Raw genomic sequence first — 56,938 nt, 5'->3', positions numbered from 1 at the left:
GTACTCAGCGGTCGCGCAGGCCCATGAGCTGCCGCTCGTCCTCAAGCCGAACGACGGCGACGGCGGCGTCGATGTCTACCGCGCCGACACGCCGACCGACCTCCGTCGGATCCTCGCCCACATGTTCGACCGCTATCGCGCAATCGCGATAGCGCCGTTCGTGGAAGGTGCCGAGGAATACCGGGTCGTCATGCTGAACGGCACGGCGTTTCCCATCTATCGGAAGCTGCGTTCGCTTGCGGACGATTGCGTCGCCGAATGGCGAAACAATCTACGCCACGGAGCACGACCCGAACTGGTACGGAACTCAGCCCTCAAAAGCCAGCTGACGATTCTGGGCCGCCGCGCCATGGACACGCTCGGGCTGATGTTTGCCAGTGTCGACATCCTGTTGGTCGACGGCGGTTTCCGGATCTTGGAGGTCAACAGCTCGGTCTGTTTCGAGCGGTTCTCCGGATTCGGGCCCGGGAACTATCACATCGCCTACTGCGTATACCGCGAGGCGCTGCGTCAGGAGTTCCACCGCTAGGCCTGTGCGCGGACAGACCTTGCCCGCCGACCCCTCGTCCGCGGTCTGACGGCATCCCTTGTCCCGCCCGTTGACCAGCGTGTTGTCCCGCCCGGTTCGCCCAGGTCAGGGGGCCTTGTCCTCTCGGTTTGTCCGTGACGGCGATCACCTCGGGGCGGGCGGCGGTACGGGCGGTCGGGCGGCTGGCCAGTAGGCGGCGAGCCGACTCGCGAGTTCTGCGGCGACGTCGCCAGCCGCCAGGGCCTCGGCGACCGGGCCGGGCAACGGGCCGTCCAAGGGCGTGGTGTCGTCGGCGCCCGGCGTCGGCCACACGACGCCGCCGTTGAACCACGGCCGGACGAAGCCGGCGACGGCGGCCGGGCTCGGCAGCACGCAGTCGCCTGCGAAGATCTCGGAGGCGTAGTCGTACCGGCCGCGGCCGTCGACGTCGCGCCCGGTCCAGCCTCGGGCGAGGCCGGCGCCGTGGTGGAGGGTGCGGATGCCGTCGTGGCCGGACCAGCGCAGCCACATCGAACCGCGCACCAGCGGCGAGTCCAGGACCGCCCGGCCCAGGTCCCGGTCGGCGGGCGCGGGCCGGCTGCTGCACAGGCCCAGCTCCAGTCACCCGGGCGCGGCGGCGGGGTCCGGGGCGGGGCGGGTGGTGTCGGTCATCGCGGGTGCCTCCGGGAGTCGGGAGCGGGTACGAGCGGCCGTCCCGGCCTCGGTGAGCCGGGACGGCGGGGGTGCGGGGCGGGTCAGCCGGTGACGGTCTCGGCGTGTCGGTGGAGAGCGTCCAGGAGCGCGATCTGCTGCTCGGTCAGCTTCCCTTGGGCGCGGGCCTTGTCCTGCTTTCGCAGCCATGTGCCGGGGCGGAACGTCGGGTCCGCGTCGCCGCCAGTGCGGTTCGCCGGGCCGTCCAGGGTGCCGCCGGCGGCGAGGTAGGCGAGCAGGCGGCGGTAGGAGCGGTTCCAGTCCGGCTCCAGGTGCCACAGCTCGTCCAGCGCGTCGAGCTTGGCCACCTGGTCTGCGGTGAGGTTGTCGGCCTTGCGCTGGCGGCGCATCCACGCGCCCACCGCGTAGTCGTCGAGCTTTGTGGTGGCGGGGATCGCCAGGTGGCCGTGCTGGTGGTGGAAGGCAGCGGCGTAGGCGTAGCCGCGTTCCCAGGCGTTGGCGTTCTTCGACCAGATCATGCCGAGGGCGTCCAGCTCGCTGATGCGGGCGGCGTCGAGGAGGTGCTGGCCGTGGAGGTGGCGCTGGCGGGTGAGCCAGGAGATCAGCTCGGCGTGCTTGGTCTTGTCGGTGGGGTCGAGGTGGCCGTGCTGGAGGTGGAAGACCGCCGCGACGGCGTGCATGCTCTGCCACTCCACGGCGCGCGGGTTGAACGCGCGCAGCTTGACGGTCTGGAGGATCCGGGCGGCGTGCTGCTTCGCGTTGATCCGCAGCCACTCGATCGGCGACTCGGCCGGGGCCGGCTGCTGCTCTCCCTCCCCGGCCTCGGTGGCCTCACCCTCGGAGGCCGCCGTGGTCGCGGTGGTGTGCGCGGTGCCCTGCGAGCGGCTGGCGCGCAGTTCGGTGATCCGGCCGACCACCCGGGCGTCGTGCGCGGCCAGGGCGCGCAGGACTCGCCAGATCGTGCGGAAGGAGCTGGCTTCGATCTCGGCGTCGGCCTCGGCCTTCACGGCCTCGCCGGCGTCGTGGACCTCGGCCGGGTGCGTGGTCGCGGTGTCGTCGCCGACCTCTGGCGTCGGCAGGTAGACCGGGATGATGACCCAGCTGACCTTGCCCTGCCGGTAGGACTGGCGCAGCGCGCGGCCGACGGCCTGGACGATGTCGATGACGCTCGACTTCGGGTCCGCGAAGCAGATGGCGTCCACGGCGGCGACGTCGATGCCCTCCGTCAGGAGCCGACTGTTGCAGAGGATGCCGCACTCCTCGCCGTCCTCGCCGGTGTGGGCCTTGAACTCGGCGAACGCGGCCCGGCGGTCCTTGAGCCGGTCGGTTCCAGCCACCGCCTTCGCCCAGATCCGCTCCGGACGCTCCGCGTCGGGCAGCAGCTCCGAGGCCTCCAGCAGAGTGCTCGCGAACTCCCGCGCCCCAGCCACCCGCGAGTGGAACGTGATGACCCGGCGCAGGCCGAGGTCGGCGACCGCGCGCAGCACCGCGATCTGCAACGCGAGGCGCAGCAGTTCCTCGTTGCTGCGCTGGGAGCGCAGGTCGGCGACGGCGGGGAGGTTGAGCAGCTCGCGCAGGTCCTCGTCCGTCACTACCGGCACGAGTACCCGGTAGTCGGCGAGGTAGCCGTGCTCGATGCCCTGGCCGAGGGTCCAGGTGAACACGGTCTTGCCGTAGATCTCCTCCGAGTCCATGGAGCAGAGGACGGGCAGCTTCTCGGTGCCTTCGGTGTCGGCGAGGTCGGCTAGGCCGTCCTCCGCCCGCCGGTCGTCCGCGATCCTGGGCGTGGCGGTGAAGTACAGCCGGCGCGCGGCGGGGACCTGGGCGTCGTCGTGGACGGCCGCCCACGCCTTCCCCTCGGCACCTGCCGTCCGGTGGGCCTCGTCGATGATCACGAGGTCCCACTGGGCCAGCCCCCAGCCCTGGTGGGCCTGGACGATGCGCTCCAGCGAGGCGTAGGTGGCGTACACGGTGACCGGCTGGTCGTCGGGGGCGCCGTTGACGAGGTCGGTGATCCGGACGGCCTGCGTGGTCACCTGGACGTGGACGCGGCCGCCGGCCTCCGCGCTCTCCAACGCCTCCTCCCGAGAACACGCCGCCACCGCCAGGCCCCGGCGCCCGCCCCGCAGCGACCACGCTTCGGCGGTCTGCTCCAGCAGCTCGATCGTCGGCACCAGCACCAGCACCCGGCCCCGCGCGGCCAGGCGCCGGGCGCAGCCGGCCGCGATGAGGGTCTTGCCGGATCCGGTCGCCGCGACGATCGTGGCGCGGCCGCCGTCCTTCACCTCGCGCACCGCGGCCGCCACCGCGTCCTTCTGGAACCAGTGCAGCGGCAACGGATTCGCTGCGGCGGCGCCGGACGGCTGCGCCGGGACCGGCTGAGCGGCTGCGGCGCGGAACGCGGCCGGCACGTCGGCCTCGGTGGCGGCGGTGGTGGTCTCCACGGCGGTGCTTCTCCTTCGGATGCTGAGACGGCCCGGCGAGGCGCTCGGTGCTGTGGGAGGGTCGGGGCGGGCGGCCTCTCCCCGGGGCCAGGTCATGGATGGGGAGAGGCCGACCGGACTACTGCTGGTCCTCGGGGATCCAGCCGCGGACCTCGAGGTAGGCGATGTCGGCGTCCTCGACCGCGCGTCCGGTCTCCACCAGCCAGGCCCGCATCGCCTCGGTGACGTCGCCGTGATGGTCGGCGACGCGCTGGGACCACTCGGCGGCGTCGAACCCGCCCGTGGAGGCGGAGCCGTAGGTGCGCTCCTCCGTGCCGTCGGAACGCGGGATGAAGCCACGGCGGATGCCGCCGGAGTCCTTCTCCGACCCGGCCGAGTAGACGTACTGGTCGGCCTTCATCCGGACGGTGAAGGCGAGACGGCCGCCAGCCTGGCCGGTCTCGTGCACCACCGGGGCGAGGTGGGAAGCGCCGGACTTGATGGCCTGCTTGCCCGCGCGGCCGGCCATCGACTCACCGGGCTTGCCGACGACGTCCTTGCCCCGCACCCGGGCCTTCTGGCCCGTCTTGGTGGTGCGGCGCTTGGTGTTCGCCTCCGCGATCCCGGACAGCGCCTCGGTGTCGCGCTCGCCGCCGCGCACCGCGCGGACGACCTGGCGCAGCGCGCCGACGAACGCCTTGCCCTTGCCCTTGGTGAAGAACTGGCTGACCAGGCTGGCGTCGCGGCCGAGCATCTTGGCGACCTGGCGCTTGGTGTAGCCCTGGTCGATCAGCTCCTGGGTCAGCCTCGCGGCCTCGTTCGGGTTGTTCGGGTCGGCCGGGCTCACCGGTCACCTCCGGCCGCCTGCTCGGCGGCGAGTTCGGCGCGGCCCAGGCCGCGCAGCTTGAGGTACTGCTCCTGGCTGACCGGGTGCTCCACCGGGCCGGTCAGGTGGCCCTTGAGGAGGTAGTCACCCGGCTCACCGCGGTAGGGCCAGGGCTGGCGCTCGGTCAGGGCGATGCCGTCCGTGCCGAAGTACACGACCGTGCCCGGCTTCGCGTGAAGCGCCCCGGCGTAGCCGATGACCTCCTTGCCCTGCCGGTACTTCATGTCCAGCAGCGCCGCCCGCGCCCCCGACCACACGTACGCCGCCCACTCCGGGTGGGCGTAGGGGTCGCGGGAGAAGCCGGCCTGCCGCTGCCACGTAACCACCTCGCCGTCCTGGCCCAGGATCTCCACCCCGGCCGGGAGGCTCTCGCCGACCGGGGTGGTGCCGGACACCAGGCGCGGGCGCTGCGCAAAGCCGCCCAGGCCGAACAGCAGCACCGACCGGACCGCGCGGGAGGCGAGGTAGGCCGCCTGTCGCTGCCGCTCGTCGCCGTGCATCTTCGAGAGGTTGGTCAGGTCCGCCCACGCGGCCTTGAGGCGCTTTCCCCACTCATCCAGCGGCTTGCCGTCCTCGAACAGCAGGCCGCCCAGGATCTCGACCTTCCACGGTGCGAGGTGGTTCGACAGCGCCAGGTGGACCTCGGCGCCGCCCGCCCACGTGGTGAACGTGGTGCCGGGCTCGGAGGGGTAGATCCAGGCGCGGTCACCGGTCACGGGGGCCGGGAGCAGGCCGACGTGGTTCCACCCGGCCGGGACGGTCACGCGCACGTTCCAGTGCGAGCAGGACATCAAGGCCTTGACCTGCTCCTGGTCGGTCATCGCGGCGAACGCGGCCGCGGTGATCCGGCGCGGGATGCCGACCGGGGACTTCCACAGGTGCTTCGCGTAGGCGAAGGTGCGGTCGTACTCGACCAGGGCGGGCAGCTGCTCCGGGACGCGCGGGGGCAGGATCAGCTCGGTGCGGCCCTGGCCACCGGTCGCGTGCAGCAGACCCCGCAGCTCCTCCGACAGCACCGGGTAACCGCCGGCCCACTTGCCGGTCGTCGGGACGGTGCGCGACCACAGGTCCCGGCCGGTCTGCGACGGTGAGCCCATCAGGACCGCGTCGTCCCAGTGCCGGCGCAGCGCCTGCCACAGCAGCGTGAACGCCTGGCGGCAGGTCACGACGTCGGCGCCGTCCGGGTCGAACCACTCCCCCATCGAACGGATCTCGGTGCTGCGGCTGTCCGGCGCGGCAACCGGGGCGTAGCGGCCCACCGGCTGGCGCTGGTGCACGAAGTGCCCGGCCAGCTTGTCCCGGCCGGAGCCGACAGCGGTGGTCCACCGCTCGGACGGCGTGTTCAGCCACGCGGCGACCGCGTCCTTGAGCGTGGAGTACCGCTCGGCGCCGTCGTGCCACGGGGCGCCGGCGGTGACGTAGACCCGCTCCGTGCCGGGCGCAGTGGCCAGGACGGCGTCCAGGATCTCCCCCGGGGTGCGGGCGCCGAGGTCCAGGCGCACCACGCGGTCGCGCACCGCCAGGTCACCGCTCGCCGCGTCCAGGAACACCGTGGAGCGGGCCTGCTGCGTGAAGCTGGGGCGCTTGGAGACCAGGCCCGTGGTGACAGCCTCGAACCGCGCACCCGCCGGACCCTCGGGAAGGGTGGGCAGCTCACGCGGACCGGCCTCGACCACCGGACGCGGCGCGGCAGCGACCGGCGCGACCGGATACTGCCCAATGGCGCCGGGGATCGATGTAGTGGTGCGGTCGGAGGCGGCCTGTACGCCGGGTTCTGTCTCCCCGGGGGCCGATGTGGCCGACCCTGTCTGCAGCACGGCGAGCTGCTCGGCGCCGACCTGGTCCTCGACCTCGGTCGGCGCCTCGGTCACCAGGACGGCCGGGGCCAACTGCACGACGGCAGGGGCCGGGCGGGTCAGCGCCGGGGCGACCGCAACGGCAGGCTCGGCCTCCGGCACCTCGGGCGCCGGAGTCGGGGCGGCGGCCTGGTCGTCGGCCTTGGCGGCGCGAACGGCGGCCGGGGTCGGGTCCAGCAACGGGGCGATCCGCACGACGTCACCCACCGACAGACCCGAGGCCTTCGCGATGGCCGGCGCCTGGGCGCCCTCGTACCCCGCCAGGCCGGCAACCCGGCGCGCACGCCGGTCGGTCAGCTTGTCCAGCTCCTTCTGCGCGGCCGCGACCGTCTTCTCGGCGGCCGTGATCTCGATGCGCAGCTCGCGCAGACCGGCGAGCTCGGCGGTGTACGTCTTACGGTCCATCAGCAGGTCACTCCCCCTTCTGTGACTCGGCGGCCTGCTTGAGCTCTTCGGCGACGCGGATCGTGCCCTGGTATCGCTCCAACGCGGTCCCCAGTTCGCCGACCGCGTCGAGTACGGCCTTCTCCTCCTCGGTGCCAGCGACGGAGGGGGCGAGGCCGTCGGCCTGGCGGAGCACCTCCTTCACCGTCTTCAGCAGCGGTTCAGCCTGGTTGGCCGCCATCGCCTGGCCCATGGCGAGCACCGGGATGTAGAGCCTGGCCAGCAGTTGGCTCCGCTCGTCGGTGGTGGTCATCGCCAGTGCGATCACCCGCTTCTCCAGGCTGAAGGCGGCCAGGCGCAGCGGGGTCCGCCCGTCGGCGTTGCGACTGTCCAGCCCGTAGTACGGGGTGATGGTGACTACCGGTCCGTTCGCACGGACCTGCCGGGACAGCACGGCCTGCGACAGGCCGACCTCCGGCGCGATCACCGACCACTTCATGTCTTTGCCCCGGCAGTCCCAGACCGCTTCGCGCAGCGCCCAGCCCGCGTACGGCTGGATCAGCAGCGCGAGGGCCTTCGCCTGCTCCAGCGGGTCCTCCAGTGCTTGGGCGCGCTGCGCCTCCTCGGCGATCCGCCCGAGCAGAAACCGCGTGTGGCTCGGCCCTTCGCTCAGGAGTTCGCTGTCTTCGCCGTCCGCCATCTTCCGCACCTCCCCGTTTAACTTCAAAGTCGGTATTAAAGGTTTTCCCCAGAGTATCACCGTGAGTGCATGGCTCGCCACCGCTTCACCAGGACGGGGACGAGCGCGCCGTGCGCAAGGCGGATCCGGCCTTGTCGGTGCCGTGCGGGACAGTGATCAGTTACCAGCACTGCTACCGGCGGGGGAGGTGAAGAACATGACGAAGAACCAGAAGGCGCTGCTCGCGCTGGGCGCGCTGATCGTCGTCGACCAGCTGCTCGGTGGCGCGATCCGCCGCCAGGCCCGCTCGGCCGGCGTCACCAGCGTGCAGCTCGCGGCACTGACCGCGTGCATCGCGCTGGCGGTGAGCAATGCCTGACCTGGGCCCCTACGCGGCGCCGGCCTCCGGGCAGTGCGCCGGGCACCCGCCGCAGCAGCACCGGGCCACCCGCCGCACCACCGCCTCGCGGGCGCGCCGCATGCGGACGGCACCGACCCCGTTCGCGATACCCGAGACGACGTGGCCGATGTCGCAGACCGCGCGGCAAGGTGGTCGCTCCCTGCAGGTGCTGGCCCCGCTCCGAGTCGACGTCCAGCGGGATTCGGCGTCGGCGTACGTCCTCCCCTGGGCACCCCCGGTGGGTCAGAAACCGATGCCGATCCCGCACGCGGCGGCCACGGCGCTCGGACGGTCCGCGCGGAGTGTGGTGAACAACCGCGCGTCCGCTGCGGCGCCTTCCAGACGACGGTGTTGCGCTGCGGCGAGCAGGTGAGGCCGCAGCCGGGCGGGGACGCGGAAGGCCTCCGTCGTGGCGGAGCGGCCGATGCGTCCCGGGCCGCACGTGACCGACGTCGGCAGGGCCAGTTCGTCGCCGCCGGGGGTGAGGTCCTTCAGTTGCGCGCCGCGCAGACGGTGCGCTGAAGCGCCGGTGATCCAGGCCGCGACAAGTGCCCCGGCCTGGACCGGATGTGCGGCATGGCGGCGGATCCGATCCAACACCACTGCCGGAGGCAGCCCGGCGACGGGTACGTCCCACCCCGGGATCAGGACCCGGCCCTGGGTGCGGGGCAGCGTCTGGCCGCCCAACGTGCGGGCGCCGGGTTCTTTGAAGGCGTCGCGGGCGGCGTCGAGGGTGTCGACGACCCGGTTGTCGAGGCTGCTCAACAGGTTTTCCAGGTCGCGTCCCAAGGCGGGTGCGTGCCGGACCAGGGTCAGGGCGGCACCGGTGGCGGCGTGCAGATCCAGCAGGTAGTGCAGGTTGATGCGCAGGTGAGAACGCAGCACGATCACGTGCTGGACAGCCTCCGCCCACATCCACGCCCGTACCGCGTGCTCCGCCTGCGCCTCCTGGGCCAGTCCCTGCGCCCGCAGGCCGACCACCGAGCGGCCAAGAGCGGTGAGGTGGTCGTGGAGAAGGACCGCGGTGCGGGCCGTGCCCACGGTGGGATGGACGGTGATACGGCCGACCCGGGGCCGATGGGCGGCCAGTGCGGCAGCGGTGAACCGGGCATCGTCGCCACGGTCGAGGACCACCGTCACCGGCGGCAGGGCGCGCCGCTCCGCCTCCGGCAGAACCGTGACAGGGTTCAGCAGCAGGTCGACGGCCAGGAAGCGCGCCGTCATGGCGAGCGGTCCGGCAGGCGACTCGGAGCGGGCACGGGCGTTGTCGTCCACGGCCGTGGGCTCCTCCAGGTCGCCGGCACCGCGCGTGGGAGGAGGGCGGTGGTTCACAGTCGGCTGAACGCCCAACCGAGGACCTCGCGGTCCACCCGCTGCCGGCCGGTGCGCTCCAGACCGAGGCGCACGTGGGCGGTCAGCTGGGCCCAGGCGCGGAAGTTGCCGTGGGTGGCGTGCTGGTCGGCGAAGGCGATGTCGGCCGGGTCGGTGTCGGCCCACACCGGGTGGAACAGCGGGATGACCGAACCGACTTCCTCGGGCGTGAGGCGGGAGAAGTGCTGCCAGATAAAGATGCGCGAGGAGAGCATCGGTTCGCGGCGCAGGACCTGGTGGCAGCCTTCGCCGCCGACGAAGACGATGGCGAGCCGGGTGTAGGGGTCGTCCCAGAGGTAGCGGAAGTACTCGAAGGCCTCGCCGCTGAGCCACTGGGCTTCGTCGACGACGAGGGTGCGGGGTTTGAGGGCGAGGGCTTCGCGCAGCAGGGCGTCGAACTCGCTGGGGCCGCGGGGCGGGGTGCCGGGCAGGTCGAGGGCTGCGAAGAGTTCGTGGCGCACGGCGCGGGGGGTGGGGCGTACGCGAAAGGTGATGCGGCGGATGTCCTCGGTGGGGTCGAGGTCGCGCAGGCAGGTGTTGACGGCGAGGGTCTTGCCGAAGCCGGCGCCGCCGTGGACACACATCATCGCGCGGGCGTTGATCGTGTCGGCGAGGTTGTCGCGGGCAGCGAGCAGGGCGCGGGTGGTGACGACCTGGGCGCCGGGCAGGCTCAGGTACTGGTCGCTCGCCTGGGGTGGCAGGAGTCCGGTCATGGGGTCTGCTTTCCGGTCGGGTCCGTGGCGGGGCGGGTGGTGGTGAGTAGGCCGGGCGGGGTGTTCCAGTGCCCGGGTGGGGCGGTCGGCGGGATCAGGTCGGGCCGGGCGAGGTCGGTCAGGTCGGTGTGAGTGGAGGCGGCCAGTTCGAGACCGGCCTCCGTGGCGGTCAGCCCGCCGATCGCCCGGGGCGCCTCGGGTGCGGTGGCGGCGGCGTGGCGTTCGTTGCGGGCGCGCTGGGCGTGATCCAGGTCCTTGGCGAGCCGTCGTACACGGGCGGCACGGGTGCGGCGCACCGCCGCGATCTGCTCGCGGGTGGCTTCGTCGGCGAGGTGGGCGGTGGCCAGGTGGCGGCCGGTGGCGGGATCGAAGAGTTCGATCTCGTGCCGGTGGTGGGGCATATGGCGCACGCCCACCCGGGTTCCGGCGCGGCCGGTCATCCACGGGGAGACGTAGAAACGGCCCTTGAACTTCACCCCGCGGGTGGTGACCGGGCGGGGCCCGGCCCGATCGTCCTCGAGAGTGAAGGACCACAGATCGGCTGGCGGGATGTCCCGTACCGGCGTGGGGTCCTCCTGCCACGCACCGGCGGGGGTCTTCCCGCGCAGCGGAGCCGGGCGGTGTTCGGTGTTCCACCACGCCACCCAGGTGAGCAGGCCCGCGGTGAACTCCTCGAACGACAGCAGAGCGCTTTGGTCGACCGGCCGGGGCCTGCCTCCCGGGCGGGGCTGGTGGGCGTAGCCGGGCAGCGCGGCCAGGTACATCCGTTCCACCGAGCGGTTCAGCCCCTCCACCGTGCCCTTCAGGTGGGGCGTGTAGGCGGGCAGGGGCTCGACGGTGACGGCCAGCGCGCCGAACGCCGCCGTCACCGTACGGGAGAGGAAATCCTTGCCGCGGTCGATCCGCACCTTCTCCGGCAGGCCACCCACCGGCCCGTAAGGGCCGGTGCGCAGCACCGCCGAACGCAGGGCCACGAGGACCGACTCACGGGAGGGATAGCCCGGTGTGACCGCCACGCCCGCGATCGCGTCCGTCGCGCAGTCGACGAACCAGGTGATCCACGGCCTGCGCTCCTGTCCGTCCACGAGCACGAGAACGGGCGCCTGAACGTGGTCCGTTTCCCACACCTGATTGCGGTGCCCGCGAGGCCGGGTCAGGAACACATCGTGCTTGCGGGCCGCGCGCTCCCCCGCCGTCAGCCCCGCCCGCTCCCCCGCGCTCAGGTCCCGCTGGATCGCCCGGTGCAGGGTCGGCAGCGACGGGGGTGCGGTGGGTGGCTGCTGTCGGGCGGCCCTGGCGGCGAGCTCGCGGTGCACCGCCGCGACATTGCCTTTCCAAAGGGCCAGCAGGTGGCGGACCTCCGGCGTGACGGTGAACCGGGTACTGCTCTGGGCACGGGAGCCGGGTTCACGGGCCGCAGCCGGATCCCGTCCGGCGGCGGCCAGCCACCGCCACACCGTGCGCTCCGTCACCTCCAGGCACTGCGCGACCGTCCGAACCTGCCCCGTCGTCAGGGCGCCCTCCTCCCGCAGCGCCAGCAGGCGGCGCAGTGCCGGACCGCGCAACGCGACCAGGGATGCCTCGGGCAGGACAGCATCGGCCGGCCGGTCAACAGCGACGGTGTCATCGGGGACGGGTACGGGCTCTGGTGGATCGATCACGTTCTCCTGCCTTCCTCGAGTCGTTGGCACCACCGCGCGGTGGCCATCCGGCGTTCCGGTGCCGGGCAGCTGTCGCTGCCGGTTTCATCGCGAGGGCGGGGCCGTCACACCGGTCCGGTGAGGCGGGCGCAGACTCTCTCAAGCAGCGGGCGGTCGACCACCGCGCGGGCCTGGCCGTAGACCTCCGCAGTCAGATGCGAGGTGACCTTCGCCCAGGCGCGGAAGTTGCCGTGCCCGATGTGCTCGTCCACCCACGCCATGTCCACAGATGCCACCTGCCCCCATAGCGGGTGGAACGCCTCCATCACCGGCCCCACCTCCGCCTGGGCCAGACGCGGCACCAGCTCCCAGGTCAGCACCCGTGATGCCAGCGCCGGCACCCTGCGCAGGGCGCGCTCGGCCCCCGCGCCGGCGAAGAGCAGCGCGACGTCCGTGTCCGGGTGGTCCCACAGCTGCCGCAGGAACTCCAGCGCCGGAACAGGCAGACGCTGCGCCTCGTCCAGGACCAGGACCCTGGGCCGGCGCAGCGCGTCCAGGAGCATCAGGTCCGCCGCACCGGTTGCGTGCGGCAGCCGCTTCAACTCCAACGCGTCGGCCAGCACCCGGCGCAGCTCCGGCACCGACGGGTGCACCCCGACATGGACCCTACGGACCCGGACCGGTTCCGGCAGCTGGGACAGGGCGTACTGCAAAGCCACCGTCTTGCCGTGCCCGGCGTCCCCGTACAGGCACGCCACCGCGCCCACCGCCGCAGCGTGCGCGACGCGCTGCACCACCGAAGCGACCGAGGGGGTGACGACGACCTGCGCCCCGGGCACCAGAACCGGGACCTTGGCCAGGCGGGTCTGCTCACGCAAAAACACCTGGCCACCCAGACCCACACCGCTCACCGTACCCAGGCCCAGCTCGCTCAGCGGGTCCGGGCGCAGCGGCTCGGCAAGACCCGGCTCCCGCCCGATGATCAGCACCCGCCCCGCCAGGCGGTCACGGCGCACCACCCGGTGCAACGTACCCAGCGGCGGCACGGCGGTGGCCGAGCCGGCGGCGGCAGCGAGCATGCGGCGCCGCAGTTCCGCGACGTTCCCGCCCGCTTCCGCCAGCAGCGACCATGTCTCGTCCGGCATTGCGTAGCCCTGGCGGGCAAGCTTCCTGTCGACCTCACCGGTCGCTTTCGCGGTCGCCAACCATCGCCACACTGTGCGTACCGACACCCCCACCGTGTCGGCCACCGCCCGCATATGACGTGACGTCAGCTCACCAGCCGCCTGCCGCTCCACCAGACGCCGCACAACCAGCTCACGCGGCAACCCCCTGGCCGCACGCCCACCAACGCCCTGCTCTCCCATACCGGCGATCAAAGCCTGGCACCACCAGCACTGGCATCAAATCTCTCGAACCCCAGACAGCACCACCCACGATGAGATAAGGCCCCACGACAGCGATACAGACCGCTGGCCTCTCGCCCCATGACAGTCAGCCTGTCAGCCAGCCACCCACGCCGAAGCAAGCCCGACCAGCAAAAACCTAGGCCACAGACCTCGAAGCGCTACCGACTATCACCACCACTGACACCAAACCGAGAAATCGCAGCCTGGCGGCCCATCGCCTTCTCGACCTGCGGGAGCTGGCGCAGCTGCGGAAGCCGCAGAGCGGCGTGCAGACGCTCGACCTCGGCGTCGATGCCGCGCTGGCGGCCGGCCCGCTTGAGGACGGCCTTCAGCTGGGTGCGGGTGAGCCGGGCCGCCTGCTCAGGGGTCGGAGCGGCGGCCAGCAGAGTGCGGGCCAGCGGCTCGGCGATACCGCCCTTGAGGGCTTCGATGGCGGCGAGGTAGCCGGGGAAGTACTCCCGCAGGTGGGAGCGGAGCTTGTTGCCGGCCTGATTGCGGTCCCAGACCGCGTCCTGCTGGGCGCGAGCCAGGACCGCGACGGCCTGGACGAGCTCGCTGTCGGCCGGCAGCGACCGGTGGGCGTCGGCGTCGGTGCGCAGGATGTTCGCCAAGACCATCGCGTCGAGGTGGTCGGACTTCTTGCGCGAGACACTGTGCCGCTCGCGGTAGCGGGCGGCGGCCATCGGATTGACGGCGTAGACGGGCCTGCCTGTCGCCCGCAGGCAGGCCACCAGCAGGCCGCGGGAAGTCTCGATCGCCACTGGTATTCGGCCGTCGGGGCCGTCACCGTGCTCGGCCAAGAGGTCGAGCAGCTGCTGCACGCCGGCCGCGTCATCACCGATCCGGGCCCGGCCGAGGAGCTTGCCGTCACCGTCGACCACGGCGACGTCGTGGTGGTCGCTGGCCCAGTCGATCCCGCAGAACACCTTCATGGGCGCCTCTCACGTTCTTCTGTCCGATGTGCATATCCGCTGGTCAAAGCCTGCGCGGAGGCACGCGACTCCCTAATGGAAGGGCTCTGGGCCCGTCATCCGATTGGTCGTTCGTGACCCCAGCTGACCGCAGGGGCCTCGGTCTGTGCAGGAGCTCGAAGGCGTCCCGGCGAAGTGAGAGGTGCACCCTGCGAAGGGCTCGGACCACGAGCATTCGATCACCTGCTCGGTTGCGGTTGTGGAGGCGCCGGACGCCAGGGCCCGCCGATCTCTTGCTGGAGGTCAGGGCCTCAGGTGTCTTGCAGGAGTGGCCCCGACGCCGGGCGCCCCCACAACCGCTCTCTTCGGTGGTGATCGGCCGGCACCCGGAGGCCAGCTCTTGCTGTAGGCGTGCCATGGGCCGCCAGGGCGCGCCTTGTAGCTCTACCGAGTGCCGACTGATCACCACCGAAGAGAGGCCGGTGGCCGCGGTCTACAGTGAGGCCTCGTCGGACCGGGACACGTGTAGCGATCCACCGGCTTCGGTCCCCATTAGGTGTCACCGACTCGGGGGTCGAGATGCAAGAGCTGTCAGGGACTTCACCCCCGGCCCCGGAGAGACGGCACGGGGAGCAGCACCACCAGGCCGGTGGCAGGGGGTGAACGCGGGGCCGGGGCGCAGCACCACACCACACCCAGCCCGATCCGGGCGGGATACCGGCCCGGGACCAGGGCGCAGCACGGCACCACCACCCGGCCCTCCAACAGCCACCTGTTCCGCGGGCGGCCTGCGGCCGCGGTGGGGTGCCGGCCTGGCGGCCGGACCGTGGGTGGCCGGGGGCCGGGGGCCGGGGGCCGGGGCCTGGCGGCCCGGCAGCAGGCGCGGGTGCGGGGCCGGGCCTGCGGCACCGGCCGGGGTGTGGGCGGGTCCGTGGTGGTGGCCTACGGGCCCCCTGGCGGGGGCACAGCAGGTGTGGCCGGGGCCTGGTGGTTGTCGGGGCGCGGCGGGGCGGGCCGGGCGGTGTCGGGCGCGGTGGTTGGCCGGGCCGGGCGGCCTGCGGCCCCCCAGGGGCGACGGCACACCCTGGGGTGCCCTCCCGGGATGTGCCCGGCCGCCGCCTGCTGGAGCTGGTGCTCCGGGGAGCAGCGGCAGGCAGGACGTACTCTCCCCGGGGGCCGGGAGCAGCGTGCCGGGGCGGCCGGCTGGCACCAGGCCCGGAGCAGCAGAGCAGCGCGGCGCAGCGGGGCACGGGTCAAGCGACGGGCGGGGCAGCGACTGATGCGCCCCCTGCAGCGGCCTGCCGGACGACCAGGTCTTCCAGGAACGGGGTGGGCGCGGACCGAGACTGGGCCAAGCCAGCGGCCGAAGCCCAGGCCCGGTCCGGGTCGCCAACGCGGAGAAAACCGCAGGACGGGGAGCAGCGTCAGCGGCTGGACCGGGGCCGGAACCGGCAGCACGGCCCGCCGGCCTCTCTCACCCCGCCCGCCGTTTCCTCCCGACAACAACCCAGACCGCCGACACCCCATCTGGTGCAGGCCCCGCACAAAGCCGGCCCATGAAGCGCCCCGAGGAGGTGCAGCGGCCGGGCCCCGGGGCGACGGGAGTCCTGCGGCGAGAGCGCTTGATGGGGATACACAGCTGCGCGGTTATTCTTTCGAAGGTATTTCATCAAGGGGTTGAGCATCCGCCCATCGCCGGACGAATTCTATCCCGGGATCTGTAAACTGATAACTTTCCAACAATGCCACGTTACCCAAGGCCAATTGCGCGCCTTGGTTTATCTGGACAAGATATCCGTCTTGAATTAGATACATCAGATGGATAAAAGAGCCCGCACCGAGCCTGACGTTAATCTTACGCTCTGGTTCGGGGGCCTCCCTCTGGAGAGTTTCAGCACACAAGGCTATGAGACGCCGCTCAAGATCACCGTATCTACCGTTTATGACGGCAAGGTTAGCCTTATACTGACGCAGAGATTTACGGTCAATCTGATCCGGCCCGCTTCCCTTACGGCGATGACAGGTTGGACAAAGGGCTATCAGATTCTCAAACTGGTGCTCCCTCACAGAAGCCCAATCGTCGATGTGCTCGATATCTACCGGATGCTGGCGACAGGTCGGAATAGCGCAGCGGTGACCTGCTTCAACCAGAACACGACGTTTGAGTTCAGCAGGGATCGCGGGACGTCCATCAGGCATGCGCCGCACCCTACGGCCCCTCGCGGCAGTCCGGCAGCCCCCAGAACCCGGCCCGGCCACAACGAGCGGGCAGGGCCGGGGCCGGGCGGACCGGACGGCGACCACACCGGCACTGCGGCACCGGCCACTGCCGCAGCGGGCTCCGCCGGGGCGCAGCCGGGCAGCGGCGGGGCGCGGCGCGCGGCGCAGCCGGCCCCCACCACCTCCTGGCCCAGCGCGGGCGGCCGCGAAGGGGGTGCCGGCCTGACGGCCGGACCGGGGGCCGACGGGGGCCGGGGCCTGACGGCCGGACCGGGGGTGGCGGGGGCCGGGGCCTGCGGCACCGGGACGGTGGTGGCAGGGCCGTGGCAGGGCCGTGGCAGGACCCGTGGGCGCGGGGCGGCGACGTCCTGGCGGCAGACAGGCAGACGGCGGGCGGGAGCGGGCCCCGGGACGGCGGCCAGGCACAGCTGCCCGACACCGGACACGGCGCAGCAGCGGGCCGGCGGACCGGCCCGGGCGGATGGCCGGCGGCCCGGACGGGGCCGGCGGCCGAGGCCGCCCGACACCGACGGCACGGCGCAGCGGCAACACGGCCGCGAACCGGACACGACCACCACGGCCAGGCGCAGCGGACCGGGGCCGCGGCCGGCGGGCGGGGCCGGCGGCTCCCGGGCGGGGCCGGGCGCGGGGCACCGCGGCCCCCTGTCGCAGGGGACTGTCGCGGCCCGCCCACACACGGGGGAACGGGCCCTGCCCCGCACGTCAGCGGCGCGACAGCACCCCCCAGCGCGACAGGGCACACGACAGTCCACCAACGGGCCCGGCCGCCGGGAGCCAGGCGCAGCAGTCCGGGAACAGCGGGCACCCACCATCGCGGCCACCAAGGCCAGGCGCAGCACACCGGGGCCGGGGCCGGCGGGCGGGCGCGGGGCCGGCTACTCCTGGCGGGCAGCAGCCCGGCCACCACCGCCCCGAGCACCCCGGACCGGCAGCGGCGGGCAGGCGCAGCAGGCGGCGGGCCCGGCAGGACGGCCAGGCACAGCGCACCGGGGCCGGGCCGGGAGCCGGGGCCCGGCAGCGGCGGCCATCCCTGCTCGCGGTACCGGGTGGCGGCTGATCAGCCGAGCGGGAGCAGGCGTTCCAGGTAGTACTCGGACTCGGGGTCGGGCTGGATGAGCAGCGACTGGAGCAGATAGCGCCCGGCGGGGATCGTGACCCGGAGGAGCTCCGGCGGATCGGCGTGGTCGAGCCCGCGGATGTGCTCGCCGTCGTAGCCGGCGTCGGTCAGCACGTATCGGCCGCCGAGCTCGACCGTGACCACGTCCTCCCAGGCGCCGCAGGCCAGCGCCGTATCGACGCCGGAGAGCAGCGAGCGGTCGTCGTCGGCGGACGACCAGCGGGCGAAGACGAGGGCGTACGCGATCCAGGTCACCGGCAGCGGCTCGCCGCCGAGGATCACCACGTCGTGGCCCTCGAAGCGCAGGGCCGTCGCGTACTCGCCGCACGCGTCGTACGCCTCCTCCCCGGTCCACCGGGGCACCAGGTGTTCGGGGAGGAGGGCGTAGCGCGCGAAGTCGGTACGGTCGAGCCAGGTCAGCGCAGCGGTCATCCGGTCATGATGCCAACACAGCCCGCTGCCGGACCGGAGCCGGGAGCCGGGAACGGCGGCCAGGGGGCCGGCGGACGCGGTGACGGTGACAGGAGCCGGGAACGGCGGGCAGCGCCGGGCGGGGCAGCGGCGCGGGGCGGGCAGCGGGGCAGGGCGCAACGCGGGGCGGGGCGGGGCGCAGCCGGGCACCACCACCTCCTGGCCCTCCAGCTCCTCCTGGCCCTCCACGCGCGGGCGGCCTGCGGCCGCGAAGGGGGTGCCGGCCCGGCGGCCGCACCCGGTGGGTGGCCAGGGGCCGGACCGGGGGTGGCCGGGGCGCCGGGGCCTGACGGCCCGGCAAGGAGGCCGGCGGCGGGCCCGGGCGCCTGCGGCACCGGGGGCGGTGGCGGGCGGGCCGGTGGCAGGCGGTGGTGGCCTACGGCCCCCCGGGACCGGTACCACCCGACCGACCGGCAACACCGCCCCCGCCGAACCACCCACCATCCCGGCCACCACGGCCAGGCGCAGCGGACCGGGGACCGGGGGCGGGCGCCGGGCCGGCTGCTCCTGGCGGCGGGCAGCGGACTGACCCGTCTCACCGAAGGTTGACCAGTCTCACCGAAGTTTGACCGCTTGCCGGACGGACGGCCCCGACCGAAGTTCGTCAGGCGTCCCCCGCTGACGATTGGCCTCCGGCCAGGTAGGCAGTTCCGTGCGAGACTTCGCCGGTGCTGCTGACCTGGATCGCCGAACTGGCCGACGAACCCCTGGCCCTCGAGCCCGCCGACCGTCCGGTGGAGTGGGAGACCAACACCTGGTACCTGAACGCCGAGGTGGAGGACCGTCAATCCCTCTCCGTCGCTGAGGTGGCCGCCGCCTTCGAACGGACGGCGGCCGCACTCCGGGCCCGGATCCGCGCCACCGGCTACTCCGGCCCGGCCACCTTCTACGTCTGGCACGACGAGGTGGCAGGCCAACTCCGCTGCTCGACCGGGACGGTGGCCCCGGACGACCTCCCCTTCGGCGGCGCGTACGCAGCCACCACGGATCCCGGTCCGGTCATCGTCCCCTTCCTGGCCGACGACAACCCCGGCGTGATCGCCATCACCGACACGGAGGAGCCGTATGGGCCAGCTGAGCCGATCCCGTTCCCAGTCTGGGTCAGCGCCGTCGGCGCCTGACGTGGCCTCAGATCTGAAACCGGCGGTCAACCTTCGGTGAGACGGGTCACGGACCGCCGCGAGGGCGTGTCCCAGCCCTTTCTCAGACCCGGCCCGAAAACGCTCCCACCTGGGGATACGGCCTGAGACAGTCCTAGCGAAACGGACATACCCGGCGTGCTGAGACACCGGTGGGACAGACCTGGGACAACCCCCACCCACGCCGTCCCAGGCAGGCCAGGCCAGGGCGGCGTGGGGCGGCGACCGCACCGGCGCAGCGGCACCCGGCGCCGCCCCGGCGGGACCTGCGGCAGCACCCCGGCCGGAGTCGAGGAACCGGGCGCGAGGGTGGGGCCGGCCCCACCCGGGCGGGGAGCAGCCGGACGGGGGGCACCGCCGCGCCCCTGTCGCGATGGCTGTCGCAGGCCGCCCACACACGGGGGATCCGGGCCTGGCGCCCACGTCACACACCGCGACAGCACCCCCAACGCGACAACCCCCGCGACAGGGCGTCAACAGCCCCGGCACGGCGTCAACAGCCCCGGCACGGCGGCCGGCGCCGGGTGCGGTCAGGCCGGCGAGAGCCGCACCGTCCCGTCCGGCAGCGGCTCGTAGAGGACGTCCCTGATCGCCCCGTCGACCGCCCGGGTCGAGGTGGTGGGCATGTGCTCGCCGTCGAAGACCAGCTCACCACCCGCAGCGCGGCTCAGAGCCACCAGCAGCTCCTGCGCGTGCCAGTCGGGAGCGATCCGGCGCGGGCCGTACACGTCGTCGCCCCGTACCCGCCAGGCGACCCAGCCCCCTCCCGGCCACGGCCCCGACGACGACCAGGCGCAGCCGGGGCGCGCAGCGCCAACCCGGGAGGCGGGTACGGGGCCCGGGGCCTGCCCGGCGCGGTCGCACCGGGCCGGGCCGGGGGCGCAGCACGGGCGGGCCGGACCGGGGCGCAGCGGCGGTGGCGGTGTCGGTGGGTCCGGAAGGCGGGCCGTCTCGGTGGGGCTGTCGCACCCTTCTCGGAGGAGCGCGACAGGTCCGTCGCTGCTAGCGGAGGCTGTCTTCCGGATCCAGGAACAGGGCGCTGCGGCGGAGGCCGGGAAGGGGCGCGGCCCACTCTTCGCGGGTCGCCTGGGCGAGGGAGGTGTAGCCGCGCTCGCGGATGCGGGCTTCGATCGAGTCGGGAGCCCAGTGGGAGCTCCCGCTGGGGAATGTCCAGCGGTACCGGCTGGTCGTGGTGTCCAGTGCGGTGATGTGCCAGCTTCCGCCGGGTACGGGCCAGGGGCGGGCGATGGCCAGCAGCGGGGCGCCCAGGGTCCGGGCCGATTCCAGTGCGGCTCGGACAGCCTCATCAATGATCAAGGTGTCCTCCTGACTCGGCCAGAACTGGGCGGCCACCTGCCCAACGATCCGGGCGGGCCCGGGGTGCCGTCTCTCTCCCCAGGCGGGCCCGGCCGCCCGCCCCGGGAAACAGCACAACGACCAGGACGACGACCAGGCACAGCCGCACCGGGCCGAAAGCGGCGGCCCGGGCGGGGCAGGGTAGGGCAGGGCAGGGCAGGGCGGACGCCGACTCCACCGGCGCAGCGGCACCCGGCCCCACCCCCGTGGGCTTCGACGGGCCCGCCCCGGCCTGGCCGAGAAACCGGGGCCCGGGGGCCCGGGCCGACCGGGCCGGGCACAGCCGGGGCCGGCGAGCAGGACGTGGCGCGGGGCCCGGCGGCGCGGCGGCGGGCGGGCACCACCACCTCCTGGCCCTCCAGCTCCTCCTGGTCCCCAGCGCGGGCGGCCCACGGCCGCGAAGGGGGTGCCGGCCCGGCGGCCGCACCCGGCGGTGGGTGGCCGGGGCGCCGGGCCCCGGTTTCTCGGCCAGGCCGGGGCGGGCCCGGATGCCTGCGGCTGATGAGAACCCGCGAATTTCCCCGCCCCTGCTCTCGGTTCCCCAGCTTGTTGCCACTTGAAGCAAGTGGGGAAGTTCAGTGGGCGGGGCCGCGGGGGCGCCCGTCCGTTGAGCTTTCGGCTCGGCTCGGCCCGCCCCGTCAAGGGCGCCTTGGGCGTCGCCGGGTCGCTTCGCGCAGCGGCCCGACGACGTTGCTGCCGGTCGTGATCGGCGATGCCGCGATCTAGGCTGAGACCGGTCCGACGTCGACGCCCGAGATCCGGCCGAGTTCGTCGAAGGAGACCACCGCGGTGCCGCCGCCGGGCAGCTGCGCGGTAGTCCGGTCGGCTTCCTCCCGTACCTGGACCCCGTGCAGGGCGAACCAGCCTTCGACCACCCGCCGCGGCGAGCGGGCGAAGAGCTGCGCACCGGTGAGCAGGTGGCGCGGCATGGCGACCGGGTCGAACCCTGCCGGCCGGAGCTGCGGGTCCTGCGGCACGAAGTAGACCCGGCTCCCGGGGCCGGCCTCCTGGCCGAGGTAGCCGGGTGCACCGAGCACCGCCGCGCCGAGGAAGGCCAGCGCCTCCGCGGCATGGCGCGGATCGACGAAGCCGGCCAGGTCCACACTCTCCTGCACCAGCTCGGCGACGCCGTGTCGGCGGCCGAACTCGGCGATCCGCTCACCGGCCGCGACCACCGCGCTGCCGCGCAGCCCAGGGTTGGCCCAGCCCCACAGCCAGGTCTGCTCGTCCGTGTCGTAGCTGCCCAGCAGTCCGACCCGCAGGGTGCGGCCGCCGGACTCGTAGCGGCACTCGTCGAGGTCCGCGGTCCACGGGCCGCCCGGGACGGCCTGGCCGATCAGTTCGAGCTGCTGGGCGCCCCACGCCGCGTGGTACTCGGCGGCGTCCAGGAAGGCGTCGGAGAAAGCAGTGATCATCTGGGCAGCCTAGGGGACGTCGGCCGCAGGCCCGGAGCAGGGCCCTGACCTGAGGTAGTCCCGAGATCAACCCAGGTCAACAGCCACCAGCGACAGGCCCGACCAGGCAGGCCCTGGGAACGGTCTGACTGACGGACAACCCCGGGGATGTGACGTCTCCCCAGGTCAACCGCCCGTAGACGGGGAATCGAGCAGAGCAGTTCTGTCCCACCCCCGAGCACAGGGTGGGGAATATCAACGGTTCTCATCACGCACCCGGACGGTGGTGACAGGGCCGTGGGCGCGGGGCTACATTTCCGCCCCGTGACCGATGCCTCCCGTCGTACCTCCGCAGACGACGACGCGCTTCTGGAGCGCCTGCGTGCTCTCGCGTGGGACGCGGAAAGCGCGGGTGTTACCGGCGGTTGGCTCCCGGGCCAACCGTTTCCTCCGATCACGAGGATCGAGGTCGAGCAGGTGGAGAGGCAGCTCGGGTACGAGCTGCCGCCCCTGCTCCGTCGTATCTACACCGAGATCGGCGACGGGGGGTTCGGCCCGGAAGGCGGCCTCGCCTCATTGACACCACGTCGCATCCCGGAACGGCACCGGCCGGACTGGCCGTGCGCAACCTCCCGGCGCACCCGACATCCGGAGTGGGGGCCGCCGGCGTCATGGCTCTTCCTGACCGGTGGCGGCTGCAGCATGCAGTGGCACGTCTCGTTGATAGCGATCGACAACCCCGTCGTGCTCTGGGACGCCGACGGCTGGGAACCCACCTGGGGCGAGGACCCCCACGACGGCTTGTGCTACGCCGCACCGTCGCTGCGCCAATGGCTGTGGACCTGGGCAGAGGGAGGCGACGTGTGGGACGAAGCACTCAAGATCATTTAAATGCTTCGATCGGATACCCGGGCGGGCCCGGGTGCCGTCTCTCTCCCCAGGCGGGCCCGGCCGCCCGCCCCGGGAAACAGCACAACGACCAGGCGCAGCCGCACCAGGCCGGGCGGGGAGCGGCGGTCGCCCGCACGGCCCCGGAACCGCCCGGGGCCGGCGATCGACGGGCCGCTCCCGGCAGTGGGGAACAGCCCGGCCACCACCACCCCGGTCAGCTCCGGACACGACCGCGAGCCGGGCACAGCCGCCACCCGGGGACGGCAGCCACCCGCACAACCCCCTGAACGCCCGGAACGCGCACCGCTCCCCCGCGGCACATCGGTCAGGAGCCCACGATTTCGCCGATGAGGGCGAGTTTGCGCTCGGGCGAGAGCTGCTCGGCGCGAGCAGCGAACAGGCCGTTCAGGACGGCGGGGACGTCGCAGTCGTCGGGGTCCTGAACAGCTCTGATGACCTGGCAGCGCAGGCCGCCGTCCCGGACGAACACCCACAGCTCCTGACCCTGGCGCGGCTGGCCGCTCTGGTTCGGTGACAGCCGCCCGGCCGGGAGCCAGCCCAGCCCGTCCAAGGTCAGGGTCTCGGCCATCTCCTCCAGGACATATTTGCCGAGCCGCTTGTAGCCGAGCTCCTCGCGCAGCTCGCCAAGGGTGGTCCTGAGCATGCCACCTGCGGCGCGGCACCGATCGACGACCGTGCCGGCACCTGCAGCCCCCGGCCGCCCGGGGCGCGGATCCGTTGAAGCGTTCACGTCCGGACCAACCACGTGGCCGGCAGAAAGGATGTGCCGATTCCCCGGCATGAGCGCGTCCCAATGCCGGGGGCCGGCTGCTCCTGGCAGCAGACAACAGTCCGACCACCGCCACCCCCGACCACGCCGAGCGGGAGACGGCGAGCCGGGCACAGCCGCCACCCGGGCACGGCGACCACCCGCACCGCCCCGAGCACCCCGAACGCCCGGAGCGCGCACCCCTGCCAGGACCGACGGGCGGGCGGCCGACGGGCGGGGCAGCGGGCAGGCGGCGGGCAGCAACCCGGCACCGCCCCGAACACCCGGAACCCGCTGCTCCCCCGCCCGGCTCCCCCGGCGAACCCCCGCACAACATTTCACGACCCACCGAAACAGCCCCCACCCGAGGTAATCCCGGCAAATCAACGAGGAAAACCAGAACGGAAACCGGCGGCATTTACGGCGGCATTCCGACAGGCCGTCAATTCACCGGAACACCCCGCAACGACCCCGGCCCCCGGACCGCCCGCCGAACCCCGACCGGCCGGGGAGGCGGGCGCGGGCACGGCCTACGCGCCAGGGCGCGGGCGGAACGGTACGGCGACGTCGGCCACATGCTCGCCCGGCTCGGCAGTGGCCCAGTTCGGGTAGTACACCTCCCGGTTGGAGGCACCGCGGGCGTGCCCGTGCCCGGCGAGCCACGCGCCGACGGCATCATGGGCGGCGGCCATTGCCGGGTAGCCGTCCTGCCGCTTCGTCAGGGCGGTGTACGCCTCACGGTGTGCGGGCTCGATGCGCGCCCCGATCCGCCCCGTCGGTTCGACCGCGTTCTGTGTCGGTGCGCAGACTTCGACCGGGCCGTCGGAGTCCTCGCTCACCAGGCCGTGGTAGACGGCGAAGAGCGGTCCGGACAGGCACGCACCCGCCTGCCGCAGGTGGGAGAAGAGCAGTTCGGTCGACTCCGCGAGGAAGCCGGGCAGCTCAGCAGCGCTCACGTGGCGCTGGGTGAACAGCACTTTCTGCTCGGGCACGTCGCGCTCGGCGATCTCGTACATGGTCGGGCCCCTTCCGGTCAGGACCTCTCGGACATAGCCCACCGCGTCCCGGCGGGCCTGGTGTGCGGACTCCTGCTCCCGCCAGTACGCGTCGACCAGGCCTGCCGACGTCTCACCGCTCGCGTCGAGCACCATCGCGATCCGCGCCAGCGGCATGCCGGCGGCACGCAGCAGCGCGATGCGGCGGGCCCGCTCGACCTGGATGGGGCCGTAGTGGCGAAACCCCGTCCGGGGGTCGACCCGGGCGGGTGGCAGCAGCCCCCGTTCCCCGTAGAGCCGCAGGGCCTTGGGGCTCAGCCTGGTCCTGGCCGCGAGCTCCCCGACAGTGATCAAGTCCTCTTCCACGCGGCCATCGTGCACCATGCCCCAAGGGAAGACACAAGCCAGGCGGACCAAGAGCAACCAGGGGCCGGCCAGGCTCAGCGGACCAGGGCAGCACCGGTAGCCGCGCACCGGCAGCTCTTTCCCGGCCCGGGACACCCGGCCCCGGGGAGCGGGCAGAACGGCAGCACAACGACCAGGCACAGCAGGCCAGGCGCAGCGCACCGGGGCCGGGGCCGGCGGGCGGAGCGGGGCCGGCTGCTCCTGGCGGCGGCCAGCAGCCCGGCCACCGCCGCCCCCACAGCGCCGAGGACGGCCGCGAGCCGGGCACAGCCGCCGCCCGCACGGCCCCGGAGCGCGCACCGCTCCCCGCCCGGTTCCCCCGGCGAACTCCCGCACGAAATTCACGACCCGCCAAAACGGCCCCGACCCCAGTTAATCCCGGCCGAATCGACGAGGAAAACCAGGACGGAAACCGCGGCGTATCCGGCGGCATTTCCGGCGGCATTTCCGGCGGGCCGCCAATTCGCCGGAACACCCCGCAGCGGCCCCGGCCCCCGGACCGCCCGCCGAACCCCGCCGGGCCCGGGCAGCCGACCACCCACCGTCACCGAAACCAGCCCACCCCGGAGTACCGCCAGACCGCCGGACAAGGCCCGGCCACCCACCCGGATTGGTCTACCGGAGAGCAATCCGGGCACTCGAAACGCCATGAGGTCACACACCAGAACCAGAACCGAGCCAGCGGCCGGGGCCGGCGGCCCGGCGTGGTTCCATCACAACCACCCCGTCACGAAACCCCCAGACAAACCGAGGACGCCCCGGAACGGGCAGGCAGGCAGCGGGAGGGCCGGGCGGGCGAACGGCAAGGGCACGGGGTTCAGCGAGCAGGCGGGGACGTACCGGTGCGGGCGCCCCGACGGGCCTGCCGGGGGCCGGGGTGGGCAACGCGGCGGGCGGGCACGCCGGGACAACAGCGGGCAGCGACACAGCGCCAGCGGGTGCGCAGGCCGGACCGGCAGGCAGGGCGGCGGACCGGGCGGCGGGGCGCGGGCAGGTCGGCGGCCGGGACGGTCACCGGCCGGACCGGAACAACCGACAGCGGGCACGCGACGGGCCCGCGGCGGGCGGCCGGCGGGCAGCGGGCCGGACCGGCAGGCAGGGCGGCGGCGGACCGGGCAACGGGCCGGCCACCCCGGGCGGAGCGGCCGGGGTGGCCTCGACGGCCCCGACCGGGCAACGGGGCGACGGAGCGGCGGGCCGCGGGCGGGCCGGACGGCGGCGCAGCGGCGAACGGGCGGCGGGCCGGAACAGCGGCACAGCAACGGCCCGGCGCCCGGGCACCCGAGCAGGCGCAGGACCCGGCAGGACGACCCGGCAGCCGGGCAACGAGCCACCCCCACGGCACCACGCCGGCCGGGCGGGCAGGACACGAGCCGGACCGGAACAACCGACAGCGCGGGATGGCCGACGGGCCCGCGGCCCGGGAGAGCCAGCGCGGGACGCCGCGGCCGACGGCGGCGACGAACGCGTGGCAGGCGGTGACCAGGTCGAGGAACTCCACCGACCGGTCGATCTGGCGGATCACCGGCGCGAGCGGGTTGGTCTGCTCGAAGTGCTCGCGGGCCTGGCGGCCGCGTTCGACCTGGGCGTGGTTGACCTGGTGCCTGGCCACATCGTCGGCCATTGCCCGGGCCGCGACGTCCGGGCGCCTCAGCAGGCCGGTGGTCACCTCGGCGGCGACGTGGTCGTCGCGGGTGAGCTCCTGGACCACCTTCACCTTGTCGGCCGGGGCGACCCTGGCGACCACCTCGGGCCTGCACAGGAAGGACGGGGCGACGGCGGCGGCGACCTGGTCGTCGCGGGTCAGCTCCTCGACCGCCCGCACCTTGGCCTCCGGCTCGACCTGCGCCATCACCTCCGGTCGCCGGGACGGCGGGTCCACTCGACCTGGACCCCGGGGCCGTACTCCCAGGTGCCCTCCTCCTCGGGAACGTCGCCGCAGGTGGTCGTCGCCGTACAGGACGGTGCCCGGGTCGGCCGCGGTGCCGGTCGTGCAGACCACCGGGTCCGCGACGAACCGGGCGCCGGTCTCGGCCGCGACCCGAAGCTGCGCGGCTTTGGCCTGTGCCTTTCCCGAGTCGTTGGGCTGTCCAAGTGGCGGGCGTCACCGTTCGGAGGCGGCGGACATGCGCCCCGGGGCCGGCCGGGAGGGGATGTGACTGGACGAATCGGAGCCTCTGGAAGGGCAAGACCATGAAGAACTGTCGGGACCTCACTCCCCCAGCAGCGCCCGGGGGGTGGACACGCACCAGCTCCCGCACGGCCGTGTCCACCGCCCTGGCGCTCGCGCTGGCCGGCGTGTCGCTGTGGTGCGCACCCGCCTCCCACGCCGCCAGCGCGGCCGCCCCCGACTACTGCACGATCGACACCTCCACGGGAAAGACCACCATCACCTGCCCCTATGTGAATCCCGGTGACACCGTCCAGGCCGACGACACCGGCGACACCATCACCGTCAACGGCACCAACCACGGCACCGTGCGCGGCGGCGCGGGCAACGACACCATCACCATCACCGGGCAGAACGGCGCCAACGGCACGGCCGGAGGCAACGGATCGAACAGCGGCAGCGGCCAGCCCGGCACCGCGGGCACCGCGGGCGCGGTCGCGAACGCGGGCACCGTCACCGGCGGCACCGGCACAGCCACGATCACCCTGACCGGCGGCAACGGCGGCAACGGCGGCAACGGCGGCGCCGGCGGCAACACCAGCGGCGGCACCCCTGCCGGAAACGGCGGCGACGGCGGCGACGGCGGCAGCGGCGGCACCGCCAACACCGGCCAGGTGAACGGCGCGGCCGCGGGCGGCACCATCACCCTCACCGCGGGCACCGGCGGCAGGGGCGGCAACGGCGGCAGGGGCGGCACCAACAACTGCGGCAACTTCTGTGGCGGACCCAGTGGCACCGGCGGCACCGGCGGCAACGCGGGCACCGGCGGCGACGGGTCCTCCGGTACGGCGGCCACCGTCGCCGTCCAGGCCCCCGCCGCCACCGACATCCGGATCACCGCCGGAAACGGAGGCAACGCAGGCAACGGAGGCATCAGCGGCGGCCGCGGAGGCGACATCGGAGACGTCGGCTCCAGCGGCGACGGCGGCACGGGCAACAACACCGCACTGATCACCGCCCCCGACGCCACGGTCACCACCACCGGCGGCAACGGCGGCAACGGCGGCTCCGGCAGCTTCGGCGTCCTTGGTAGACCATCACGGGGTGGCGCCGGTGGAGTCGGGAACAGCGGTGGCATCACCGCCACCAACGCCAACGCCACCGGCGGCAACGGTGGCAACGGCGGCAACGGCGGTTTCGGCGGCGGTCGTAACCCATCACGGGGTGGCGCCGGTGGAGTCGGGAACAGCGGTGGCATCACCGCCACCAACGCCAACGCCACCGGCGGCAACGGCGGCAACGGCGGTTCCGACAGCGGTCAAAACCCATCACGGGGTGGCGCCGGTGGAGTCGGGAACAGCGGTGGCATCACCGCCACCACGACCGTCACGGCCACCGGCGGCAACGGCGGCAACGGCGGCAGCATCGGCATCAGCGGTGACAACGGCAACGGCGGTGACGGGAACACCGGGCGGATCACCACCGTGGGCACCACCGGAACCCGCACCATGATCACCGGCGGCAACGGCCCCGATTCTCCGTTCAGAAGCCACGGTGGGACCGGGAACGCCGCCACGGGTGTCTTCCAGGGAGGCCCCGGCAACGACACCATCACCGTCAGGGCCGGCACCAGCACCGATCCTGCAAGAGCCGACGCCAACAACGGACGCATCGACGGCGGAGACGGCACCAACACCTGCATCATCGAAGGGCCCAACACCGGAACCATCACCCACTGCACCCTCACCCTCTGAACCCCCACAACCCGCACCCACGTGAGGCCGGGCGGGACGCTGGCACGCGGCCGCCGGGCGCTCTCCGGGCTGTCCGCCGTGCGGGCAGTCGAACGACGAACACGGCCCAGCCAAAGGTCCGGCTGGGCCGCGCGCGGTACGAGGGCAGGCCCGGGGGCTCGGGCGGCCGGTCAGACCCAGCCGCGGCACACGACCGGCCGGGCGGGCACAGTGCCGCGCAACGCGACGGCCCCGGTGCGGGTGCGCTCCAGCCAGCCCATGACCTGGCGCAGCGCGGCGGGGTCGAGCTGTTGGGTGAGGTCGCGGACGGCCTGGTGGTCGTCGTCGGTCAGGTTGTGGGGGCCGGCGCGGTCGAGGGCGGTGTAGAGGGGCTGGGCGGCGTGGCCGGCGAGGCTGCGGTGAGCGGCGTCGGACTTCTGCCGGGCCTGGTGAGCGGCCTCGCAGGCGCACGCCGCGACATCGCGGCGGCGGTGGCGGCCGGCCGCCGCCGCTGCGGGCGGGATCTTGTTCGCCACCGGCCACGCCTGCTGGACCGGTGTGCGAGCTGTCGGAGACAGTCTCGTGTGACCGGCGACCAGGGGGCGTGGTGAGCGGAGGAAACGTGGGGCTGCGGCGTGGTGTGTCGTTCGGCGGGCGGGTTGCGGTGCTCGGCGGTGGTGTGGCCGGGTTGTCAGCGGCACTGGAGCTCGCCGAACGGGGCTACAGCGTCACCGTGTTCGAGTGTCACGAGCTGGGCGGGAAGGCCCGGAGCGTGCCTGTGCCCGGCAGTGGGTTGCCGGGCGAGCACGGGTTCCGGTTCTTTCCCGGGTTCTATCGCAATCTGACGGACACCATGCGCCGCATCCCTTTTGCCGGAAATTCGAACGGCACTTGGGACAACCTGGTGCGGGCCAGTGCGTATCGGGGGGCCCGCGCGAACGGGCAGACTGACATGGTGGTGACGTTCCGGACCGGCTCTCTGCTGCCGCCGGAGAGTCACATGTTCGGGCCGGCGGAGGTGATCGCCCTCATCACCCTCGCCTCCAGCACCCTGGCCCACGTGCCGTTCCGCGAGGCCTTCTACGGCGCGCGCAAGTACTTCACCTACTGGTCCAGTTGTGACGAGCGCCGCCTGGGCCAGTGGGACCTGCTCTCCTGGAACGACTTCCTGCAGGCCGAACGGATGTCCCTTGCGTTCAGAAGTTGGTTCGCCGACGGTATGGTCCGCAACCTGGCCGCCATGAAGTCCAAGGACGCCAGCGCCCACTCCGTCGGCCTGATCCTCGAATCCACGATCTGGAGCTCTCTCGGTCGGGGAAACGAGCCAGGGGGGACCGTGGACCGCGTCCTGAACGGAAGCACCGGCGAGAAGCTCATCGACCCGTGGACCGCCCATCTGAGCGCGTTGGGTGTCGACCTGAGAGTGGGCTGGACCGTCACGGACCTGGCCGTCGAGAACAACGCGGTCACTGCGGTCGTTGTGTCCGACCGGTCCGGCACCTCCCACCGGTTCGACGCGGACCACGTCGTCTCCGCTCTGCCGGTCGAGCGATTCGCCGCTCTCCTGTCCCCGCAGCTGCTTGCCGCCGACCCCGGCCTGGCCGGCTGCGCGCGCCTGCGCACCGAGTGGATGAACGGCCTGATGTTCTACCTCCGGAAAGAGCTGCCCGTCATCCACGGCCATGTCAACTATGTGGACTCCCCGTGGGCGATCACCTCCGTCAGTCAGGCCCAGTTCTGGCAGCGCCCGTTCACCGAATACCACGACGGCACCGTCCGGGACTGCCTGTCGACGATCATCTCCGACTGGTCAGCACCCGGCATGCTCAACCGGAAAACCGCACGAGAATGCACACCCGCAGAGATCGCCCGCGAAGCCTGGCAACAGATCAAGGCCCACCTCAACAGCCATGGCAAGGTGGTACTGACCGACGCCATGCTCCATTCGTGGTTCCTCGACCCGTCCATCACCGCGCCGGGAACCCCCGCCGTGGCCAACACCAGCCCGCTGTTCGTCCAGCACCCGGGCTCCTGGCGCGACCGCCCCGGATCCAGGACCGCCCTGCGCAACCTGTTCCTGGCCGGCGACTGGATCCGCACCGACATCAACGTCAGCACCATGGAGGGCGCCAACGCCGCGGCACGGCAGGCCGTCAACGCCCTCCTGGACGCCGACGGCTCCCCCCTGCCACGCTGCGCCCTCGGGGTCCTCTACCGGCCTGCGGAGTTCGAGCACCTCAAAGAGGCCGATCGCGAACGGTTCGGCCTCGGCCTCCCCAACCTCTACGACCCGGACAAGCTCACGCCGGAAAGCACCGGCCGCAACTCCGGTCCCGTGCTCGGGAGGGGACCTGGCCTCAGCCACGACGCGTGAGTCCGCGGAGGGGCGCCGTCACACAGCACGCTCCAGAAGTGATCCGCGGAGCCGGCCGGCAGGGCTGCGGCAGGCCGGCCTACGCGGTGAGCCTGACCGTCAGATCAGCGGAGCAGGCCGCGAACGTCATGCCCGTCTCACTCGCACCGTCTCCGAAGGCGCGGGTCAGAACCGCAGCGAACGTGGGATTCACCGCGATATCGGTCGCGTCGATTCCCAGAGTCAGACCGAGCAGGGACAGATGCAGTGCGGTCGGATCGACGGCATACTCGAGGATCTCCATGCGCGTACCCACCGGATCGAAGCTGCTTCTCACCTGAAACTCAGGGTTGCCTGCCGGCAGCGCGGTACGGGGTTCTGTCACCTCGACGAAGTCACCGGTTGCTCTGCTCTCCAACCGGAACCCGCCCCGGAAGGTGATCTGGCCACGCCCGAGGACATCCAGACGCCCGCCCGGGTCTGTCAAGGTCGTCCCGGGCTGCTCCCGGTCACCGAGTTGCACGCCGGGTGCCATCGCGCGAAAGCCCACCCCCCGGTCAGCGAGCGCCTTCCACTGCCCAGGACTGACATAACAGGTGACCGTCCCGCCGTCCGGCGCCACATGCACCCCCGCGGCATGGGCGGTCGCGACCCCGCCGACCAGGACGAACGCTCCGACAGAAGCGACGACGCGCTTTCGCATGAAGATCCTCACTCGTTTCAGCAGCCGGCCTTCTCCCCCGCCGGCCCGGGCACCGACCGACTGACCGGGCCGACCCACAGGCACCTCGAGAACGCCCCGCAACCGCGCGGCCCGAGCCCGGCCGCGCAACCACCGGCGAAGCCGATCACGGTCCTCCTGCCACAGCATCCACCTGCTCGACCACGTGTGCGAGCCGGCCGATCCATCGGCGGGCACGGGGCCGTCGAACGCGGGCCGGCGAGTCGCGGCGGGCGCACGGCCGCCCGGAGAACCGGCGGCACCCACGGCCACCCACCGCCGCCCCGCCCACCCACCGGCCGGCCGGACGGCCGCGCACCTCCATCCAGTGGAACTGCCAGCGGCCACGTCACGCGTACCGCCGCGTGAGGGTAGGACTCGACGGGGCTCAAGCACCGCAAACACGGGGCAGACCAGTCGGAGGGCACAAGCATGGGGTCCGTCGTCGACACACGGCAGCCGGTGCGGCGCATCGCCGTGGCACTCACCGCCCTGGCGGTCTGGGCCGGGTGCCCGGGCAGCACGGCGGCCGCACCGGCACAGGCCCGGCAAATCCCGCCGGTGGTGTGGGAGGACTGCCCGCAGGACGCACTCACGGGCCTGCCGAAGGACGTCGACCCGGCCCTGATGCGCTGCGCGACCTACGCCGTCCCGCTGGATCACGCGCATCCCGAAGGCGGCACGGTGCCGCTGGCCCTGATGAAGCGCAGCGCCAAGGACTCGGGTAAGCGGATCGGATCCATCCTGACGAACTTCGGCGGCCCCGGCGCCGCGGGCTGGGGCGCGCCCGTCTTCTCCGAGTACTTCTTCTCGCCCGCGGTCCTGGAACGCTTCGACGTGGTCGCGTTCGACCCGCGCGGGGTCGGCCGCAGCTTGCCGCTGCGCTGCTACACCTCCCAGCAGCAGTTCGACGCGGTCGACGCCAAGCTCATGCGCGACCCGGTCACCGAGCAGCAGCTCACCGACGAGGCCGACGCCCTGCGCGTCCAGGGCGACCTGTGCCGCGACAACGCCGGCCCGCTGCTCGCCCACATGTCCACGGCCGTCGTGGCACGGGACCTGGAACTGCTGAGGCAGGCGGTCGGCGACGACAGGCTGACCTACTTCGGCGTCTCCTACGGGACGTTCCTCGGCGACACCTACGCGAACATGTTCCCGGACAAGGTCCGCGCGATCGTCAACACCGGCAACACCGACCCGGCCCTGCGCTCCTCCGACGGGACCCGCTACGAGCACGACCGCGCGCTCAACTACGAGGACGTGCTCGGCGCGGTGCTCCAGCGCTGCAAGAACGCCGGCGCGCCGGCCTGCCCGTTCGGCAACGGGGACCCCCGGGCCAAGTTCGACGCGATCCGCGAGCACCTGCGCGCCCACGCCGACACCGCCGTCACGACCGCCGACGGCACGAGCGTCACGCTCAACTCCTTCGTCAACGACCTCTACGGCAGCCTCCCCGACTCCACCACCTACGGCGCGCTCGCCAAGCGCTGGCAGGCCCTCCACGACGCCCTGCCCCCGGCAAGCGGCGCAGGATCCGCCCGCCCGCACACCGCCGACACCCCGTTCACCGGGAACAACGCCAACCCGGCAGTCAACTGCAGCGACATGCCCTACCCCCGCGACGTGAACGGCCTCGCGGACCTGGCCGAGAGCTGGGAGAAGGACGCCCCCACCTTCGGCCGCCCGCAGGTCTTCAACGGCCTCAACCAGTGCTCGACCTGGCCCTACACACCAGCCCCGGACGACGACGTCTACCACGGCCCCTGGAACACCTACACCGGCAGCACACCGATTCTCCTGGTGAACGCCCTCCACGACCCCGCCACCCCGTACTCCTACGCCCAGAACGCAGCCCGTGAACTCGGCCCCGCCACACGGCTGCTCACCGTCGACGCCTTCGGACACGGATCCATCTCCCCGGCCGAGAGCCCCTGCGTCACCGGACACATCACCACCTACCTCCTCACCACCGCCGCCCCCGACCCGGACACCACCTGCACCGACGTCACCCAGCCCTTTGACACCCGGACAGACACGAACACCACACAAATCGGATAGGCCGTGGAGCACGAGATGATGCCCTCGCCCTCCGCCCTCGGTCCGACCTCATGAGGAGATCTCCACGCACCTGGCCGACGACTACAGCGGGAAGGTCTCGGCGCACACAGGAAAGCCGCGCCGGAACAGCCGGACGGCGGCCTGCCCAGGCTGGGCTCGCCGGGCGCGAGGGTCTGCTGCCAGAACGGGGTGTCGTCGATGTCGTTGCGGGCCAGCCGGCCCTTCCAGTGCGCGTTGAGCGCCTCGGCGGCTTCCCGCACGGCAGCGCGGTACTGGTGGCTGGTCCAGTGCGCTGCGGCGGCCGTCCAGATGACCGGGTGGAGCTGGGCCGGGGAGAACGCCGGCAGATCCGTCTCGGTGGCGGCCTCGGCCTCGTCGATCATCAGACGCAGGCGGCCGCGCACGGTGGCCGCAGTGTTGCGGACGTCCTGCGGGCTGAACAGAGCCTTGGGAGCGGACATCAGTGCCCAGTTCGCGATGGGGTCGAGCGGCCCGTAGCCGGCGACGGTGATCTGTGCCCCGGTGACGGCGACCGCCCGGGAGGCGGCACCGGCTGCCTCGGCCACGTCGAGTTCCAGGGTGCGCACCCTGGAGGGATCCTGCCCGTCCTTGGTCCGCGCCGTCGGGAACAAGCTGCGGGTGCTACCGATCTCCGACTCCTCCTGGGTCGCGGCCCACTTCTCGAAGGCGATGTCGAACTCGTCCACGGCAGCATGCAGCCGCCTCAGGTAGTCGGCGCCGTATCGGGCCATGTGTCTCCCCTCCTGGTCTTGTCTGGGGTAGCGCGAGCCTACGGGCCGCCCCTGTCAGCCGGCTTCCGCCTTTCCCGGGTGGGGCGGCTGCCGCTCCCGCTCCGGGAGCAGCCCGGCCACCGCCGCCCCCCAGTGCGCCGGACACGGCCGCGCTCCGGGGACGGGCCACCCGCACGGCCCCGGAGCGCCCGGAGCGCACACCGCTCCCCCGCCGGATCTCCCGGCGAACTCCCCCACGAAATCCGCGACCCGCCGAAACAGCCACGAACGGCGGTAATTCCGGCTGAATCGACAAGCAAAGCCAGGACGGAAACCGGTGGCATTTCCGACGGGCCGTCAATTCACCGGAACACACCGAAACGACCCCGCCCCCCGAACAACCCGCCGGACCCGGATCAGCCCCGACCGGCCGGGAGAACCGACCACCCAACGTCACCGAAACCACCTACCCCCAGAACGCCCCCAGACCACCGAACAACACCCGACCACCCACCCGAATTGGTCTACCCGAACGCGACACCGGCCCTCGAAACCCAGTGAGGTCACACACCGGAACCCGAACCGGAACCGAACAGCCCCGCGCCAGCGGCAGGGACGGGCGGGGCAGGGACGGGGCCGCGCCGGGGCCGGCCGGGGGCGGGGCGGGGCGGCCGGGTTCCGTGACAAGCAGCCCGTCACGCAACCCCAAGCCAGCAAGCGGCAGGCGGACAGGACCGCCCGAACCAGAGCGGACGGACAGCCGGACAGACGGACAAGCAGGCAGGCGTGGGGCCGGCCCCACGGGCACCCAGGCCCGGCGGCACCGGCCCGGACGACGGACGGACGGGGGCGGGAACCAGCCTGACGGCCAGCACCACGACCAGGCGCAGCACGCCCCAAGCCCGGCACGGGGCAGACGCCCCCAGGGACGCCGCGCGCTACCTCGTCAGCTCCACGAACAGCGGGCTCGCCACCACGACTCTGGCTGCCTCTCTGTTGTTGAACGGTGAGTCATCGACTCTAACGTTCGCTGTCACGCGCGCATACCCGCTCACCCTGGCGGCGATCTCAACGGGATAGCGCTGGTCCAGGTCCCGCAACGCGTACCACAAGACCTGCGAGAAGCTCTGGCGCGTCAGGCCGGTGAGGAAGTCGACCAAGCCGACAGGGTCGGACATCGCTGCGGTGTGACGGGAGACGACGCTTGGCGTATCCCCCAGGCGAGTACCGACGAGGTGCTCCGGCGATCCGTGCAGCAGCAGCCGAGTGGGCCAGGCTACACCGGCGACGGGCGGCTGAGGATCCCAGAACAGCAGCGCAGGGGGTCCTGCGGGATCCGGGCCGCGGCGCCCCTCGGGGTCATGAAAGATCTGGTAGTTCATGTCGGCGGTGAACCGAACCCACTGCCCCGGACGCAGGCTCTCGTCGGTGAACGACGTCGGCGCCGGAGTGCCCTTCTCGAGATGGCGGACGACTGCGGCCAACCTCGGATGATCACTGCGCGTCGATTCGGAGAGACCGACCTGAAGCCCGCCCAAGCCCATCGGCGCGGTAGCCCCGATCTGATTGACGCGCCGCCTTCGTCCGTCCTTCCCGTCGTCGACGAACTGGCTCAGCTTCCGTTCAGACAGATAAATCAGCTCACGCATGCCCCAACTATGGGCTCCGTCAGCGAGGTTGGGCAACGGGCGACACCGGATCCGTCCCGCGGAAGCGGAACGGGCGCGGGTCTCGCGCCACAGGCCGGCACCGGGCGGAGGACGGCAAGCAGCCGGCACCGGCACCGTCGAGACAACGGCCGCCAGGCGCAGCCCGACCGGAGGGCGGCCGCGATGGGCCGGGTACGGAGGGTGGACCCGGCAGCTCCCGGCAGCGGGCCCGCTGCCGGGTGCGGTCAGGCCGGCGAGAGCCGCACCGTCCCGTCCGGCAGCGGCTCGTAGAGGACGTCCCTGATCGCCCCGTCGACCGCCCGGGTCGAGGTGGTGAGCATGTGCTCGCCGTCGAACACCAGCTCACCACCCGCAGCGCGCACCAGAGCCACCAGCAGCTCCCGCACGTGCCAGTCGGGCGCAATCCGCCGCGGGCCGTACACGTCGTCACCCCGTACCCACCAGGCCACCCCGGACGGCACCCCCGGAACGGCCCCGACGACGACCCCGGAGCACCCGGCGGCCCGAGCCCGCAGCAGCCAGGACCGGCAGCGGCGACCAGGCCCAGCAGGCCGGCGGGCCCGGCGGCGGGCCCGGCGGCCCGGCAGGCCCGGCAGGCCCGGCAGGCCCGGCAGGCCGGCGGCCGGGCGCGGCAGGCCGGCTGCTCCTGGCGGCGGGCAACAGCCCGACGGCCCCGCAGCGGGGTTGGTAGGGGCCCGGGGGCCTGCGGCACCGAGGTGGTGGCGGGCGGCCCGGGGCCGGTGGCGGGGCGCAGGCGCAGGCGGTGGCCTGCGGCCGCGTGGGGTGGCCTCGCGGCCGCACCGCACCCACCGGCGCGCTGCTCGACTCTCGGGCGAGCCACTCGAATTCGGGTGCGCAAAGAGGGGCAGCTCGGCTACAAATGCCCGATGGTGATCTTCCACTGCGCCGGTTGTGGCGAGGTTTTGACGTCTCCGCTGACGCCGCTGCCCGCCGTCCCGGAGCCACAGCCCTACGACCAGCCGAGGCCGGGAGCCCGGGGACCCGCGGCAACGATCCCCCGGGGGCACTACGCAATCGAGACCGAGCCTTGGGGCGCCCCCTACGAGCCGTACCCGGACAACGAGGACGGCCCCTCGCAGCGCCGCGCGGGCGGGAAGTCCGATATGCGGGGCTCGCTGAGGTCCGCCGGTCCCCGGGGCAACATCGTCCTGCACCCCGATGACGCAGTGGACCTGACCATGCTGGTGGACGCGAGCATGGGGTGCTGCGGCGGCCCCTCTGGCGACCAGGGCCTTAACCGCGCGTGCCGGTGTGGGAAGCCGGTCGCGACGCTGGCCGCCGACTGCACCACCGTCTACGAGCTGCACCTCGACGCGGACAGCGTGCACGCGGACAAGGCACCGGCCTACTGGGCGTTTCGTCCCTGACTCTGGGGGTTCAGGTGCCGCGCCAGGTGGGGGTGGTTTCGCCGGTGAGTCGGCGGGTCATGAGGCTGATCATCGCGAGGTGGATCATGGCCTCGGAGCGGGCTGGGAGGGTTTCGTAGTCGCGGGCCAGGCGGCGGTGGTTCATGAGCCAGCCGAAGGTGCGCTCGACGACCCAGCGTCGGGGCTGGACGACGAATCCCCTGGTGGTGGGGTCGCGACGGACGATCTCGACGTCGATGCCGAGCGTGGCGCCGTGTTCGACGACGGCGGTCTTGTAGCCCATGTCGGCCCAGGCCTTGCCGATGGTCGGGTGCTCGGCTGCGACCACGGCCAGCAGCTGTCTGCCGGCGGCGTTGTCCTGGACGCTCGCGGCGGTGACCAGCACCACGAGCAGCAGGCCGATGGTGTCGGTGACGATGTTGCGTTTCCTGCCCACGATCTTCTTCCCGACATCGACGCCCTGGCCGGCGACGGGAACGTTCGTGGAGGTCTTCACACTCTGGGAGTCGAGGATGCACGCGGTCGGCTCCGGATCGCGGCCTTCTGCGGCGCGGACCAGGCGGCGCAACAGGCCGTTGAGTTGCTCGAACACTCCCTCCTTCTGCCAGCGGGCAAAGTAGGTGTAGACGGTTTCCCAGGGCGGGTAGTCGTGTGGGAGGTAGCGCCAGGGGATGCCGGTGCGGTCGACGTAGAGGATCGCATCGAGGAGGTCGCGCAGCTCGTGCTCGGGCGGCCGGCCAAACGCGAGGGCACGTTTGGTACGGGCCCGACGCCAGGCGGTCAGGGTTGGTTCGACCAGAGCCCAACGGGCATCTGACAGGTCGCTCGGATACGGTCGACGGTCCGTCATGATGACGGCATACTGCGGAATCGCCACGCTGCCCAGGCCTCGCGACTTCCGATGGACAGACACTCCCAGCTCCGGCTTCCAGGGATGAGACAGGAGGAAGCGCACAGTTCCGGCGGGCATTTGTGTATCGGCGGCCCTCCCGTCACCAGAGCCCCAAGCGTCACCAGACGCAGACAGTCCTGGCACCGGGAAAAGCGGCGTCAACCCCCACATCTACGGCTGAAACGCCCAGTCAGTGTGTGACGCGCTGCAGCTCCACAACCAGCCCGTTCGGGTTTCGCCGGACATCGTCCCCCATCTTTTCCAAAGTCAACGCGACGGTCGAATCACCGGACGAGTTCTTCGAGAACTCCTTCGCAAGCACAACGTATACAAGGGTATCCCCGGAAGGACTCACGAGAGTAACTCCGCCATCCGAGTCGGGGGTCGGGGAACGCCAACCCTTCGCCTGAAGCCGCGACGACTCCGAGTCCACCGCCACCGACGATTCCACCCGAGCCGGCAGCAGCAGGTAGGAGATCTCGTACTCCTCCGCCCCGGCCGGATTGGTGGTGTCAACCCGGCTGATCGCAGCTCGACCATCCACTACGACCGAACGGTCTGCTGTAGGGATTTTATGCAGACCACTTCCACCGGCAACCAGGACCGCAATGACTACGGCCACGATTACCAATACGCCCGCGACCACGACACCAGCTCGACGCCTCACTGCTGACTCCAGAATTTTTCCGCAAGATCAAATTTATGCGCAAAGCCCGCTTCTCTCTCGAGCCCCGCAGCAATGTCATCCCTCCTACCCTCCTTCCAAAGGCCAATACCCCGGACATTCATTGCATAGCCGACATAAGCCGCAGAGTCGGAAAGGGCCATCGTATTCTTGAGATCTCGGAGGTTCGCCGCAGCCAACCTGATCGCCATCTTGTCATCGCGGGCCAGAATCGACCTCGCCTCCGAGTTGGTTACCTCTACTCCGCAGTTCGACTTGAGCAACCGTACTGCGAGGTCCGGGCGCATCTGCCCAATCCCGACAGTATCCCCACTGTATTCAGTAGTCTCCACTTCCCTTACTGAAATTGAATGAGTGGTGTCGGGCGCTGGTCAGGGTCAGCTGTCCATGATCAGTCCGGCTTGGGTGAGGCATCCGTCGATCAGGTGCGGTCGGTACTGGATCTTCTTCAGGCTCCGCTTGACGGTCTTGGTCAGGTGGTCGAGGTTGACCACGGCAAGGTTGCCGATGGTCCGCTTGACCAGCGACCAGATGCCTTCCTGCGGGTTGAGGTCCGGCGCGTACGAGGGCAGTTGGAAGACCGTCAGCCAGTCCTCGTTCGCGGCGATGAAGTCCTTCATCTGCGGCACGAGATGGACCGAGAGATTGTCCCAGACGAGCACGATCGGGCCGCCGAGCTGGATGCGGGCCCGGACGATGAGGTCACGGCAGTCCTGCCACGTGAAGCTCTTGCGTTCGCCCTTGCGCCCTCGGTGCAGGAGGACTCTGAAGATCAGCCGGGAGCGTTCACCCTTCTTGTAGCAGCTCATGCTGGCCATGGATATCCGTCCGGAGCCACCGCCCTTCACCCGCACGACGGGCGTTCACCCCACTCGGCCCCAGGTCCTGGCGCGCGGCGGTCTCAGCGTCTGCCCGGCTTCGTCCTCGAAGACCACCCAGGCTCCCCGAGCGGCCGCGGTGCTTTTACCTGGAGCCACACCTCCTTCCTCCACAACTCGACGGCTGCGTCGTCGCGTTCGATCGCCCGCCGGGCCGGCTGCTGCCACGACCAGCCATGGCGCTTGAGCAAGCGCCATGTCCCTTCCACGGTGTAGCTGACGTGGAACATCCACCCGATCAGCGTTCTCACCCGGGCCAGGGTCCAACGCTGGTCCTCCCAGCCATGAGCCAGCGGACCGCGCTCCAACTCCCGCTCAAGCCGGTCGATTTGCGCATCACTGAGCCTCGGCCGCCCCGGCGATCCCTTTGACTGGACCCCGTCCTGTCCCCGCTCCCGCCACTGCCGACGCCAGCGTTCAACGGACCGCTCGCTGACCCGCAACAAGGCGGCGATCTCTCTGTTCTTCTCCCCGCCCTCGAAGCGGACGACGGCTTGCAGCCGGATCCGCTCGCGCGCGGCCCTCTCGGCGTCGGTCAAGCCGCCGCCCTGCGCGTATCTCACGACCAACAGCTACCGGGGCCGTCCGGTGCCTGTCAGCCGAATGGCCCCGACATCACCCGATCAAGTTCAGTATCGCCTGAGCGGCTGGAGAACGTCTGCCTGGGCAAGCTGACAGGCTACTTGGGGATCGGGTAGATCGCGCGTAGGCACGGTGCCGAGCGGGGCAGCCGGATCGGCGCTCTGTCACTGCGTTCGCTGATGGATGACTCCGCGCTCCGGCAGCTGACTGCCGTTCGGCGAGGTATTCGTCCTGCCGCAGGCTGTTGACCTGAGCACCGCAGCCCGCGCGCTCGGACTGTCCCGGACGCCGCACACAAGCTCATCCACAGGAGTGGTTCCCCCTGCCGGGTCCTGCACCTCGGGCAGCCGTACGGGATCCCCACCCACCGATCTGCCGCGGACGCTCAAAATCGGGGAGGGGCCCGTATACCCGGCCGGTCTGTAAGCCGGCGCCCAGGTGCCCGTCAAGCGCACGGCTTTCCACCAAGCCTGCATGGAATTCGGCGCTGTGACGCACACGTTCATCCCACACCGAGAGCGGCGTCACGATCCGTTGCGGGGTGAATCTGTGCGCAGGGGATGCTGTCGACCCGGTCGGTTATGGATCCGTCTGCACGGGAGAGGACGACCCGGAGGCAGGCGTCAACGCGCGATGCGGTCGAGCTGCCGGGGTAGGTGGCTGTGGAGTTGATGCCGACCACCACCGATGTGCCTTCCCTGGCTGCCGAGACGAAGGTGACGGGCGTGCCATGCTCGAGTTCCTCGAGCGACCTGACCGTCTGCGGGCCGGCATTGAAGGCGGGCACGAGCTTGGCCGCGTACAGGTGGGCGCCCGCCTCTGCGTCTGCTGTTGCTGTCTTGCGGCGGTCCTCGAGTGTCGACCGCTGATGAATGACGTTGATCACGAAGGCCGCGATCGCCAGCGTCAGGACAGCGGCGAGGACGGCGAGGCCTCTGCGCAGGAACTTCATGTGGTCCTCTTCGGGGATGGCCGGGGCCCTGGACGGGCCCCGGCCGGCTGGGTGGGGCGGGGTGTGGCTAGTGCCGCATCAGACAACGTTCGCCCCGCCGGTACGGTCGGGGCATGAGTGCCATTTCGCAGCCGACCCTCGATGAGATCGAAGACCGTTTTGTTGCTCTTGTCGAGGGTCGGCTGACGCGGGACGAGGTCGACCGCTGGGCCGCAGGGTGGGTGACACAGGACGAGTTGGACTGGGACGACCTGTCCTGGTGGGCGTTGAGCCTCCTTCATGGCATCGATCTCTTCGAGGGGCCGGGCGGCGGCTACCTGCATGACGACGAGCAGGTTCGGCTGTGGCTCGCTGAGCTGAGGAAGCGTCGGATGGCGTGAACTGATCCCGGAGCTGGAATGGATGGTGCCGGTCACGGCAAGCTCTCTGCGTGGCTGAGCGTGTGAGGGTGCGCGAGATCGATGACGACGAGGGGCAGCGACTGCTGCGGATCATCCGCCGGGGAACGGGGTCGGTGGTGACTTGGCGGCGGGCCCAGATGGTGCTGTTATCGGCCCAGGGCATGGACGTGGCCAAGATCGCTGAGGTGACGTTCACCAGCCCCGACCGGGTCCGTGACGTGATCCACAACTTCAATGGCGACGGCTTCGCCTCGCTCTACCCGAAGTACCAGGGCGGCCGGCCCAGGACGTTCACCCTGCCCGAGCGACGTGAGATCAAGAAGATCGCCAAGTCCAGGCCGGTCGAGCACGGCCTGCCGTTCTCGACCTGGAGCCTGGTCAAGCTGGCCGACTTCCTGGTCGCCGAGGGGGTGGTCGACGACATCAGCCACGAGGGCCTGCGCATCCTGCTCCGCGAGGAAGGCGTCTCCTTTCAACGCCTGAAGACCTGGAAGACCTCGAAGGATCCCGACTACGCGGTCAAGAAGGCTCGTGTCGAGCACCTCTACGCCATCGCCGACGGCGAGGTCCTGCCCGAGCCAGGCGAGCCCGAGGTCGTGTTCTGCCTGGACGAGTTCGGGCCGCTCAACCTCCAGCCCCACCCCGGCCGGCAATGGGCTGAACGCGGCGGCAGACACAAGGAGCCCGACCGTGAACCCCGACGGCGCCGCCGGGCGACCTACACCCGCCCGCACGGGGTGCGGCACCTGTTCGCTGCCTACGACCTGGGCAAGGACCAGCTCTACGGCCACATCAAGCCGAGGAAGCACCGCACCAGGTTCCTGGAGTTCTGCCGATACCTGCGCAGCCTCCACCCGCCCCGGACCCGCATCGCCATCGTGCTCGACAACTACTCGCCCCACCTGAGCACGAAGAAGGACACCAGAGTCGGCGACTGGGCCGCGGCCAACAACGTCGAGTTCGCCTACACGCCCACGAACAGCTCATGGCTGAACCGCATCGAGGCCCAGTTCACCGCCCTGCGCTACTTCGCTCTCGACGGTACCGACCACCCCAGCCACAAGGCCCAGGGCAGCATGATCCGCCGCTACATCATCTGGCGAAACAAGCACGCCGCCGACAAGCGCCTCCGCACGGTGATCAACAGGGCGAACGTTGCCTGATGCGGCACTAGTAGCGTGCCTCCATCAGCGCGCTCGCCAGGGCGGATGCGTACAGCTTCGTCCCCATGTTGTTCGGGTGGTAGCTCTCCATGCTCGCGCACACCCACTTGTTGGGGTCTGGCGATGCGGGGCAGGAGAAGTCTCCGCCGGGCTTGGTCGAGGGTGCGGCCACGAAGTCGTTGATGGCTGCGCCGGCCTTGCTGCATACGCCGTGGTGGTAGAACTCGGTCGGTGAGTAGAAGGTGACGGGTACCGGCTTCTCCAGGGTCCGCAGGTCGGTGGCGGCCTTCTTCTGGCCGTCGCGCATGTAGTCCGCCCAGTTGTTGATCTTGGTGGCTGCATCCCCGGTCATCACGGAGCACCCGATGGTCATGTCACCGGTTTCGAAGAGTTCGGGGTAACCGAGCAGGACGATCTTCGCGGCCGGGGCCTTGTCGTGGATGTGTTGCAGGAGGGCTTTCAGTGAGTCCATGGTGTGGTCGATCTTCGTTTTGACGTCCGAATCGGACGGGCAGCTGAGTTCGACGCAGCTCTGGACGGTGTCGGCGAAGCCGGAGTCGTTCCCTCCTGCGGTCAGGGTGACCAGGGTGGTATTCGTGTCGAGGAAGCCGGATGAAAGTTGCGGCACCTCGTGGTGTTGTCCGATCTGTCCCCACAGAGGGTGACCACTCTTGTCGACGTTGCCGGTCGTGTCCATCATCGGTGTGAGGGCGCCGGAGCAGGCGGTGCTGTGGTACTCGAGGCTGGTGTCGAAGGAGTCGGCCATGCTGCCGATGCTGGCGGGCCGGCCGGGGATGACACTCTGGCGGATCCAGGAGTTCTGGCTGCGGCGACAGGCGTTCCAGGAGCGTCCCGGGGAGGTCTGCTTGGTCTGGTCGGCGTAGGGGCCCATGTCGGTGCCGTAGAGATAGGGCTGGGCGCCTTCGCCCGAGGCGTAGGAGTCTCCCATCTGAACGACGATGTCTTTCGGCTTGGCGGCGAGTGGCTGGAAGGCGGCCGCGTCCCAGGCGACGTCCTCCACGGCGTCGCCGTCCGGTGTGTAGTTGGACAGCTCGGCTCCCTGGAAGTCGTTCCCGTCAGTGAATTCGAAGACGCCGAGGCTGACCCAGTGGTTGCTGTTGGAAACGACGTTCAGGATGCGTTTCTGTGTCTGTCCGTTGCCGATGTGGATCGTGTAGATCGCCTGCTGGGTCTCGGATCCGGTGTCAGGGAGATGGACGAAGACCCTGGTCCACCCGTTCGACCGCTGATTGAGTTTCCAGGTGCCGGTAATCGCCATGGCGCCGTGCGCGTCCGGCGGGACGAGCAGTTCGTTCGAGGCGCTGGTGACGGAGTTGGCGTCGCTGCGGGTGTGGGCGTACCAGAAGTGTGCGCCGTAGCCGCCGCCGATCTGGTGCAGGTCGGCTTAGGCCTCGTAGTGGTTGGCCTGGTCGGCGTCGAAGCGGAAGCTGAGCGTGCCGGCGTTGTTCCAGGTGCGGTTGCAGCCGTCACGCATGGGCGGTGCCTGTCCGGACACCGAGTCGACGACCACTGAACCGGTCGGCGGTGCGGTGCAGTCGGGGGCTCCGGTGTTGCCGTTGCCCGGCTCCTGGCGCAGGGTCTTGTACGTCATGTACTCGTGGCCGCAGTCCGCCTTACAGGTCTTCCAGGCGGCTGAGCTGTGGAACCAGTACGGGGGGTCACACGTGGCGCCGAGGTGGTCGATCTCGCAGCGTGGCGGGCTCTTGACGTCGCAGTTGTTGAGCAGGTTGCAGAATGTCTCGAGGCCCGGCTTGATGGCGGTGCGGTCGGTCTCCTGCGTCCACCAGGCGGCGGAGTAGCCGGCGGTGTTGCCCTTGTTGAGGCTGCCGTTGTCGTCGTAGGAGCGGCCGGTGTCGATCGGCCAGGCTGCCCAGCCGAGGACCTTTTCCTGGTAGGGCCAGTACTGCGGGTGTGCGGCGTCGGCGTAGTGGTTGTGGTCCAGGAAGGGCAGGCGGTCCGGCTGGTAGATCGGGTTGACCGGGTTGTTGAGGTAGCCCAGGCCCCATTGGGTGAGCGGGGCGGCCGGGTTGTACTTGTTGAGACCCGAGTTGTAGGCCCAGGCGGCGGTGAACCAGTTCTCGATGGCGGACGGGTCGTCGTTGTTGATCTTCATTGGGTTGGGCAGGGCGGGGTCGTGGAGTTCGTTCCACTTCTCGGTCAGGGTCTTGGCCGCGGCGGCGATGTTGGACGTGTAGTCCAGTGCGACGGCCTTCTGCCTGTCGTAGGGCCAGACGACGTCTCCGGTGCGCAGGCCGGTCGGACCGTGCATGCCGTCGGTCTGCTGGCCGACGCCGTAGCCGCAGTCGACCTTGTCCCAGTTGATCTGCCACACGTCCTGCGGATGATTGGGGTCGGCCTTGGGGTGGCCGTAGAAGCCGCCGGTGAGCGGGTTTCCGGTCTGGCCGGGCAGGGCTCCGCCCTCGGCCTGCCAGAGGTTGGACTCCTGGGCCAGGATGCCGAGCAGGACCTGCGGCGGGATGTGGGCGCTCGGGGCGCCGGTCAGGGCGGCAAGGGGGAACATGGTCTGCGGGTCGACGGTGCCCAGGGCGTCCTGGCTGCGCCATCCTCCCTGGCGGACCCACTTGCTGGTCAGCTGGCCGCGCACGGCCATGTCCGCAGCCCATTCGACCTGGTTGGGGGTGGGCTGGTAGGCCTGTTGGGTGGGGTCGTTGCGGGGCACTGAGCAGGTGCGGTCCTGGTCGACCGTGTCATTGGCGTTGCTGGCGTTGGCTCGGGGCTGGGCAAGGGTGCGGGGCTGCGGGCCCGGCGGAGTTGACGGGGCGGAGGAAGCGATGCCCAGGGCCGGGGATGCGGCGGTGCCGGGTGCGGCGTTGTCGGTGTCGGGACCGATGCTGAACGTCAGTTTCCTTCCGGTGGCCGGCACCTCGGCCTGGACCCGGACGGAGGCCCTGCCAGGGGCGTCGGAGCCCTGTGCGGCAGGCCGGAACGGGTTTGTGGCCAGGCTGTGGACGGCACTGGAGACGGCTTCGTCGACGTCCGGGTGGGTCATGATCCAGCGGACTACGCGGCGGGGTCGCGGGGCGGGCCTCGGCGCCACGGGAAGCCCGTGCTTCTTCGCGGGGCGGGCCTCGGCGCCACGGGAAGCCCGTGCTTCTTCGCGGGGCGGGCCTCGGCGCCACGGGAAGCCCGTGCTTCTTCGCGGGGCGGGCCTCGGCGCCACGGGAAGCCCGTGCTTCTTCGCGGGGCGGAGGTAGCGACGGACAGTTTGGATGTTTCCCGGGAAGCCGAGTTCTTGGACTTCGCGGTGGAGTCGGGGGAGTTGGGCGTGGAGGCGTGGTTCTCGTCCTTCCGTCCTTCCGGTCCCCGCCCCGCGCGCGTTGGTCTGCTGTGGCTTGGTGCACGCGGCGGCTGCCCCGCTGTACCTGGGCCGGCGGCCGTCGGTATGGGTTCAGGGGCCGTGATGGGCGGTATGCCCGGGCAGAGGGCCGTGCGCCTCGCAGAAGTCGCAGTCGCAGCTGGTCATGAAGTTGGCCTGGCAGTGAGCGATGGGCCAGTGCGGGGATGCGCAGGGGCCGGGGTCGACAGGGGTGTCGTCGCCGGGCAGAGTGCGTCGGCACCAGCCGCAACGGATCGCGGCCGGTACGCCGGCCTGACGCAGGCACCGCGTCGCGCGGGCGGCGATGTCGAACGGGATGCCCGACCGGACGGTGGTGGGCGCGCTGTCCAACAGCTGCCGGCTACGCCACAGACTCAGCCCGGTGACCGTGCGGACCGCTTTGAGGGCTGTCGGGTCGTGAGGGGAGGTGCCGGTCATCAGGACCGTGAAATCCGGATCCTCCACGGATCCCCCTTGTTTGTCGGTGTCGTGCTCGTTCCAGTCAACCGCCCGACAGCCGGTCGGGCCATGGGTTTTCGCACGGCCGACTCAGCTCTGCTGCGGGCCGGGACCGAGGAGCGAACGGAGATGCTGGGGGAGGTCGGGGTGGTTGTGCCAGGGGGTGGCAAGGGCGCACGAGGCGGCCCAGACCGCGTAGGCAGCAGGATCCGGCTCGGGCTCGTCGAGGTGGTGCCACAGGGTGCGGTACAGGTGCTCGGAGGCGGCGAAGATTGCCCGGGCAGCCGCCCGGATGACGGCGCGCTGATCTTCACGCACGAGGGTCTTGATACTCGGGATGCAGATGGTGGGGCCGATGGCGTGGTAGGCCCGGCTGTCGACGAAGTTGTGCAGGTCCTTCAGCTGCTGGCGGGTCGGCAGCACCGGCATCGGTGTGGCGGGCGTCGTCATAGCCGGCACGCTACCGACTCGAAACCGCCCTGCGTCCTGGTCGGCCTTCGCCGTTCCGGCCCCGGCTTCGTGGTTCCCGCAGTCCCGGCGGGCCCAGCCGGTCAGCGGGCGGCGAGGGCGCGAGAGATCCGCTCGACCGCGTCGAGCTGGGCGGTGGTGAGGTGTCGCGCTTCCCAGACGACGGCGGCCACGTCGGCGGCCCGTGGATGGAGCGACGGCAGGTCATCCGGCAGGCGGACGCGGCCCAGCGCCGCCAGATCGGGGGCGGGAATGCCGAGCAGGCCCGCGAAGCCGGCGACCAGTTCCGGGGTCACTTCAACGGAGCCGCGGCCGATCCCGCCGATGGTGGAGGCCGACAGGTAGATCCGCCCGCCGGTCACTGCGTACAGGGCCTTGGCCGTGCACGTCCAGTTGAGGTTCCGGTTGTGCGTGAGTTGCAGGATTACCGCGCCGAAGCCCGGCTCGTACCGGTGGTGCGGCCGGTCGATCCCGCCTCTCCCTTTCCGTCGTACCAGGGGCTGCGCTCGGATCGCGTCCAGCAGCGGGCGCCGGTTGTCGGCGGGCATGACCATCGTGTTGTAGACGACCGAACTGACCGACCAGTGCGGATTACGGGTGACTGGTGTCAGGCCGTCGGGTACCGGCTGCCCGGCCAGGACGAAAAGGTCGGCAGCGTGCAGACTGAGCACCGGCCCGAGGTTCCTGAGCAGCCCTTCGGTCGGCGGCCGCCCGTCGAGCGCGGCCGGCAGCTCCTCCAGGCCGGTACCGGCCGCCGTCGAGAGCACGGAGGTGTCGAGCATGCGATGCCCCATCAGGCGCGCCAGCAGTGCGCCGAACTCCAGGACTCCTGTCATTCCGTCAGCCTATCGACCTGCGTAGCGGCCATCTGGAGCCTGCCCTGTGGCCCGTGTTGCACCAGCATCCGGCGCCAGCCGGGTCCGGACGCTTTGGCCGAGGCGCGACGTCCTGCTGGCTCGTGGCTGACCGGTGGCGGGTTCGACTGCACCCTGGGCGAGTTCCTCGCCCGCCTGCTCACCGATGTCGGGCTCGGCTTTGCGCCGAGCCATCTGCTGGACAGCCACCACTTCGAAAGCTGGGACCGCTGACCACGCCGATCGCTCCCCGCCGATCCCCACCCGTTCAACCGGACGAACCGAGGCGGGCAGCAACCCTGCTCGCTCTCGACCGTCCTCATCAGCGGCTGGCCAAGGCGGTGCGGTCAGCAACGGGAAGGAGAACGTGGGCGGCATCGGTCGTAGTGGCCGAAGAGTTACCGAGCCCCTGCTACACCAAGCCCGAGATCAATCGAGGGAATAGCGCACGGTCGAAACGGTCGGAACCACCCCCTCCCGCCAGTAGTCCTGGATTCGGGCAGCTTGTAGCGGTCGCCGGGTTCCGTCACCGTGGGAAGGTGACGGATCATCACGGACAGACGTCCGCCGGTGCGCCGGGACACGGCGCGAACAACCACTACCGGCCCAGACCCGCACCGGCCTCTGACTTACGGACAGGCCTGCCGTCAGGCCGCCCTACGCCGACGACTCCTGACCGAACAGGCCCCACATCTCCGCGAACAGGTCCAGGAACTGCTGAACGGCATCGACCCGGAGCCGTCCACCGCCGGACGACAGCAGATGGAACCAACGGTTCGCCGGGATGGGGACCCTGCTGCAACAGCAGGACCGGGGCTGGGACACCCTGGCGGCGAAGGGCTTCAAGGGCGTGGTCGACTTCTCCGGCGGCCAGTGGCAGCGGATCGGCACCGCTCGTACCCACCTGCGGGTCACCACGGCCGGCGCGGACGGCCGGCTCCCGTTCCTGGTCATTGCCGACGAGCCGACCAGCGCGCTGGACCCGGCCGCGAAGGTGCGGGCCCTCGACAACCTGCGGCGCCTGGCCGGCCAGGGGGCGACCGTTCTGCTGATCACCCATCGCCTGGCCGCCAGCGCCAGCGCCTGCGCCGATCTCATCTACGTCCCGAAGGACGGCTGCCGCGTCGAACAGGGCACGCACGAGGAGCTCATGGCCGCCTGCGCCGACGAGGACCAGCCCGCCGCGGGCAGCTACCGCACGGCCTTCCTCCTCCAGGGTCAGCAGTACGCCACCCGGCTCCCCGGCCCGCGGCCCGCGGCGGAACCGGGCCGAAGGAGCGGCGGGTGACGGTCGAACGCCGGTGCCGGACCGCGCCCTGGGCGGTTGTCAGTCCCCTCTGCCATCATCACCCAATGAACTTGACCGGATACCAGTCGTGACGAAAGGGGGTGTGTCGCATGCCCCCGCCGCCACCGCCACCGCCACCGCCCCCGCCGCCACCGCAGACCGCCGGCCGGGCCGCGGCGAACACACAGCTGTCCCACGCACTCGGCTGTCCACCGACGCCGCGTCCCGAGAGAGGTTCCGCCGTGCCAGCCGCCCGCGCCCACGTCGACCACGTCTACCCGGCCCTCATGACACCACGTCCGCGAACGCCGAGCGGCAGGCCGACCACCAGCTCATCCGGTTCACCCACGGCCGCCTCGTCTCCGACCCGACAGTCTCCCGGAGACAGCCGACTCCTCGCGCTGCAGCTGACGACCTGGCCGGACGGTGCCCCCGCCGGCGCCGAGGACGACACGACGCTGCTCAGCGCCCACCTCACGCATCAACCAACCCTGGGCCGCCTGCCGGCACAGCACCGCCAGTAGGAGGAGTCAGCATGATCGACGGCTGGACCACGGTCTCGTCGACCGTCGAGTACAGGGGAGTCAGGCTGGTGGTGCGCCGCGACGCGGTGCAGCGCTCCAATCAGAGCCTGGGGACGTATGAATACACCGAGTCCGTCGACGGCGTGCGCGTGGTGGCCCTCGACGACCGGAGCCGGATCGCCCTGGTGGAGGAGAGCGTCTACGTGTGCGGTCAGCGGCTGCTGATGTGTCCCGGTGGCGGGTGCGAGCCCGGCGAGGACCCGATGGCGGCCGCGCGCCGGGAACTCGCCGAGGAGGCCGGCATTCGCGCTGCCGAGGTGGAGCTGCTGACGACGATGTGGCGGATGCCCGCCGGCGCGCGCACCCGCGAGCACCTGTACCTCGCCAGGGGCCTCAGCGTCGGCAGGCATCACCGGGACGCGAGCGAGGCCGACATGGAGCTGCGCTGGGTCGCCCTGGAACAGGCGGTGGCGATGTGTGGCGACGGCCGGATCACCGAGGCCGGCACCCTCACGGCCGTCCTGCTGACCGCGCAGCGCACCGCCGCCGGATCCGCCCCGCCCGCCGCGGGCACCGGCGATGGCCCCGTGCCGGACGCGTGACTGTGCGGTGCGGCGCCGGGCCGCAGCATCGAACCTCCCTCCCCTGTTCTGCGAGAGGCTCCACCATGACGTCCACCTCCGCCCTCGGCGACCTGCACGAGCTGGTCTCCCCGCGCACCGTGGCCTTGCACAGGACCTGCGACGGCAACGACAGCGCCCCCGTACTCGGTGAGGGCCGGGACAACCGGTACGTCCCGTTCGCCGAGAACAGCACGTCGATCGGCCCGGTGCCGCCGTGCATGAAGCACTACTCCCGGCTGATCGGAGACTGATCGTGGACCTCAACGAGATCACCAGGCGGGCCATGCGCGTCCATGGCCTCTACGACGAGCTCAACTTGGCCAAGCACGGCCGCACGTGGTCGCGGCACGACTTCATACTCGGCTTCGTCGGCGATATCGGCGACCTCGCCAAGCTCACCCAGGCCGCGGACGGCGTCCGGCCGGCGCGCCCTGGGCCCGGCCTCGGGCACGAGCTGGCGGACTGCCTGTGGTCCGTCGTCGTGCTCGCCGAGCTCTACGGCATCGACCTCGAAGCCGAATACGACACGACCATGCGGCAGTTGGAGGAGTCCATCACCGGCGAACTGGAGCAAGGGGCGACGCCGTGAATCGGGTCGAGTTCGACGAGCAGGCGTACGCGCAGCGGTCCCGGACCGGCCCGTGCTTCATCTGCCGGATGCTGGCCGGCGACGAGGAGTTCCGGCACGAGATCGTCTTCCGCGACGAGCGCCACGTGGTGTTCCTGGACCGGTACCCGACCTTGCTCGGCAAGTTGCTGGTCGCCCCGGTCCAGCACCGGGAGGACGTGATCGGCGACTTCACCGGTGAGGAGTCCGCCGAGCTCTGGCGGGTCGTCCACCGCGCCGGAGCGGCGCTCCGGCAGGTCGTGCCGACCGAGCGGATCTACCTCCAGAGCCTCGGCTCGAAGAGCGGCAACAGTCATGTCCACATCCACGTGGCCGCGCTGCCACCCGGCGTGCCGTACGACCGGCAGCAGACGGCGTCCCTGCTGTGGGAGAGTGCCGGGCTGCTCGAAGTGCCGGCCGAGGAGACCGCCCGGATCGCCGGACAGCTACGAAGCGCACTCTCGCCGGGGGGTCGGCAACACGCGGAGCCCCTTGGCGAGGGGCCCGCTGCAGTGCCCGCGGAGCGGTCCGCGCCCACACCACCCCGCCACCAGACACCCGTCGACGTCCACCTCATCCTGCGCCGCGACGGCGCCGGCGGCCCCGAGGTACTGCTGTCGCGCCGCGCCGGACAGGTTTACGCTTCAGGACTGCAGCACCTGCCCAGCGGACACCATGACGGCCCGCACGAGGACGCCGTCCAGGCACTGATCCGCGAAGCACAGGAGGAGACCGGCGTCGGCATCGACCGGGCCGACGTCGGCCACGCCGTCACCGTGCACCATCGAAGCCCGGTCGGCCGCGCCCGGATCGGGATCTTCTTCGAGGTCCGGCACTGGCAGGGCGAGCCCCGCATCATGGAGCCGGCCCTGTGCGACAGGATGGACTGGTACCCGCTCGCCGACCTTCCGTCCCCGATGGTGGCCTACTGCCGGGCCGGACTGGACGCCTACCGGGCCGGCCGACAGTTCGCCGTCCACTTCCAGCGGTCCGGCGACCCGATCGCCTTCGACCCCGCGGCGGACCGCCTTCGCTCGGTACCCTCCGCCGGTGCGACCGCGGACGCGCCCGACCGGGAGGTGCGGGCGTTCACCGAGCAGGCGGTCGGGCGCGTCAGTGCCTGGACGGACGTCTCCTGGGCCCGGGCGGGCAGCCGCGCGTGGCATGCCCGCGGCACCGAGGGCGGCGAGTGGTTCGTGAAGGTCCACCAGAGCGACCGCTTCCACGACCGTGAGGTGAGCGCCTACCGGACCTGGGTCCCGCTTCTGGGCGCGGCCGCGCCCCGCCTGGTGGCCGTCGACCCCGCGGTGCGGGCCGTCGTCGTCACCGCGGTGCCCGGCCGTTCCCTGCACGGGGCCGTCAACACCCGCCGCGAGCAGCAGCGGATCCACCACCGCATCGGGGTACTCGCCGCAGCGATCCACCGCTCCGCGCCCGCCCGGCCCGGCTACCGGCCGGCAGCCGCACTCGACAAGCTGGAACGCCACCTCACCGGCGCGCGCCCCCACCTCGCACCTGGCGATGAGGACCTCGTCCGCGCGATCACCGCGAGGGCAGCCGACCTGCCCGCCCTCGACGAGGTGCCCACCCACGGCGACCTCCAACCGCGGAACCTCCTGTGGGACGAGGAATCCGGCGACCTGCACGTGATCGACTTCGAGCGCGCCGAACCAGGCCCGGCCATCCGGGACTTCGTACGCCTCGCCGACACCTGGGCCGACCGCCCGGACCTCGCCGAAGCCCTCCTCGACGGGTACGGCCGGCCTCTCACCGACACGGAGCAGCAGCATCTGACCGTCCACAGCGCCCTGGACGCCGTCTCCGGGATCCAGTACGGCGCGGCCAACCGCGACCCCGAGCTCCTCGAACGCGGCCGGCGCACCCTCGCACGCCTGCGTGCCACCCACCGACCCTGACCACCACCGACCGGGGCCGCCGCTGCCCGAGACGAGGAGCATCGTGGGAAGCGTTCCGCTCGACATCTGGGAGCAGCACTACGCCGACGGCCAGGCGTTCCATCCGCTCGGCGATGCGGAGCGGGCACTGCTCGCCGAGCACGCCCCCGCGCCCGAGGTCGGCGGGCGGGCGCTGGAGGTGGGTTGCGGCACCGGCGAGCTGGCCGCGCACCTCACCGCCGCCGGCTACAGCGTCGACGCGCTCGACCTCGCCACCGCCGCGCTGGAGCGGGCCCGCACCGAGCACGACGATGTGACGGCGGTGCGCTGGATGCGCCTGGACATCGAGCTCGACGACCCCGCCGAACTGGACGACGACGGCTACGACCTGGTCACCCTGCGGCTGGCCGTCGCGTTCCTCCACGACCGTACCCGGGTCCTGCACACGCTCGGGGAGCGGCTGCGCCCCGGTGGCGCGGTGGTGGTGATCACGCCGACGGCCACGGACACCCCGGCCGAGCGGCGGGGCATCGCCCTGGACGAGGGCGAACTCGCTCTGTTGGGGACCGGGTGGGAGACGGCGCAGCGCCTGGAGGCGGACGGTCCGGCCGTACTGGTCCTGCAGGGCCCCTGCCATGCCCGCACCGTTGCTGTGGAGCGGCGGTGTCCGCCGGCGGGCCCTGCCGCGACGGCAGCTCTCGCGGTCGTCACCGACCGGGCGGGGCGGGTGCTGCTGGGGTACTCCAGGCGCGGTATGTGGGAGCTGCCGGGCGGGAAGCCGATCGGTGCGGACCTGTTCCTCCGTCGGGTGGCACGACCCGCACGCCCTCGGCTGTCTCGGCCCGGTCTTCGCTCCGGCCGCGCACGCCCTGAACGCCGTCTGGCCCGGCGTCATCCCCGGTCTTCCGGACGTCCGGTCCTACCCCCACGCCGCCGACCGGCCGCCCGTACCCGGTGAGAGTGCCGAGGCTGCTCGCCTCCGACTCCGGATGGCCGACGCCCTCATCGCCGGCGGCTGGGCCCCCTCCGCCCACGTCCGCGCCGCACTGCGCAGCGTCCCGCGCCATCGCTACACCCCGGAACAGAAACTGGCCACCGCCTACGCCGACGACCTGGCCGTCGTCACCCGCCGGGACGGCACCGGGCGGGCCACGAGTTCGGTGTCCGCGCCCTGGCTCCAGGCCGACATGATCGAGAAGCTGCGGCTGCACCCGGGCGCAACCGCCCTGGAGGTCGGCTCGGGCGGGTACAACGCCGAGCTCATCGCGCACACCGTCGGGGTGACCGGGCACGTCGTCACCGTGGACATCGACCCGTACGTCGTGCACCGCACCCGACGGCTGACCGCGGAGGCGGGCAGCGGCCGGGTCCTGGTCGTCCGGGGGGACGGGGCACTGGGCGCGCCTGCCCGGCACGTGCCGCGCGGCGGTTTCGACGCCATCGTGATCACCCACAACGCCTGGGACATCGCCCCGGCCTGGCACGAGCAACTCACCGAAGGCGGCCACTTGGTGGTCCCGCTGGAGATCCACGGCTACACGCGCCGTCGCCCTCCAACGTCACGGCGACGTGCTGCTCGCACGGGACTGGACCTACTGCGGCTTCGTCCGCGACCTCGGGTCGATGGGCCGCACCACCCCGGTCGCCGACCTCGCCGACGGCGAGTTGCAGCTGCGTTTCGAGGACGGCCCGGCACCCGGGGTCTCGACGAGGCGCTGCTCGGGGTGCGGCACGAGGCGCCCACCGGCGTGCGGGTCGCCCGCGGCGAGTCGTTCGAGACGCTGCAGCTCTACCTCGCGACCCGCCTGCCCGGGTTCTGCCGTCTCGCGCTCGAGAGCGAGCGCGACACCGGGATCGCCGCCGTTCCGGGTGGCGCCGCCTCGGCCGCGCTGCTCGGCACCGCCTCACTCGCCTACCTCACCCACACCCCGGCCGCCGTAGACGGGGCCGAGTTCGTCGCCCACGCCTTCGGCCCCCTGGGCCCCGAGCTCGCCGAACAACTCGCCGACGCCGTCCGCGCGTGGGACCGCCACGCACGGGGCCGTGGCTACCCCCGGCTGACGATCCACCCCGCCACCGCGTCCGACGACGACCTCCCCGTCGGCGACCTCCCCGTCGGCGATGTCCTGACCAAGAGGTCGACCCGCCTGGTGTTCCAGTGGCCCGGACCCGACGTCACTCACCGCCCCTTCGAGACGGACGCGCCGACCATCAGGACGGCGTCATGACCAGGGTCCGGTGCTCCCGGCAGGCAGCGTTCCGTTGTCCGGCCCACGGAGGCGCGGGCGCTCGGCGCACCGATCACGATGTGGCTCGCAGGGTGTCTTCCCCGCCCGGACCGGTCCGCGCGGAGCCGGGGCCAGCTTCTTCGAGGGCCGGCCCGCGCCCTGGCGTCCGGCCGACGTCCCGTGGCCTGACGTCATCGCCGCGGACCGGGCGTCCGGTGGTGGGACAAGGTGACGACGGCTGCTCGGGCGCCGCGGACCGCGGCGTGGGCGAGCCGGCCCTTCCGGTATCTCCTGGGCACCCGCCGACCAGTTGACCTGCTGCCGGATCGCGAGGCGGGCACAGTCGCGGCCTGGCTGGCCGAACGTCCGGGGATCGAGGTCATCTGCCGTGACCGTGCTCCGTTCTTCGCAGAAGGCGCCAGCATCGGGGCACCCACCGCCGTCCAGATTGCCGACCGGTTCCACCTCTGGCGCAACCCCGGCGAGGCCGCGGAGCGTTGCATCTCCCGGCATCGTCCCTGCCTGCGTGCGACCACAGCTGACTCTGCCCTGGGGAAGCCAGAGCCCCGGGCACCGGCGGACGGCGGCTCGCCATGGCCCACCTGACACCGCTTCGCCGACCGCACCCGCGCCAAGCACGCCACCGTCCACGCACTGCTGGCCGCCGGCCACAGCCGGCGCTCGATCCAGCGTCAGCTCGGCATGACCTACCGCACGGTCCAGCGGCTGGCGGACGCCGCGACTCCGGAAGACCTGTTCCAGGGGCAGTGGCAGAACCGCAGGACCAAGCTCGACGACTTCAAGCCGTACCTAAGCGAGCGGTGGGCCGATGGCTGTACGAACGCCTGGACCCTCTGGGAAGAGATCAAGACGCACGGCTACCGTGGCGGCTATGGAGCCGTCCGCGCCTACCTACAGCCGTTTCGCACCACCCCGACCGCACCGGCAGCCCGACCACCGTCACCGCGGACCGTCGCCGGGTGGATCCTGACCCACCCCGACACCCTGCCGGAGAACGATCGACTCAGGCTGAAGTCAGCGCTCGCGCACTGCCCTGAACTGGACGCGCTCACCGGTCACGTCCGCGCGTTCGGGAGGATGATCACCGAGCTCCAAGGAGACCGGCTCCCGCAGTGGATCGAAGCGGTCCGCGCTGACGACCTGCCGAGTCTTCACGCTTTCGTCAACGGCCTGGAACGAGACCTTGCCGCGGTCACCGCCGGGCTGACCCTGCCCTGGAGTTCGGGCGTTGTCGAGGGCCACGTCAACCGGATCAAGATGCTGAAAAGACAGATGTACGGACGCGGACGCGCCGGCTTTGCGCTCCTGAGAAAGCGAGTTCTCCTCGCGTCCTGAGCCTGAACCGGCCGGCAACTACCCCACGAGTCCAAAGCCGTCCGGGAAAGCTTCCAGGAATTCACGACGACCGGGATCGGTCTCGGCCTCGGTCATTGCCTCGATCACCTGCTGGAACTCTGCACATTGGGAGTCCGACAAGCGATCCACCACCGCGGCGACACCCTCCAGTGCCTTCACCGCATCGTCCTGATCCATGTGCTCGTCGTCCGCGCTCTCGACGAACCATGCGAGGTCCACGAGCGCCTCCGCCAGGGCGCGGGTCAGCGACGGGTACTGCGACATGGACGATCCCCCAGAAGGTGATGGCTGCAGAACTCTCCGCACCCAA

At 71.6% G+C, this 56,938-nt stretch carries 54 protein-coding genes and 1 pseudogene (1 of these 55 cut by a window edge); 20 read left to right on the top strand and 35 right to left on the bottom strand.

Features of this window, described 5'->3' with window-relative positions:
- Nucleotides 1-529 carry the 3' portion of a RimK family alpha-L-glutamate ligase gene (locus OH807_RS41240; RefSeq protein WP_406191986.1) on the top strand. Its footprint begins 377 nt before the window's first position, so the window shows 529 of its 906 coding nt (coding positions 378-906); the start codon falls outside the window, past its left edge; it ends in the stop codon at nucleotides 527-529.
- 144 nt (nucleotides 530-673) lie between these two features.
- Here the strand turns inward: OH807_RS41240 and OH807_RS41235 are convergent, their stop codons facing one another.
- The 5 genes from OH807_RS41235 to OH807_RS41215 all read right to left on the bottom strand — a co-directional run bounded on the left by OH807_RS41235 (nucleotide 674) and on the right by OH807_RS41215 (nucleotide 7,429).
- Nucleotides 674-1,051 carry a hypothetical protein gene (locus OH807_RS41235; protein WP_406191989.1) on the bottom strand — a complete coding sequence of 126 codons (378 nt, stop codon included), beginning with the start codon at nucleotides 1,049-1,051 and terminating at the stop codon, nucleotides 674-676.
- A 212-nt stretch (nucleotides 1,052-1,263) separates the two neighbouring features.
- Nucleotides 1,264-3,624, bottom strand: coding sequence for a Helicase associated domain protein (locus tag OH807_RS41230; protein ID WP_406191992.1), 2,361 nt, complete (start codon nucleotides 3,622-3,624; stop codon nucleotides 1,264-1,266).
- A gap of 118 nt (nucleotides 3,625-3,742) precedes the next feature.
- Complete coding sequence (locus OH807_RS41225) at nucleotides 3,743-4,450, bottom strand: helix-turn-helix domain containing protein (RefSeq protein ID WP_406191994.1); 708 nt, start codon at nucleotides 4,448-4,450, stop codon at nucleotides 3,743-3,745.
- Nucleotides 4,447-6,750, bottom strand: a complete 2,304-nt coding sequence (locus OH807_RS41220) for a hypothetical protein (RefSeq protein WP_406191997.1) — start codon at nucleotides 6,748-6,750, stop codon at nucleotides 4,447-4,449. The genes OH807_RS41225 and OH807_RS41220 overlap by 4 nt, the downstream gene beginning before the upstream one ends.
- 7 nt (nucleotides 6,751-6,757) lie before the next feature.
- Nucleotides 6,758-7,429 carry a hypothetical protein gene (locus OH807_RS41215; protein WP_406192000.1) on the bottom strand — a complete coding sequence of 224 codons (672 nt, stop codon included), beginning with the start codon at nucleotides 7,427-7,429 and terminating at the stop codon, nucleotides 6,758-6,760.
- Nucleotides 7,430-7,625: 196 nt separating this feature from the next.
- Between OH807_RS41215 and OH807_RS41210 the strand changes: the two genes are divergently transcribed.
- Nucleotides 7,626-7,787 carry a hypothetical protein gene (locus tag OH807_RS41210; RefSeq protein WP_406192003.1) on the top strand — a complete coding sequence of 54 codons (162 nt, stop codon included), beginning with the start codon at nucleotides 7,626-7,628 and terminating at the stop codon, nucleotides 7,785-7,787.
- A 264-nt stretch (nucleotides 7,788-8,051) separates the two neighbouring features.
- Here OH807_RS41210 and OH807_RS41205 read toward each other — a convergent pair whose 3' ends face one another.
- From OH807_RS41205 to OH807_RS41175, 7 genes and pseudogenes are all read right to left on the bottom strand, one after another.
- A complete protein-coding gene (locus OH807_RS41205; RefSeq protein ID WP_406192006.1) occupies nucleotides 8,052-9,083 on the bottom strand; it encodes a hypothetical protein in 1,032 nt (343 codons plus the stop codon).
- A gap of 53 nt (nucleotides 9,084-9,136) precedes the next feature.
- Complete coding sequence (locus tag OH807_RS41200; protein ID WP_406192009.1) at nucleotides 9,137-9,892, bottom strand: AAA family ATPase; 756 nt, start codon at nucleotides 9,890-9,892, stop codon at nucleotides 9,137-9,139.
- Nucleotides 9,889-11,442 (bottom strand): Mu transposase C-terminal domain-containing protein, encoded by a 1,554-nt coding sequence (locus OH807_RS41195; RefSeq protein ID WP_406210609.1) that lies wholly within the window; start codon nucleotides 11,440-11,442, stop codon nucleotides 9,889-9,891. The genes OH807_RS41200 and OH807_RS41195 overlap by 4 nt, the downstream gene beginning before the upstream one ends.
- 215 nt (nucleotides 11,443-11,657) lie before the next feature.
- Nucleotides 11,658-12,899 (bottom strand): AAA family ATPase, encoded by a 1,242-nt coding sequence (locus OH807_RS41190; protein ID WP_406192012.1) that lies wholly within the window; start codon nucleotides 12,897-12,899, stop codon nucleotides 11,658-11,660.
- A gap of 245 nt (nucleotides 12,900-13,144) precedes the next feature.
- Nucleotides 13,145-13,873 (bottom strand): annotated as a pseudogene (locus tag OH807_RS41185) (IS110 family transposase); the annotation flags it as partial.
- Between the two features lie 1,626 nt (nucleotides 13,874-15,499).
- Nucleotides 15,500-16,051 carry an HNH endonuclease gene (locus OH807_RS41180; RefSeq protein WP_406192015.1) on the bottom strand — a complete coding sequence of 184 codons (552 nt, stop codon included), beginning with the start codon at nucleotides 16,049-16,051 and terminating at the stop codon, nucleotides 15,500-15,502.
- A gap of 1,099 nt (nucleotides 16,052-17,150) precedes the next feature.
- The gene (locus OH807_RS41175) at nucleotides 17,151-17,642 is read right to left on the bottom strand and encodes an Imm21 family immunity protein (protein ID WP_406192018.1); all 492 of its coding nucleotides are present in this window, start codon (nucleotides 17,640-17,642) and stop codon (nucleotides 17,151-17,153) included.
- 707 nt (nucleotides 17,643-18,349) lie between these two features.
- Between OH807_RS41175 and OH807_RS41170 the strand changes: the two genes are divergently transcribed.
- Nucleotides 18,350-18,802, top strand: coding sequence for a hypothetical protein (locus OH807_RS41170; protein WP_406192021.1), 453 nt, complete (start codon nucleotides 18,350-18,352; stop codon nucleotides 18,800-18,802).
- Nucleotides 18,803-19,350: 548 nt separating this feature from the next.
- On the opposite strand, the gene OH807_RS41165 is transcribed toward OH807_RS41170, so the two are convergent.
- The 3 genes from OH807_RS41165 to OH807_RS41155 form a co-directional block, all read right to left on the bottom strand.
- On the bottom strand, nucleotides 19,351-19,548 hold the full coding sequence (locus OH807_RS41165) for a pRL2-19 (RefSeq protein WP_406192024.1): 198 nt from the start codon (nucleotides 19,546-19,548) through the stop codon (nucleotides 19,351-19,353).
- Nucleotides 19,549-19,822: 274 nt separating this feature from the next.
- Nucleotides 19,823-20,137, bottom strand: a complete 315-nt coding sequence (locus OH807_RS41160; protein ID WP_406192028.1) for a hypothetical protein — start codon at nucleotides 20,135-20,137, stop codon at nucleotides 19,823-19,825.
- A gap of 761 nt (nucleotides 20,138-20,898) precedes the next feature.
- Nucleotides 20,899-21,591, bottom strand: a complete 693-nt coding sequence (locus OH807_RS41155) for a DUF6882 domain-containing protein (RefSeq protein WP_406192031.1) — start codon at nucleotides 21,589-21,591, stop codon at nucleotides 20,899-20,901.
- A 303-nt stretch (nucleotides 21,592-21,894) separates the two neighbouring features.
- Here OH807_RS41155 and OH807_RS41150 point away from each other — a divergent pair, with 303 nt between their 5' ends.
- Entirely contained in the window at nucleotides 21,895-22,461 is a 567-nt protein-coding gene (locus tag OH807_RS41150) for an SMI1/KNR4 family protein (protein ID WP_406192034.1), read from the top strand.
- A 325-nt stretch (nucleotides 22,462-22,786) separates the two neighbouring features.
- Here the strand turns inward: OH807_RS41150 and OH807_RS41145 are convergent, their stop codons facing one another.
- The 3 genes from OH807_RS41145 to OH807_RS41135 all read right to left on the bottom strand — a co-directional run bounded on the left by OH807_RS41145 (nucleotide 22,787) and on the right by OH807_RS41135 (nucleotide 26,482).
- Nucleotides 22,787-23,125, bottom strand: coding sequence for a hypothetical protein (locus OH807_RS41145; RefSeq protein WP_406192037.1), 339 nt, complete (start codon nucleotides 23,123-23,125; stop codon nucleotides 22,787-22,789).
- 635 nt (nucleotides 23,126-23,760) lie between these two features.
- Nucleotides 23,761-24,591 (bottom strand): MerR family transcriptional regulator, encoded by an 831-nt coding sequence (locus OH807_RS41140; protein ID WP_406210605.1) that lies wholly within the window; start codon nucleotides 24,589-24,591, stop codon nucleotides 23,761-23,763.
- An 856-nt stretch (nucleotides 24,592-25,447) separates the two neighbouring features.
- The gene (locus OH807_RS41135) at nucleotides 25,448-26,482 is read right to left on the bottom strand and encodes a DUF6192 family protein (protein ID WP_406210602.1); all 1,035 of its coding nucleotides are present in this window, start codon (nucleotides 26,480-26,482) and stop codon (nucleotides 25,448-25,450) included.
- 413 nt (nucleotides 26,483-26,895) lie between these two features.
- Here OH807_RS41135 and OH807_RS41130 point away from each other — a divergent pair, with 413 nt between their 5' ends.
- Nucleotides 26,896-28,494, top strand: a complete 1,599-nt coding sequence (locus OH807_RS41130; RefSeq protein WP_406210599.1) for a hypothetical protein — start codon at nucleotides 26,896-26,898, stop codon at nucleotides 28,492-28,494.
- 170 nt (nucleotides 28,495-28,664) lie between these two features.
- Here OH807_RS41130 and OH807_RS41125 read toward each other — a convergent pair whose 3' ends face one another.
- On the bottom strand, nucleotides 28,665-29,009 hold the full coding sequence (locus OH807_RS41125; protein WP_406210596.1) for a hypothetical protein: 345 nt from the start codon (nucleotides 29,007-29,009) through the stop codon (nucleotides 28,665-28,667).
- 71 nt (nucleotides 29,010-29,080) lie between these two features.
- On the opposite strand from OH807_RS41125, the gene OH807_RS41120 reads away from it, so the two are divergent.
- Nucleotides 29,081-30,847, top strand: a complete 1,767-nt coding sequence (locus OH807_RS41120; protein WP_406210594.1) for an FAD-dependent oxidoreductase — start codon at nucleotides 29,081-29,083, stop codon at nucleotides 30,845-30,847.
- A 79-nt stretch (nucleotides 30,848-30,926) separates the two neighbouring features.
- Here OH807_RS41120 and OH807_RS41115 read toward each other — a convergent pair whose 3' ends face one another.
- Nucleotides 30,927-31,529: a hypothetical protein gene (locus OH807_RS41115; RefSeq protein ID WP_406210591.1), complete on the bottom strand. Its 603-nt coding sequence runs from the start codon at nucleotides 31,527-31,529 to the stop codon at nucleotides 30,927-30,929.
- A gap of 450 nt (nucleotides 31,530-31,979) precedes the next feature.
- On the opposite strand from OH807_RS41115, the gene OH807_RS41110 reads away from it, so the two are divergent.
- Nucleotides 31,980-33,605, top strand: coding sequence for an alpha/beta hydrolase (locus OH807_RS41110; RefSeq protein WP_406210588.1), 1,626 nt, complete (start codon nucleotides 31,980-31,982; stop codon nucleotides 33,603-33,605).
- Here OH807_RS41110 and OH807_RS41105 read toward each other — a convergent pair.
- From OH807_RS41105 to OH807_RS41095, 3 genes are all read right to left on the bottom strand, one after another.
- A complete protein-coding gene (locus OH807_RS41105; protein WP_406210585.1) occupies nucleotides 33,503-34,357 on the bottom strand; it encodes a TIGR02391 family protein in 855 nt (284 codons plus the stop codon). The genes OH807_RS41110 and OH807_RS41105 overlap by 103 nt on opposite strands.
- 917 nt (nucleotides 34,358-35,274) lie before the next feature.
- Nucleotides 35,275-35,985: an SAVMC3_10250 family protein gene (locus tag OH807_RS41100; RefSeq protein WP_406210582.1), complete on the bottom strand. Its 711-nt coding sequence runs from the start codon at nucleotides 35,983-35,985 to the stop codon at nucleotides 35,275-35,277.
- Nucleotides 35,986-36,230: 245 nt separating this feature from the next.
- Nucleotides 36,231-36,455 (bottom strand): pRL2-19, encoded by a 225-nt coding sequence (locus OH807_RS41095; RefSeq protein WP_406210579.1) that lies wholly within the window; start codon nucleotides 36,453-36,455, stop codon nucleotides 36,231-36,233.
- A gap of 438 nt (nucleotides 36,456-36,893) precedes the next feature.
- Between OH807_RS41095 and OH807_RS41090 the strand changes: the two genes are divergently transcribed.
- Nucleotides 36,894-37,394 (top strand): hypothetical protein, encoded by a 501-nt coding sequence (locus OH807_RS41090; RefSeq protein WP_406210577.1) that lies wholly within the window; start codon nucleotides 36,894-36,896, stop codon nucleotides 37,392-37,394.
- 10 nt (nucleotides 37,395-37,404) lie between these two features.
- Here the strand turns inward: OH807_RS41090 and OH807_RS41085 are convergent, their stop codons facing one another.
- The 6 genes from OH807_RS41085 to OH807_RS41060 all read right to left on the bottom strand — a co-directional run bounded on the left by OH807_RS41085 (nucleotide 37,405) and on the right by OH807_RS41060 (nucleotide 41,383).
- Nucleotides 37,405-38,244 carry an IS5 family transposase gene (locus tag OH807_RS41085; protein ID WP_406211449.1) on the bottom strand — a complete coding sequence of 280 codons (840 nt, stop codon included), beginning with the start codon at nucleotides 38,242-38,244 and terminating at the stop codon, nucleotides 37,405-37,407.
- Nucleotides 38,245-38,476: 232 nt separating this feature from the next.
- Entirely contained in the window at nucleotides 38,477-38,908 is a 432-nt protein-coding gene (locus OH807_RS41080; protein WP_406210574.1) for a hypothetical protein, read from the bottom strand.
- Between the two features lie 41 nt (nucleotides 38,909-38,949).
- Nucleotides 38,950-39,303, bottom strand: coding sequence for a hypothetical protein (locus tag OH807_RS41075; protein ID WP_406210571.1), 354 nt, complete (start codon nucleotides 39,301-39,303; stop codon nucleotides 38,950-38,952).
- A 45-nt stretch (nucleotides 39,304-39,348) separates the two neighbouring features.
- Nucleotides 39,349-39,789 (bottom strand): transposase, encoded by a 441-nt coding sequence (locus tag OH807_RS41070; RefSeq protein WP_406210569.1) that lies wholly within the window; start codon nucleotides 39,787-39,789, stop codon nucleotides 39,349-39,351.
- An 83-nt stretch (nucleotides 39,790-39,872) separates the two neighbouring features.
- Complete coding sequence (locus tag OH807_RS41065) at nucleotides 39,873-40,412, bottom strand: winged helix-turn-helix domain-containing protein (protein WP_406210566.1); 540 nt, start codon at nucleotides 40,410-40,412, stop codon at nucleotides 39,873-39,875.
- Between the two features lie 521 nt (nucleotides 40,413-40,933).
- On the bottom strand, nucleotides 40,934-41,383 hold the full coding sequence (locus OH807_RS41060) for a hypothetical protein (RefSeq protein WP_406210564.1): 450 nt from the start codon (nucleotides 41,381-41,383) through the stop codon (nucleotides 40,934-40,936).
- Nucleotides 41,384-41,496: 113 nt separating this feature from the next.
- On the opposite strand from OH807_RS41060, the gene OH807_RS41055 reads away from it, so the two are divergent.
- Entirely contained in the window at nucleotides 41,497-41,763 is a 267-nt protein-coding gene (locus OH807_RS41055) for a hypothetical protein (protein WP_406192292.1), read from the top strand.
- A gap of 50 nt (nucleotides 41,764-41,813) precedes the next feature.
- The gene (locus OH807_RS41050) at nucleotides 41,814-42,947 is read left to right on the top strand and encodes an IS630 family transposase (protein WP_406192289.1); all 1,134 of its coding nucleotides are present in this window, start codon (nucleotides 41,814-41,816) and stop codon (nucleotides 42,945-42,947) included.
- Between the two features lie 7 nt (nucleotides 42,948-42,954).
- Here OH807_RS41050 and OH807_RS41045 read toward each other — a convergent pair whose 3' ends face one another.
- The 5 genes from OH807_RS41045 to OH807_RS41025 form a co-directional block, all read right to left on the bottom strand.
- Nucleotides 42,955-44,226, bottom strand: coding sequence for a hypothetical protein (locus tag OH807_RS41045; protein WP_406210561.1), 1,272 nt, complete (start codon nucleotides 44,224-44,226; stop codon nucleotides 42,955-42,957).
- A gap of 126 nt (nucleotides 44,227-44,352) precedes the next feature.
- On the bottom strand, nucleotides 44,353-45,978 hold the full coding sequence (locus tag OH807_RS41040; RefSeq protein WP_406210558.1) for a hypothetical protein: 1,626 nt from the start codon (nucleotides 45,976-45,978) through the stop codon (nucleotides 44,353-44,355).
- A 399-nt stretch (nucleotides 45,979-46,377) separates the two neighbouring features.
- Complete coding sequence (locus OH807_RS41035; protein ID WP_406210555.1) at nucleotides 46,378-46,770, bottom strand: ribosomal protein L7/L12; 393 nt, start codon at nucleotides 46,768-46,770, stop codon at nucleotides 46,378-46,380.
- A gap of 84 nt (nucleotides 46,771-46,854) precedes the next feature.
- Nucleotides 46,855-47,214, bottom strand: coding sequence for a hypothetical protein (locus OH807_RS41030; RefSeq protein ID WP_406210553.1), 360 nt, complete (start codon nucleotides 47,212-47,214; stop codon nucleotides 46,855-46,857).
- A gap of 101 nt (nucleotides 47,215-47,315) precedes the next feature.
- Nucleotides 47,316-48,068, bottom strand: a complete 753-nt coding sequence (locus OH807_RS41025; protein WP_406210550.1) for a hypothetical protein — start codon at nucleotides 48,066-48,068, stop codon at nucleotides 47,316-47,318.
- 93 nt (nucleotides 48,069-48,161) lie between these two features.
- On the opposite strand from OH807_RS41025, the gene OH807_RS41020 reads away from it, so the two are divergent.
- The 10 genes from OH807_RS41020 to OH807_RS40975 all read left to right on the top strand — a co-directional run bounded on the left by OH807_RS41020 (nucleotide 48,162) and on the right by OH807_RS40975 (nucleotide 56,607).
- Entirely contained in the window at nucleotides 48,162-48,320 is a 159-nt protein-coding gene (locus tag OH807_RS41020; protein ID WP_406210548.1) for a hypothetical protein, read from the top strand.
- A 550-nt stretch (nucleotides 48,321-48,870) separates the two neighbouring features.
- Nucleotides 48,871-49,374, top strand: coding sequence for a hypothetical protein (locus tag OH807_RS41015; protein ID WP_406210545.1), 504 nt, complete (start codon nucleotides 48,871-48,873; stop codon nucleotides 49,372-49,374).
- A gap of 535 nt (nucleotides 49,375-49,909) precedes the next feature.
- Complete coding sequence (locus OH807_RS41010) at nucleotides 49,910-50,500, top strand: NUDIX domain-containing protein (protein WP_406210543.1); 591 nt, start codon at nucleotides 49,910-49,912, stop codon at nucleotides 50,498-50,500.
- Nucleotides 50,501-50,565: 65 nt separating this feature from the next.
- Entirely contained in the window at nucleotides 50,566-50,772 is a 207-nt protein-coding gene (locus OH807_RS41005) for a hypothetical protein (protein ID WP_406210540.1), read from the top strand.
- A 2-nt stretch (nucleotides 50,773-50,774) separates the two neighbouring features.
- Nucleotides 50,775-51,110: a nucleotide pyrophosphohydrolase gene (locus OH807_RS41000; protein WP_406210537.1), complete on the top strand. Its 336-nt coding sequence runs from the start codon at nucleotides 50,775-50,777 to the stop codon at nucleotides 51,108-51,110.
- Nucleotides 51,107-53,044: a phosphotransferase gene (locus OH807_RS40995; RefSeq protein ID WP_406210535.1), complete on the top strand. Its 1,938-nt coding sequence runs from the start codon at nucleotides 51,107-51,109 to the stop codon at nucleotides 53,042-53,044. The genes OH807_RS41000 and OH807_RS40995 overlap by 4 nt, the downstream gene beginning before the upstream one ends.
- Before the next feature lie 43 nt (nucleotides 53,045-53,087).
- A complete protein-coding gene (locus OH807_RS40990) occupies nucleotides 53,088-53,981 on the top strand; it encodes a class I SAM-dependent methyltransferase (protein WP_406210532.1) in 894 nt (297 codons plus the stop codon).
- 31 nt (nucleotides 53,982-54,012) lie between these two features.
- Nucleotides 54,013-55,251 carry a hypothetical protein gene (locus OH807_RS40985; RefSeq protein ID WP_406210529.1) on the top strand — a complete coding sequence of 413 codons (1,239 nt, stop codon included), beginning with the start codon at nucleotides 54,013-54,015 and terminating at the stop codon, nucleotides 55,249-55,251.
- A 228-nt stretch (nucleotides 55,252-55,479) separates the two neighbouring features.
- The gene (locus tag OH807_RS40980; protein WP_406210526.1) at nucleotides 55,480-55,857 is read left to right on the top strand and encodes a transposase; all 378 of its coding nucleotides are present in this window, start codon (nucleotides 55,480-55,482) and stop codon (nucleotides 55,855-55,857) included.
- A gap of 96 nt (nucleotides 55,858-55,953) precedes the next feature.
- Nucleotides 55,954-56,607 (top strand): transposase, encoded by a 654-nt coding sequence (locus tag OH807_RS40975; protein WP_406210522.1) that lies wholly within the window; start codon nucleotides 55,954-55,956, stop codon nucleotides 56,605-56,607.
- Between the two features lie 18 nt (nucleotides 56,608-56,625).
- Here OH807_RS40975 and OH807_RS40970 read toward each other — a convergent pair whose 3' ends face one another.
- The gene (locus tag OH807_RS40970; RefSeq protein WP_406210519.1) at nucleotides 56,626-56,892 is read right to left on the bottom strand and encodes a hypothetical protein; all 267 of its coding nucleotides are present in this window, start codon (nucleotides 56,890-56,892) and stop codon (nucleotides 56,626-56,628) included.
- Nucleotides 56,893-56,938 lie beyond the last annotated feature (46 nt).

This window comes from Kitasatospora sp. NBC_01560 (assembly GCF_045208415.1).
Lineage (GTDB): Bacteria > Actinomycetota > Actinomycetes > Streptomycetales > Streptomycetaceae > Kitasatospora.
The sequence above is the reverse complement of the archived record's forward strand: the minus strand, read 5'-3'. Positions and strand labels throughout refer to the sequence as shown.

Coding starts and splice junctions, on each gene's coding strand:
- OH807_RS41220 (WP_406191997.1), bottom strand. CDS start 6,750: ATGGACCGTAAGACGTACACCGCCGAGCTCGCCGGTCTGCGCGAGCTG.
- OH807_RS41215 (WP_406192000.1), bottom strand. CDS start 7,429: ATGGCGGACGGCGAAGACAGCGAACTCCTGAGCGAAGGGCCGAGCCAC.
- OH807_RS41210 (WP_406192003.1), top strand. CDS start 7,626: ATGACGAAGAACCAGAAGGCGCTGCTCGCGCTGGGCGCGCTGATCGTC.
- OH807_RS41200 (WP_406192009.1), bottom strand. CDS start 9,892: ATGACCGGACTCCTGCCACCCCAGGCGAGCGACCAGTACCTGAGCCTG.
- OH807_RS41190 (WP_406192012.1), bottom strand. CDS start 12,899: ATGGGAGAGCAGGGCGTTGGTGGGCGTGCGGCCAGGGGGTTGCCGCGT.
- OH807_RS41180 (WP_406192015.1), bottom strand. CDS start 16,051: ATGCCTGATGGACGTCCCGCGATCCCTGCTGAACTCAAACGTCGTGTT.
- OH807_RS41175 (WP_406192018.1), bottom strand. CDS start 17,642: ATGACCGCTGCGCTGACCTGGCTCGACCGTACCGACTTCGCGCGCTAC.
- OH807_RS41155 (WP_406192031.1), bottom strand. CDS start 21,591: ATGATCACTGCTTTCTCCGACGCCTTCCTGGACGCCGCCGAGTACCAC.
- OH807_RS41145 (WP_406192037.1), bottom strand. CDS start 23,125: ATGCTCAGGACCACCCTTGGCGAGCTGCGCGAGGAGCTCGGCTACAAG.
- OH807_RS41135 (WP_406210602.1), bottom strand. CDS start 26,482: ATGGCGCAGGTCGAGCCGGAGGCCAAGGTGCGGGCGGTCGAGGAGCTG.
- OH807_RS41115 (WP_406210591.1), bottom strand. CDS start 31,529: ATGCGAAAGCGCGTCGTCGCTTCTGTCGGAGCGTTCGTCCTGGTCGGC.
- OH807_RS41110 (WP_406210588.1), top strand. CDS start 31,980: ATGGGGTCCGTCGTCGACACACGGCAGCCGGTGCGGCGCATCGCCGTG.
- OH807_RS41105 (WP_406210585.1), bottom strand. CDS start 34,357: ATGGCCCGATACGGCGCCGACTACCTGAGGCGGCTGCATGCTGCCGTG.
- OH807_RS41100 (WP_406210582.1), bottom strand. CDS start 35,985: ATGCGTGAGCTGATTTATCTGTCTGAACGGAAGCTGAGCCAGTTCGTC.
- OH807_RS41090 (WP_406210577.1), top strand. CDS start 36,894: ATGGTGATCTTCCACTGCGCCGGTTGTGGCGAGGTTTTGACGTCTCCG.
- OH807_RS41085 (WP_406211449.1), bottom strand. CDS start 38,244: ATGACGGACCGTCGACCGTATCCGAGCGACCTGTCAGATGCCCGTTGG.
- OH807_RS41070 (WP_406210569.1), bottom strand. CDS start 39,789: ATGGCCAGCATGAGCTGCTACAAGAAGGGTGAACGCTCCCGGCTGATC.
- OH807_RS41060 (WP_406210564.1), bottom strand. CDS start 41,383: ATGAAGTTCCTGCGCAGAGGCCTCGCCGTCCTCGCCGCTGTCCTGACG.
- OH807_RS41055 (WP_406192292.1), top strand. CDS start 41,497: ATGAGTGCCATTTCGCAGCCGACCCTCGATGAGATCGAAGACCGTTTT.
- OH807_RS41045 (WP_406210561.1), bottom strand. CDS start 44,226: ATGGCGATTACCGGCACCTGGAAACTCAATCAGCGGTCGAACGGGTGG.
- OH807_RS41040 (WP_406210558.1), bottom strand. CDS start 45,978: ATGACCCACCCGGACGTCGACGAAGCCGTCTCCAGTGCCGTCCACAGC.
- OH807_RS41030 (WP_406210553.1), bottom strand. CDS start 47,214: ATGACGACGCCCGCCACACCGATGCCGGTGCTGCCGACCCGCCAGCAG.
- OH807_RS41025 (WP_406210550.1), bottom strand. CDS start 48,068: ATGACAGGAGTCCTGGAGTTCGGCGCACTGCTGGCGCGCCTGATGGGG.
- OH807_RS41015 (WP_406210545.1), top strand. CDS start 48,871: ATGGGGACCCTGCTGCAACAGCAGGACCGGGGCTGGGACACCCTGGCG.
- OH807_RS41010 (WP_406210543.1), top strand. CDS start 49,910: ATGATCGACGGCTGGACCACGGTCTCGTCGACCGTCGAGTACAGGGGA.
- OH807_RS41005 (WP_406210540.1), top strand. CDS start 50,566: ATGACGTCCACCTCCGCCCTCGGCGACCTGCACGAGCTGGTCTCCCCG.
- OH807_RS40985 (WP_406210529.1), top strand. CDS start 54,013: ATGGCCGACGCCCTCATCGCCGGCGGCTGGGCCCCCTCCGCCCACGTC.
- OH807_RS40975 (WP_406210522.1), top strand. CDS start 55,954: ATGACCTACCGCACGGTCCAGCGGCTGGCGGACGCCGCGACTCCGGAA.
- OH807_RS40970 (WP_406210519.1), bottom strand. CDS start 56,892: ATGTCGCAGTACCCGTCGCTGACCCGCGCCCTGGCGGAGGCGCTCGTG.